The 56813-nt window shown below is 71.7% G+C and carries 55 protein-coding genes (2 of these 55 cut by a window edge); 47 read left to right on the top strand and 8 right to left on the bottom strand.

The features are described 5' to 3' along the window. Positions 1–331, bottom strand: partial view of an SCP2 sterol-binding domain-containing protein gene (locus KU893_RS17000; protein ID WP_218235564.1) — the 5' portion only. It extends 83 nt beyond the left edge of the window; the window shows 331 of its 414 coding nt (coding positions 1–331); it begins with the start codon at positions 329–331; its stop codon lies off the left edge, out of view. A 332-nt stretch (positions 332–663) separates the two neighbouring features. Here KU893_RS17000 and KU893_RS16995 point away from each other — a divergent pair, with 332 nt between their 5' ends. The 24 genes from KU893_RS16995 (at position 664) to KU893_RS16880 (ending at position 28650) form a co-directional block, all read left to right on the top strand. Then, a complete protein-coding gene (locus tag KU893_RS16995; RefSeq protein ID WP_218235563.1) occupies positions 664–1125 on the top strand; it encodes a nuclear transport factor 2 family protein in 462 nt (153 codons plus the stop codon). Between the two features lie 23 nt (positions 1126–1148). Then, positions 1149–1610 carry a nuclear transport factor 2 family protein gene (locus tag KU893_RS16990; protein ID WP_218235562.1) on the top strand — a complete coding sequence of 154 codons (462 nt, stop codon included), beginning with the start codon at positions 1149–1151 and terminating at the stop codon, positions 1608–1610. A 218-nt stretch (positions 1611–1828) separates the two neighbouring features. Continuing rightward, the gene (locus KU893_RS16985) at positions 1829–3388 is read left to right on the top strand and encodes an AMP-binding protein (protein WP_218235561.1); all 1560 of its coding nucleotides are present in this window, start codon (positions 1829–1831) and stop codon (positions 3386–3388) included. A 32-nt stretch (positions 3389–3420) separates the two neighbouring features. Then, positions 3421–4926: an aldehyde dehydrogenase family protein gene (locus KU893_RS16980; RefSeq protein WP_218235560.1), complete on the top strand. Its 1506-nt coding sequence runs from the start codon at positions 3421–3423 to the stop codon at positions 4924–4926. Positions 4927–4950: 24 nt separating this feature from the next. Next, positions 4951–6207, top strand: a complete 1257-nt coding sequence (locus tag KU893_RS16975) for a bifunctional 3,4-dihydroxy-2-butanone-4-phosphate synthase/GTP cyclohydrolase II (protein WP_218235559.1) — start codon at positions 4951–4953, stop codon at positions 6205–6207. After that, the gene (locus KU893_RS16970) at positions 6204–6722 is read left to right on the top strand and encodes a flavin reductase family protein (RefSeq protein ID WP_218235558.1); all 519 of its coding nucleotides are present in this window, start codon (positions 6204–6206) and stop codon (positions 6720–6722) included. The genes KU893_RS16975 and KU893_RS16970 overlap by 4 nt, the downstream gene beginning before the upstream one ends. Continuing rightward, complete coding sequence (locus KU893_RS16965) at positions 6722–7585, top strand: MlaE family ABC transporter permease (RefSeq protein WP_246592749.1); 864 nt, start codon at positions 6722–6724, stop codon at positions 7583–7585. The genes KU893_RS16970 and KU893_RS16965 overlap by 1 nt, the downstream gene beginning before the upstream one ends. A 5-nt stretch (positions 7586–7590) precedes the next feature. Beyond that, positions 7591–8454: an ABC transporter permease gene (locus KU893_RS16960; RefSeq protein WP_218235557.1), complete on the top strand. Its 864-nt coding sequence runs from the start codon at positions 7591–7593 to the stop codon at positions 8452–8454. A 43-nt stretch (positions 8455–8497) separates the two neighbouring features. Further along, entirely contained in the window at positions 8498–9340 is an 843-nt protein-coding gene (locus KU893_RS16955) for an ABC transporter ATP-binding protein (RefSeq protein WP_218235556.1), read from the top strand. A gap of 10 nt (positions 9341–9350) precedes the next feature. Beyond that, a complete protein-coding gene (locus tag KU893_RS16950) occupies positions 9351–10574 on the top strand; it encodes an MlaD family protein (RefSeq protein WP_218235555.1) in 1224 nt (407 codons plus the stop codon). 2 nt (positions 10575–10576) lie between these two features. Beyond that, the gene (locus tag KU893_RS16945; RefSeq protein ID WP_218235554.1) at positions 10577–11995 is read left to right on the top strand and encodes an MlaD family protein; all 1419 of its coding nucleotides are present in this window, start codon (positions 10577–10579) and stop codon (positions 11993–11995) included. Next, complete coding sequence (locus tag KU893_RS16940; RefSeq protein WP_218235553.1) at positions 11992–13290, top strand: MlaD family protein; 1299 nt, start codon at positions 11992–11994, stop codon at positions 13288–13290. The genes KU893_RS16945 and KU893_RS16940 overlap by 4 nt, the downstream gene beginning before the upstream one ends. Further along, a complete protein-coding gene (locus KU893_RS16935) occupies positions 13290–14738 on the top strand; it encodes an MlaD family protein (RefSeq protein ID WP_218235552.1) in 1449 nt (482 codons plus the stop codon). The genes KU893_RS16940 and KU893_RS16935 overlap by 1 nt, the downstream gene beginning before the upstream one ends. After that, positions 14738–15988, top strand: a complete 1251-nt coding sequence (locus KU893_RS16930; protein ID WP_218235551.1) for an MlaD family protein — start codon at positions 14738–14740, stop codon at positions 15986–15988. The genes KU893_RS16935 and KU893_RS16930 overlap by 1 nt, the downstream gene beginning before the upstream one ends. Further along, on the top strand, positions 15988–17283 hold the full coding sequence (locus tag KU893_RS16925) for an MlaD family protein (protein WP_218235550.1): 1296 nt from the start codon (positions 15988–15990) through the stop codon (positions 17281–17283). Before KU893_RS16930 ends, KU893_RS16925 begins: the two co-directional genes overlap by 1 nt. A gap of 1 nt (position 17284) precedes the next feature. Beyond that, complete coding sequence (locus KU893_RS16920; protein ID WP_218235549.1) at positions 17285–19549, top strand: MMPL family transporter; 2265 nt, start codon at positions 17285–17287, stop codon at positions 19547–19549. Beyond that, on the top strand, positions 19546–20589 hold the full coding sequence (locus tag KU893_RS16915) for a peptidyl-prolyl cis-trans isomerase (protein ID WP_218235548.1): 1044 nt from the start codon (positions 19546–19548) through the stop codon (positions 20587–20589). The genes KU893_RS16920 and KU893_RS16915 overlap by 4 nt, the downstream gene beginning before the upstream one ends. Position 20590: 1 nt before the next feature. Continuing rightward, positions 20591–20815 carry a hypothetical protein gene (locus tag KU893_RS16910; RefSeq protein ID WP_218235547.1) on the top strand — a complete coding sequence of 75 codons (225 nt, stop codon included), beginning with the start codon at positions 20591–20593 and terminating at the stop codon, positions 20813–20815. A gap of 142 nt (positions 20816–20957) precedes the next feature. Then, on the top strand, positions 20958–22529 hold the full coding sequence (locus KU893_RS16905; RefSeq protein ID WP_257441373.1) for an acyl-CoA carboxylase subunit beta: 1572 nt from the start codon (positions 20958–20960) through the stop codon (positions 22527–22529). 17 nt (positions 22530–22546) lie between these two features. After that, positions 22547–24544 (top strand): acetyl/propionyl/methylcrotonyl-CoA carboxylase subunit alpha, encoded by a 1998-nt coding sequence (locus KU893_RS16900; RefSeq protein ID WP_218235546.1) that lies wholly within the window; start codon positions 22547–22549, stop codon positions 24542–24544. After that, on the top strand, positions 24541–25320 hold the full coding sequence (locus tag KU893_RS16895; protein WP_218235545.1) for an enoyl-CoA hydratase/isomerase family protein: 780 nt from the start codon (positions 24541–24543) through the stop codon (positions 25318–25320). Before KU893_RS16900 ends, KU893_RS16895 begins: the two co-directional genes overlap by 4 nt. Further along, entirely contained in the window at positions 25317–26117 is an 801-nt protein-coding gene (locus tag KU893_RS16890; RefSeq protein WP_218235544.1) for a TIGR03084 family metal-binding protein, read from the top strand. The genes KU893_RS16895 and KU893_RS16890 overlap by 4 nt, the downstream gene beginning before the upstream one ends. After that, a complete protein-coding gene (locus KU893_RS16885) occupies positions 26114–27883 on the top strand; it encodes an acyclic terpene utilization AtuA family protein (protein WP_218235543.1) in 1770 nt (589 codons plus the stop codon). The genes KU893_RS16890 and KU893_RS16885 overlap by 4 nt, the downstream gene beginning before the upstream one ends. Continuing rightward, positions 27883–28650, top strand: coding sequence for an enoyl-CoA hydratase/isomerase family protein (locus tag KU893_RS16880; protein WP_218235542.1), 768 nt, complete (start codon positions 27883–27885; stop codon positions 28648–28650). The genes KU893_RS16885 and KU893_RS16880 overlap by 1 nt, the downstream gene beginning before the upstream one ends. A gap of 18 nt (positions 28651–28668) precedes the next feature. Here the strand turns inward: KU893_RS16880 and KU893_RS16875 are convergent, their stop codons facing one another. Beyond that, entirely contained in the window at positions 28669–29889 is a 1221-nt protein-coding gene (locus KU893_RS16875; RefSeq protein WP_218235541.1) for a TetR/AcrR family transcriptional regulator, read from the bottom strand. Positions 29890–29903: 14 nt separating this feature from the next. Here KU893_RS16875 and KU893_RS16870 point away from each other — a divergent pair, with 14 nt between their 5' ends. Next, positions 29904–30830 (top strand): NAD(P)H-dependent flavin oxidoreductase, encoded by a 927-nt coding sequence (locus KU893_RS16870; RefSeq protein WP_218235540.1) that lies wholly within the window; start codon positions 29904–29906, stop codon positions 30828–30830. A 22-nt stretch (positions 30831–30852) separates the two neighbouring features. Here KU893_RS16870 and KU893_RS16865 read toward each other — a convergent pair whose 3' ends face one another. Then, entirely contained in the window at positions 30853–31377 is a 525-nt protein-coding gene (locus KU893_RS16865; RefSeq protein ID WP_218235539.1) for a hypothetical protein, read from the bottom strand. Continuing rightward, a complete protein-coding gene (locus KU893_RS16860) occupies positions 31374–32042 on the bottom strand; it encodes a hypothetical protein (RefSeq protein ID WP_218235538.1) in 669 nt (222 codons plus the stop codon). Before KU893_RS16860 ends, KU893_RS16865 begins: the two co-directional genes overlap by 4 nt. Before the next feature lie 181 nt (positions 32043–32223). On the opposite strand from KU893_RS16860, the gene KU893_RS16855 reads away from it, so the two are divergent. The 4 genes from KU893_RS16855 to KU893_RS16840 all read left to right on the top strand — a co-directional run bounded on the left by KU893_RS16855 (position 32224) and on the right by KU893_RS16840 (position 36688). After that, positions 32224–33324, top strand: coding sequence for a helix-turn-helix transcriptional regulator (locus KU893_RS16855; protein ID WP_218235537.1), 1101 nt, complete (start codon positions 32224–32226; stop codon positions 33322–33324). After that, entirely contained in the window at positions 33324–34469 is a 1146-nt protein-coding gene (locus tag KU893_RS22880; protein WP_246592790.1) for a helix-turn-helix transcriptional regulator, read from the top strand. The genes KU893_RS16855 and KU893_RS22880 overlap by 1 nt, the downstream gene beginning before the upstream one ends. A 109-nt stretch (positions 34470–34578) precedes the next feature. Continuing rightward, positions 34579–35730, top strand: coding sequence for a hypothetical protein (locus tag KU893_RS16845; RefSeq protein WP_218235536.1), 1152 nt, complete (start codon positions 34579–34581; stop codon positions 35728–35730). A gap of 103 nt (positions 35731–35833) precedes the next feature. Then, complete coding sequence (locus KU893_RS16840) at positions 35834–36688, top strand: hypothetical protein (protein WP_218235535.1); 855 nt, start codon at positions 35834–35836, stop codon at positions 36686–36688. A gap of 28 nt (positions 36689–36716) precedes the next feature. Here the strand turns inward: KU893_RS16840 and KU893_RS16835 are convergent, their stop codons facing one another. From KU893_RS16835 to KU893_RS16825, 3 genes are all read right to left on the bottom strand, one after another. Next, positions 36717–37700: an AraC family transcriptional regulator gene (locus KU893_RS16835; protein ID WP_218235534.1), complete on the bottom strand. Its 984-nt coding sequence runs from the start codon at positions 37698–37700 to the stop codon at positions 36717–36719. Positions 37701–37858: 158 nt separating this feature from the next. After that, entirely contained in the window at positions 37859–38449 is a 591-nt protein-coding gene (gene leuD, locus KU893_RS16830; protein ID WP_218235533.1) for a 3-isopropylmalate dehydratase small subunit, read from the bottom strand. Positions 38450–38464: 15 nt separating this feature from the next. Then, positions 38465–39376 (bottom strand): hydroxymethylglutaryl-CoA lyase, encoded by a 912-nt coding sequence (locus tag KU893_RS16825; protein WP_218235532.1) that lies wholly within the window; start codon positions 39374–39376, stop codon positions 38465–38467. 244 nt (positions 39377–39620) lie between these two features. Here KU893_RS16825 and KU893_RS16820 point away from each other — a divergent pair, with 244 nt between their 5' ends. The 8 genes from KU893_RS16820 to proC all read left to right on the top strand — a co-directional run bounded on the left by KU893_RS16820 (position 39621) and on the right by proC (position 46497). Beyond that, positions 39621–40151, top strand: a complete 531-nt coding sequence (locus KU893_RS16820) for a flavin reductase family protein (RefSeq protein ID WP_218235531.1) — start codon at positions 39621–39623, stop codon at positions 40149–40151. An 11-nt stretch (positions 40152–40162) separates the two neighbouring features. Further along, the gene (locus tag KU893_RS16815; RefSeq protein WP_218235530.1) at positions 40163–40930 is read left to right on the top strand and encodes an SDR family NAD(P)-dependent oxidoreductase; all 768 of its coding nucleotides are present in this window, start codon (positions 40163–40165) and stop codon (positions 40928–40930) included. 14 nt (positions 40931–40944) lie between these two features. Beyond that, complete coding sequence (locus tag KU893_RS16810; RefSeq protein WP_218235529.1) at positions 40945–41376, top strand: GlcG/HbpS family heme-binding protein; 432 nt, start codon at positions 40945–40947, stop codon at positions 41374–41376. Between the two features lie 26 nt (positions 41377–41402). Then, entirely contained in the window at positions 41403–42536 is a 1134-nt protein-coding gene (locus tag KU893_RS16805) for an LLM class flavin-dependent oxidoreductase (RefSeq protein WP_218235528.1), read from the top strand. Between the two features lie 99 nt (positions 42537–42635). After that, the gene (locus KU893_RS16800) at positions 42636–43850 is read left to right on the top strand and encodes a CaiB/BaiF CoA transferase family protein (protein ID WP_218235527.1); all 1215 of its coding nucleotides are present in this window, start codon (positions 42636–42638) and stop codon (positions 43848–43850) included. Positions 43851–43932: 82 nt separating this feature from the next. Next, positions 43933–44640, top strand: a complete 708-nt coding sequence (locus KU893_RS16795) for a nitroreductase (protein WP_218235526.1) — start codon at positions 43933–43935, stop codon at positions 44638–44640. Between the two features lie 90 nt (positions 44641–44730). Continuing rightward, a complete protein-coding gene (locus tag KU893_RS16790) occupies positions 44731–45588 on the top strand; it encodes a CPBP family intramembrane glutamic endopeptidase (protein ID WP_218235525.1) in 858 nt (285 codons plus the stop codon). Positions 45589–45636: 48 nt separating this feature from the next. Beyond that, positions 45637–46497, top strand: coding sequence for a pyrroline-5-carboxylate reductase (proC, locus tag KU893_RS16785; RefSeq protein WP_218235524.1), 861 nt, complete (start codon positions 45637–45639; stop codon positions 46495–46497). A 68-nt stretch (positions 46498–46565) separates the two neighbouring features. Here proC and KU893_RS16780 read toward each other — a convergent pair whose 3' ends face one another. Next, the gene (locus KU893_RS16780; protein WP_218235523.1) at positions 46566–48083 is read right to left on the bottom strand and encodes an APC family permease; all 1518 of its coding nucleotides are present in this window, start codon (positions 48081–48083) and stop codon (positions 46566–46568) included. Between the two features lie 164 nt (positions 48084–48247). On the opposite strand from KU893_RS16780, the gene KU893_RS16775 reads away from it, so the two are divergent. The 10 genes from KU893_RS16775 to KU893_RS16730 form a co-directional block, all read left to right on the top strand. Continuing rightward, positions 48248–48988 carry a FadR/GntR family transcriptional regulator gene (locus tag KU893_RS16775; protein ID WP_218235522.1) on the top strand — a complete coding sequence of 247 codons (741 nt, stop codon included), beginning with the start codon at positions 48248–48250 and terminating at the stop codon, positions 48986–48988. Continuing rightward, positions 48985–49737 (top strand): PDC sensor domain-containing protein, encoded by a 753-nt coding sequence (locus tag KU893_RS16770; protein WP_218235521.1) that lies wholly within the window; start codon positions 48985–48987, stop codon positions 49735–49737. The genes KU893_RS16775 and KU893_RS16770 overlap by 4 nt, the downstream gene beginning before the upstream one ends. Positions 49738–49811: 74 nt before the next feature. Then, positions 49812–51014 carry a cytochrome P450 gene (locus KU893_RS16765; protein WP_218235520.1) on the top strand — a complete coding sequence of 401 codons (1203 nt, stop codon included), beginning with the start codon at positions 49812–49814 and terminating at the stop codon, positions 51012–51014. Between the two features lie 31 nt (positions 51015–51045). Then, the gene (locus KU893_RS16760; protein WP_218235519.1) at positions 51046–51237 is read left to right on the top strand and encodes a ferredoxin; all 192 of its coding nucleotides are present in this window, start codon (positions 51046–51048) and stop codon (positions 51235–51237) included. Beyond that, complete coding sequence (locus KU893_RS16755) at positions 51234–52460, top strand: NAD(P)/FAD-dependent oxidoreductase (protein ID WP_218235518.1); 1227 nt, start codon at positions 51234–51236, stop codon at positions 52458–52460. Before KU893_RS16760 ends, KU893_RS16755 begins: the two co-directional genes overlap by 4 nt. Positions 52461–52485: 25 nt before the next feature. Then, positions 52486–53871: a glutamine synthetase family protein gene (locus KU893_RS16750; protein WP_218235517.1), complete on the top strand. Its 1386-nt coding sequence runs from the start codon at positions 52486–52488 to the stop codon at positions 53869–53871. Then, complete coding sequence (locus tag KU893_RS16745; RefSeq protein ID WP_218235516.1) at positions 53868–54590, top strand: ABC transporter substrate-binding protein; 723 nt, start codon at positions 53868–53870, stop codon at positions 54588–54590. The genes KU893_RS16750 and KU893_RS16745 overlap by 4 nt, the downstream gene beginning before the upstream one ends. Beyond that, complete coding sequence (locus KU893_RS16740; protein ID WP_218235515.1) at positions 54590–55300, top strand: gamma-glutamyl-gamma-aminobutyrate hydrolase family protein; 711 nt, start codon at positions 54590–54592, stop codon at positions 55298–55300. Before KU893_RS16745 ends, KU893_RS16740 begins: the two co-directional genes overlap by 1 nt. Then, on the top strand, positions 55297–56106 hold the full coding sequence (locus KU893_RS16735) for a gamma-glutamyl-gamma-aminobutyrate hydrolase family protein (protein WP_218235514.1): 810 nt from the start codon (positions 55297–55299) through the stop codon (positions 56104–56106). Before KU893_RS16740 ends, KU893_RS16735 begins: the two co-directional genes overlap by 4 nt. A gap of 2 nt (positions 56107–56108) precedes the next feature. Next, positions 56109–56813, top strand: the 5' portion of a protein-coding gene (locus KU893_RS16730) for an NAD-dependent succinate-semialdehyde dehydrogenase (protein WP_218235513.1). 645 nt of this gene lie beyond the right edge of the window; the window shows 705 of its 1350 coding nt (coding positions 1–705); the start codon lies at positions 56109–56111; the stop codon falls past the right edge of the window.

The following is a 56813-nucleotide window of genomic DNA, read 5'->3' as shown; positions in this document are numbered from 1 at the left end:
GGCCGAGCGCGGTCGAGCGCTTGCCCTCGAGCTTGATCTTCCGCTGCGCCATGGCGAGGGTGAAGTTGAGCTTGCCCTGCCAGAAGCGGTTGGCGTTGTCCGAGCTCATCCGCAGCTGGACGGTCGACGGCGCGTCGACCGCAGCGTCGCCACACAGCACCTTCTGACCCGGGAAGTCGACGAGGATCGTCGCGTCCGGAGCGGTCTGGATGATCTTGACGACGAGGGATCCGTCCTTCGTCGCCTCGACGAAGGCGGGCTCGACGACGCAGGCCTCCATGGCCTTGCCGATGTAGGCGTAGACCTCGTCGGCGTCCTTGAACGTGCTCAACGTGGAACCTCCTGGTGAGACCCGGGCGAAGAGCTCGGGATGCCTGGGATGCGGTGCCGATCCGGATGGCCGGCGCTGCCGAAACTAGGCGCGCACGCCTGTGTCCGGCGTCACCCGCGAGGTGGCACTTTCACGTCCTTCCGGGTGTGCCGTACCCGCGTGCGTCCCGCGCCGGGGTGCCCTGTCGCCGGGTCGGGTGCCCCTCGGGTGGCGGGCGGCCTTCATCCCGCGGTGTGAAGTACGCAACATCCGGCCCACCTAGCGTCGGAGCCCTGGTTCGGGTGCCACCGGGGCGCCGGACCTCGCCCGAGGAACATCAACGAGGAGACCTCATGAACTACGCGTTTGCCGTCAAGTGGCTGAAGGCGTTCCGGGAGAGTGCGGACGCGATCTGCGAGCTCTACGCAGACGACTTCGTCTTCGAGGACCCGATCCTCGACCAGTACCAGATCCGCGACAAGGGCGACCTGGGCCGGATCTTCGTGCTGTACGCCAACAAGGACCGCGAGAACGGCCTGGGCGTGCACAACTTCCGAATCCGGGGCTACGAGGGCGACCACCGCAGCGGCCTGATCCGTTGGGAGTGGACGCCGGAGGACTGCGCGAACTTCATCGGCATCGACGTCAAGGACAAGCCCTTCTTCGCGCAGGGCCACACCTTCCACGTCTACAACGAGCAGGGCCAGATCGTCCGCGAATCGTCGTGGTGGGACTCCGGCTCGATCCTCCACGACGTCGGGTTCCCCGGCGTGACCAGCACGCCCTTCCCCGCCGCCGAGCCCGCGCTCGCCTGACGACTCCCGAGAGGACCAGCACCATGACCGACATCGCGTACGCCAAGAAGTGGGCCGACACCCGGCTCAACGACCTCGCCGCCCACCGGGCGCTCTACGCCGCGGCGGAGGAGTTCGCCATCGAGGGCCGCAAGGTCAACGACCACCTCGGCGACACCGTCTCCACCGACGCCGAGTTCGAGCAGGAGATCGGCATGTGGGGCGACGGCCGGCAGCGCATCACGGTGACCGAAGCCTTCGCCGGCAACGGGCACCTGATGATCCACTGGGACTACACCGTGGACGCCGACACGTACCGCGGCCTGCCGACCGGGGGCAAGACGCTGAGCAGCAAGGGCTCGACCTTCCTCCAGTTCGACGACGCCGGGAAGATCGTCCTCGAGTCGAGCTTCGTCAACGAGAACCCGCTCTTCCAGCAGCTCGGCGTCCCGATCATCACCCCCCACTACTGGGAAGAGGGCTTCGACCCCGCGTCGCTCCTCTGACCTCCAGGTGCGACGACCACGGGCCGGGAACCACTGGTTCCCGGCCCGTGGCGCGTCCGGAGAAGGAGGGAGGGGTTCACCCCAAGGGGGGGTTGGCTTCCTCCTCCGGGATGTCGTGGCCCCCCTCGCCGGACACCTACGTTCGTGACGCACATCACCCGAGACGCAGCGACGGGCCAGACCCCGAGCAGCATTCGATCCCCGAGAAGGCAGGAACCATGTGGGGCACACTCCCGGACGTCTTGGACAGGGCCTGTGGCTACTACCGCGACCAGGTCGCCATCATCGACGACGAGCGCCAGCTGACCTACCAGGAGCTGCGCGACCTCTCCGACAGGATCGGCTCGGCGCTCCTGTCGCTCGGCGTGGAGAAGGGGCAGCGGGTCGGCCTGCTGCTTCCGAACTGCCTCGAGATCATCCCCAGCCAGCACGGCATCTGGAAGGCCGGCGCCGTCCTCGTGCAGATGCCGACCCGGGCCTCCGCGTCGGTCCACCAGGCCAACCTCGCCCAGACCGGGGCGACGGCGCTGATCTACCACGCCTCGCTCGACGACGTCGTCGCCGCGATGCGCGAGGAACTGCCGCAGCTGACCACCTTCATCCGCGTCGGTGGGGATGCCAGCGAGTCCGGCGACCACCACTTCACGACTCTCGTCGACAAGCAGCCCGCCGGCCGTCCCGTGGTCGAGATCGACCAGCACGACGAGTGCTACGTCCTCTTCACCTCCGGCAGCACCGGTGAGCCGAAGGGTGTCGTCCAGTCGCACTTCACCTGGGGGCACTACAGCATCACCGCCGGTCTCGAGATCGGCGACACCCGCTGGGGCGAGGTCTTCGCCCACGGAGCGCCGCTCACGCACTACACCCAGATCTTCGTGATGCCGACCTTCCTCCGTGGCGGCACCAACGTCATGCTCCACGGCCTCGAGGTCGAGCCGCTCCTGCAGAGCATCGAGCGCTACAAGGTCACCGCCACCGCCGTGGTCCCGACGATCATCTACCTGCTCCTCGACCACCCGCGCCGCTCCGACTACGACCTCTCCTCGCTGCACACCATGCTGTACGCCGGCTCGCCGATCTCTCCCGAGAGGCTGCGCCAGGCGCTGGAGGTCTTCGGCCAGATCTTCATCCAGGCCTACGCCGGCACCGAGCCCGGGTACGTCTCGTGCCTGCGCAAGACCGACCACCGCGTCGACAGCGACGAGGCGATCGAGCGGCTGGCGTCCGGTGGGCGCCCGATCCCCTACGTCGAGGTGTCCATCCAGGACGACGACGACAACGCGCTGCCCGTGGGCGAGGTCGGCGAGGTGTGTTCGCGCCAGCTCGGCCAGATGCTCGGGTACGTCGACGCGTCCCGCAACGCCGAGGCGCTGCGGGGCGGATGGGTCCACACCGGCGACATCGGCAAGCTCGACGAGGACGGCTTCCTCTACATCGTCGACCGCAAGAAGGACATGGTCGTCAGCGGCGGCTTCAACGTCTTCCCACGCCAGGTCGAGGACGTGATCGTCACCAACCCCAACGTCGCCCAGGCAGCCGTGATCGGCATCCCGCACGAGAAGTGGGGCGAGGCGGTGCACGCCTTCGTCGTCCGCAAGCCGGGTGCCGAGGTCAGTTCCGAGGAGATCCAGGCGCAGGTCAAGGCCGAGCTCGGCGCGATCCCCTCCCCGAAGACCGTCGACTTCGTCGACGAGCTGCCGGTCAACCCCGCCGGCAAGGTCGACAAGAAGACCCTGCGGGCCCCGTTCTGGCAGGGCCGCGACCGCCAGGTCGGCTGAGCCACCACCCACCCGAGAGAAGAGAGCAGACCATGAGCGTTCCGCACTACGGCAACCACATCAACGGCGAGTGGGTCGACAACGGCCAGGTGCTCGAGGTGCGCAGCCCTGCCACCGGCGAGCTGGTCGCGACCGTCGCCAAGGGCGGCGTGGCCGAGATCGACGCGGCGGTCGCCGCAGCCAAGGCCGCGCACGCCGAGGGCACCTGGCGCAACACGGCGCCGGCCGACCGCGCGGCGCTGATCAACGCCGTCGCCGCTGACCTGGGCGGCCGGCTCGAGGAGCTGGCCGCGCTGCAGAGCCGAGAGAACGGCGCGACCATCCGCGTGACCGGCGCGCTCCACGTCGGACTGTCGATCGCCAACATGCAGTTCATCGCCGCGCAGGCTGCCGAGTACGAGTTCGAGAAGGCCGGCCCGGAGATCGGTCCGGTGCCGGCGGAGGGGATCCTGCGGCGCGAGCCGCTGGGCGTGGTCGCCGCGATCGTCCCCTGGAACATCCCGCTCCTCACGATCGTCTGGAAGGTCACGCCGGCCCTGGCCGCCGGCAACACCGTCGTCCTCAAGCCCGACGAGCATGCTCCCCTGCTGGCGCTGGAGCTGGCCAAGGCGTTCCAGGCCGCCGGCCTGCCGAAGGGCGTTCTCAACGTCGTCGTCGGCGAGGGCCACGACGCCGGCGCGCGTCTCAGCCAGCACCCGGACGTCCGCAAGGTCGGGTTCACCGGATCCACCGAGGTCGGGAAGAGCATCCTCGGCGCCTCGGCGGACAACATGAAGCGGGTCACCCTCGAGCTCGGCGGCAAGGGCCCGAACATCCTGCTGGACGACGCCGACCTCGACGTCGCCATCGACGGCGCCATCTATGCGTGCATGGCCAACAACGGTGAGGCGTGCGAGGCCGGTACGCGGCTCCTCGTCCCGAGCTCGCGGAAGGACGAGATCGTCGAGCGCCTGGTCGCCCGGGTCAGCACGATGAGGATCGGCGACCCGCTGGACCTCGCCACCGACATCGGGCCGCTGATCACGGCCGACCAGCGCGACCGCGTCCTGGCCCACATCGCGAAGGCCGAGACGCAGGGCGCGAAGGTGGCGGTGGGCGGCGGTGCGCCGGAGGGCGCCGAGTTCGCTCACGGCTACTTCGTCGAGCCCACGGTCCTGACCGACGTCACGCCCGACATGACGGTCGCCTGCGAGGAGGTCTTCGGTCCGGTCCTCAGCGTGCTCACCTACGACACCGTGGAGGAGGCGATCGCCATCGCCAACGACACCGAGTACGGCCTGTCCGCCGGCGTGTGGGGAACCGACGAGACGCGCGTCCTCGACGTCGCCCGGCAGCTGGAGGCCGGCATGGTCTACGTCAACGACTGGCACGTGCTTCACCCGGCCTACCCGTTCGGTGGCTACAAGCAGAGCGGATTGGGCCGCGAGGGCGGGCCGAACGCGCTCGACGCCTACACGGAGCAGAAGTACATCTCCGTCGACCGGTCCGGCGGCGTCGAGAACAAGGCCTACGCCCTGGTGCTCGGCACCCCGGCCTGATCCTCAGCACGGAGGAGAGCGACCATGCATCCCTACGCAGACCGGCGCGACGGCGTGGCGCGCGTCGAGGCTGCCCTCGAGCAGCTCCGCCTGGGTCAGCCCGTCGTCGTCTTCGACGACGACGACCGCGAGAACGAGGGCGACCTCATCTGTGCCGCCGAGCTGATGACGGCAGAGACCATGGCCTTCATCGTGCAGCACACGAGCGGGCTGGTCTGCGTGGGGATGACGGGCGAGCGGCTCGACGAGCTCGGGCTGCCTCCCATGGTCGAGGCGGCGGACGACCCGCGCGGGACGGCCTTCACCGTGTCGGTCGACCTGAAGGGGGTGACGACGACCGGCATCTCTGCGGCGGACCGGGCGATCACCGCCCGTGCCCTCGCCAACCCGTTCGTCTCGGGCGACCAGTTCAGCAAGCCCGGACATCTCTTCCCGTTGCGGGCACGTCCCGGAGGCGTGCTGCAGCGAAGCGGTCACACCGAGGCTGCGGTCGACCTGTGCGCGATGGCAGGGCTCCACCCGGCCGGCGTCCTCGCCGAGATCACCAATCCCGACGGGACGATGGCGCGGATGCCCGACCTGGTGCGCTTCGCCCGCGAGCACCGACTGGTGCTGGTCTCGGTCGCCGACCTGGTCGCCTACCGCATGGCACGCGAGACGCTCGTGACGTGCACGGCCGCGGCTCGGGTGCCGACCGACTTCGGCGAGTTCTATGCGGCGACCTACCGCTCGCAGATCGACGGGGTCGAGCACGTCGCCTTCCTGCGGGGCCATCTCACCGGCAAGGCCGACGTGCTCGTCAGGGTTCACTCCGAGTGCCTCACCGGGGACGTCCTGGGCTCCCGGCGCTGCGACTGCGGAGAGCAGCTGCAGCTCGCGCTGCAGACCGTGGCCGAGGCCAACTGCGGTGTCGTCCTCTACCTGCGGGGGCACGAGGGACGAGGGATCGGGCTCACCCACAAGCTGCGGGCCTACCAGCTGCAGGACGAAGAGGATCTCGACACCGTCGACGCCAACCTCGCCCTGGGGCTTCCGGTAGACAGCCGCGAGTACGGCGTCGGGGCCCAGATCCTGCGTGACCTCGGCGTCTCGTCGATCCGCCTGATGAGCAACAACCCGGCCAAGTTCGCCGGTCTCTCCAGCTACGGCATCACCATCTCCGAGCGCGTTCCGCTCCGGGTGAGGCCGAACGCCCAGAACGCCGGATACCTCCAGACCAAGTCGGCCCGGCTCGACCACGACCTCGGCGCCGCCACGGCGTCGGAACGGAGCGCATCATGACGACCAGCACGCTGGCCCCGCTCGAGACGGAGCAGAAGTTCCGCCAGGCGATGGCGACCTTCCCGAGCGGTGTCACGATCATGACGACGACGGACGAGAACGGCGAGGCACGCGGCTTCGCGGCCAGCTCGTTCTGCTCGGTCTCGCTCGACCCGGCGCTCGTGCTGGTCTGCATCGCCAAGACCGCCCAGTGCCACGGCGCCTTCATGAGCAGCGACCAGTGGTCGATCCAGGTCGCCGGCTCGGCGCACGTCGACCTCATCGAGCGGTTCGCCACGAAGGGCGCCGACAAGTTCGGAGGCGGGGAGTTCGTCCGCGACCACCGCGGCATCCCCGTCCTTCTCGACGCGGCCGTGCTGATCGAGTGCGAGGCCCACGCCCGTCTCGACGGGGGAGACCACACCATCCTCGTCGCCCGGGTCATCGAGGTCGACGTGGACGACCGCCCGCCGGTCCTCTACTTCCAGCGCGGCTTCAGGCCCCTCGACCAGATCCCCCTCCAGGGCGCGTTCTGATGGCGACGACACAGATCGACCCCGCGACCGAGGAGCCGCCGCCCCGCGAGCTCCCGGCAGGCGGCGTGCTGATGCAGAAGACGCCGTCGGGCGTCCAGCGGGTCATCGTCGACGTCGGCGAGTCGGGTCGCCTGCTCGGGCAGCTGGTCGCCACCGCGGTCCGTGAGCCGCGAGGCTACTGGGGCGCCACTCGGGACGAGATGTACTCGATGCTCCGGTTCTGCTGGCTCCCGGTCACGCTGGCCGTCGGCGGCTTCACCTTCCTGATCGCCAACTACGCCTACGACCTGCTGAGCCTGCTCGGCGCGGGCAACAGGCTCGGTACCTACTTCGTGTTCGCCTCCATCCGCGAGATCTCGCCGTTCTGCACCGGTATGGCGGTCGCGGGGGTGATGGGAACGGCGATGACCGCCGACCTCGGTGCCCGGCGGATCCGCGAGGAGCTCGACGCGCTCACCGTCCTCGGCATCGACGCAGTCAGGACGCTCGTCCTGCCCCGAGTGCTCGCGATCACCGTGATGATGGTGCTCTTCAACATCCTGGGCAGCCTGCTGGGCATCGGCATGGCCAGGGTCTCGGCGACCTGGCTCGGCGACACCTCGCCCGGTGCCTACATGGGCAACATCTTCGGCGCACTCACGGTCCCCGAGCTCGGGGGCACCGTGATCAAGACGCTCATGGTCGGCCTCTTCATCGGCGTCGTCGCAGCCCACAAGGGCCTGACCGCCAAGGGCGGTGCCGAGGGCGTCGGCCGCGCGGTCAACGAGGCCGTCGTGCTCTCCTTCGCCGCGATCTGGGTCATCAACTTCATCGTCAACGCGACGATGCTCGGCCTCTTCCCCGAAATGCTCATGAACAGGTGACGACCGTGACGACATCCACGACCTCCGACGCCGAGCTCGAGCTCGATGACAGCGAGGAGACGTCGACGAGCGGACAGGGCGGCTTCGGCGGCTACAGCGACGGCACGTCCCTGGTCGCCGACCTCGGTGCGATCGCGAGCTTCGGTCTCACCGTCGCGCGCACCCTGCCCGACCTCCGCATGCACAGCACCGAGGTGCTGCGCCAGGCAGGCATCTTCATCCTGAAGAGCACACTGATCATCTGGTTCATGATGTGCATGCTCGCCGCGGAGATCGCGCTCGAGGCGCACTACCTGCTGGCCCAGCTCGGCGCGGGCGGCTACACCGCGGTCTTCAGCTCGACCGGCGACTACACGGTGGCCCCGGAGATGTGGGGCTGGATCCTGGCGGCGAAGGTGGGCTGCGGGCTGGTCGCGGAGCTGGGCTCGATGCGGATCAGCGAGGAGATCGACGCACTCGAGGTGATGGGCTTCGACTCGCTCGTCTACCTGGTCACCACCCGCATCGTCGCGATCATGATCGTGACGCCCTTCATGTTCATCGCCGGCACCGGACTGATGTACATGCTCGGCTACGCCCTCAACGTCCACTACTTCCACAGCGTCTCCGCCGGTGGATACCTCTCCGTCTTCTGGTCCTTCACGACCCAGCAGGACCTTGTCCTCTCGTTGCTGGTGGCGGCGATCATGGGGCTCCTGATCGTCCTGGTCGGCTGCTACTACGGCTACAACGCCAGCGGCGGACCGGTCGGGGTGGGCAAGGCCACCGCGAAGTCCATGGTCATCAACCTCGTCATCGTCAGCGTCCTCGGCGCGGTCTTCCAGCAGCTCTTCTTCGGCGCCCTGACCCGCGCCCCCATCAGCTTCTGACGTGCTCGGGCACGTCACCGACCGACGAAAGGCAGCACCCGCCATGACCACACAGGTCGCCCCCGTCGACAACCAGGCCTTCTACGAGGACATCTATGCCAACGGGATCGTCGCCGATCCCGCGCCGCACCTCGAGCACAGCGTCAAGATCAAGAACGTCAAGAAGTCCTTCGGCTCCTTCGACGTCCTCACCGGGCTCAACCTCAACTTCGTCGACGACTCGATCACCACGGTGCTCGGTCCGTCCGGCACCGGCAAGAGCGTGCTGCTCAAGCACATCGTCGGCCTGCTCGAGCCCGACGAGGGCGTGGTCGAGGTCTTCGACCAGGACATCTGGCGGATCTCGCCCGCCGAGCGACAGGAGATCCGCAAGCGGGTCGGCATCCTCTTCCAGGACGGGGCGCTGTTCGGGTCGATGAACATCTTCGACAACGTCGCCTTCCCGCTGCGCAAGCACACCCGCAAGCGTGAGTCCGAGGTCCGCAAGATCGTGATGGACCGGCTGGACGAGGTCGGCCTCACCCGCGCGGAGAAGAAGTACCCCGGCGAGGTCTCCGGCGGCATGAAGAAGCGCGCCGGCTTCGCCCGGGCGCTGGTGTTGAACCCCAGCCTGGTCATGTTCGACGAGCCGGACTCGGGCCTCGACCCGGTCCGCACCAGCCTGCTCAACGACCTGATCCTCAGGGTGCACGCCGAGCACGGCGGCACCTACATCCTGGTCACCCACGACATCCGCACCGCCCGCAAGGTCAGCGACTACGTCGGCGTCGTGTGGAAGGGCAAGCTCATCCACTACGGCGAGACGGAGGAGGCGTTCAACTCGGACATGCCGTTCGTGCGGCAGTTCCTCTCGGGCGACTCCATCGGCCCGCTCGGGATGGACTGAGGCCCACGTGATGCTCTCCCCACGTTGGCTCGCGGGCGGACTCGTCGCGACGGTCGTCGCCGGGGCCCTCCTCGCGCAGAAGCAGGACGACTACGACGTCCGGCTGGTGATGCCCTCCGCGGCTCAGCTCTCCGAGCAGACCCCGGTCTGGATCGGGGGCCGCAAGGTCGGCCAGGTCACCGACCTCGGCGTCAAGGACGGCAAGGCCCTGGTCACGATCTCGATCGACGACGACGCCGCACCCCTGCACACCGGAACCACCACCCGGGTGGACTGGGTCTCCGCGGTCGGTGAGCGAATCCTCACCGTCGAGCCCGGACCCGCGTCCAACCCCGCGATCCCCGAGGGGGCGTACGTCGAGGCCGCCTCACGCCAGGTCGAGGTGGACCAGGTGCTCGCCGCTCTCGACACCAAGACCCGCGAGCGGGTGTCGTCCCTGATCGGGCGGCTCCAGGCGACCGTCGACGGTCGGGAGGGCCAGCTCAACGACACGATCCAGCAGGCGTCGGGCACCGTCGACGCCCTGGGCGACGTGCTGCGCGCCGTCGGAGCAGACGGTCCCTCGATCCGGGCCATCGTCCGGGACCTGTCGTCGCTGCTGGACGCGAGCGCCGAGAAGCGCAGCCAGATCGCCGCCAGCGTGGCCAACCTGAGCAAGGTGGCGGCCTCGGTCGCGGGCGAGCAGGAGGCGATCAGCGCGATGCTGAAGCAGCTGCCGTCGACCTTCGACACGGCCAACACCACGCTGAGCAAGGTGCCGTCCGCGTCCGAGCAGACCGTGGGTCTGCTGGACGACCTGCAGCCCTCCACGCGGCGTCTGCGCTCGGTCAGCAAGAACCTCGCCCCGGTCCTGACCGACTTGCGGCCCACGGTCGCCGAGCTGCGCCCGCTGCTCAGCGCGGCCGACCAGCTCCTCGGCCGGACCCCGGCGCTGCTCGACAGCAGCCACCAGGTCCTTCCCGGTCTCGACGGGATGCTTGCCGACCTGGCTCCCGCGGTCGCCTTCCTCCGGCCCTACACCCCGGACGGCGTCGGCGGGCTCATGAACTGGGGCCAGGCGTTCGCCCCGTACGACGGCGCCGGTCACACCTGGGCAGGCCTCCTCGCCCCGGGCACGAACGCGCTCAACGAGAGCCTCGTGCCGCTGCCCACCGCACGACAGAAGCCCGAGCCCTACCCCGGGCAGGCCGAAGGACAGCCGTGGACCGACGCGACCGGAAGCAGGGTGCAGTGAGCATGAAGAAGGTAGTCGCTCCGGCGATCGCCGCCGCCGTGGTCCTCGCCGCGGTCGGCGCGGGCAAGGCCGGCGGATCCGGCTCGGACTCCGTCGAGGTGGTCGCGATGTTCGGCGACGCCAGCCCGCTGCAGCCCGGCAACGTGGTCAAGGCCGCCGGCGTCGACGTAGGCACGATCGAGGCGATCGAGGTCGTCGGCGGGAAGGCCGAGGTCACGATGCGCGTCGACCGCGCGGCCCTGCCGCTGCACTCCGACGTGACGGCGACGATCACCACCCAGGACCTCCTCGGCGAGCGCTTCGTCGCGTTGGACCGCGGCTCCGCGGACGCCCCGGAGCTCTCCGCGCCGATGGTGATCCCGGAGAAGCAGACCTCGCGCGTCGTGGACCTGCAAGACGTCCTGAACGCGGTCGACACGCCCACGGCGCAGGGCCTCTCGGCCCTGCTCACCGAGAGCGGAGAGGCGCTGCGCGGTCATGGCGAGAAGGCCGACAAGGCGCTCGCCGCACTGGCGCCCGCACTCCGCCAGGCCGACGACCTGGCGGCCATCCTGCGTGACCAGAACGACCTCCTCGGTCGGCTGGTGGACAACGCTCAGCCGGTCGCTTCGGCGCTCGCGACGGGGGACGGCAAGGCCATGGACGACCTGGTCGACTCTGCCACGCGGCTCCTCGAGAGCCTCACAGCCGAGCGCCAGGCGCTACGGACCTCGCTCGCCGAGCTGCCCTCGACGCTCACCAGCGCCCGCGCCACCCTCGCGGAGCTGGCCGGAGTGGCGACGCCCGCGACGCGGACCCTGCGCACCCTTCGCCCGGTCACCGGTGACCTCGAGCAGATCAGCAAGGAGCTGACCCGGTTCGCCGCCGCGGCCGACCCCGCGCTGGGCTCGCTGCCTCCCGTCCTGAAGGAGGCCGAACGGCTCCTCGACCAGGCCGCACCCGTCGTGGCTGCGCTGCGCAGCGGTGGCGACGGCCTCGTCTCCTCGGCCCGGTCCGCCGACCAGCTCTCCGACGTGGCGCTGAGCGGGAAGAGCCTCACCGACCTCATGGAGTTCGCGAAGGGATGGTCGCTCGCGACGAGCGACTACGACGCGATCAGCCACTACTTCAAGGCGATGGTTCCGCTGTCTCCGAATGCACTGGGAGACACCGCGGCGGGCCTGCTGCCCGCCCTGCCCGACAACATCCTGCACGACCTGCCGGTTCCGAGCGCACCCGATCTTCAGCTCCCGGGTCGCAGCGACGACGAAGTGGACGCCGGAGCCGGCGACGCGCCCGAAGCTCCGCCCGCACCGGACCCGAGCGGGCTCGGCGGACTCCTCTCCGGCCTTCTCGGCGGTAAGAAGGCGCAGAGCGCCACCGGACTCTCCTCCGCGCAGGAGCAGAGCCTGATCCAGCAGATCCTCGGAGGCTTGCGATGAGCACCACCGTCACACCCGAGCTGCGCAACCGCGCGTTCGCCTTCCGGGCCGGACTCATCGTCCTCGCGGCGATCGCGATCCTGGTCTACATCACGTTCAAGGCGCAGACCGGCATGCCCTTCCGCGCCACCACGACCGTGAAGGCGAGGATCGCCGACGTCCACTCCCTGAAGGTCAACGACGCCGTGCGCCAGCACAGCTCGCGGATCGGCCGCGTCAGCGCCATCGACTACGTCGACGGAGCGGCCCTGGTCACGATGGAGCTGGACGGCGACGTCGACGTCTACCGCGACGCGAGCGCCGCGATCTGGGACCTGTCGGCGCTGGCCACCAAGTTCGTCGAGCTCGACCCGGGTACGGCTTCCTCCGGAGCCCTCGGCAGCACGCCGATCGGACTCGACCGCACGGTGGAGTCCTCCGATCTCTACGAGATCCTCGACGTGCTCGACGAGCCGACCCGCGCGCAGGCGACGAGCACGCTGCGCGAGGTGGGCGGCGGCATGGCCGGCCACGGACAGGACCTCGCTGCCTTCCTGGCGAGCGCCCCGGACGTGCTGCGCGACCTCGGCGCCGTGTCCGCGTCGCTCTCGTCGAAGGACGCCGACCTTCCCCAGCTGCTCGCCGAGGCGCAGACCCTGGCCGGCCGGTTCGAGGGTCGCGAGGACGAGCTCGCCGGACTGGTGGACCAGACCGCGCAGACGCTCTCGGCGGTGTCCGTGGACGACGCCACGCCGCTGCACGACACCCTGCTCCGCCTGCCCCGCGCACTGTCCACCACCCGCCGTGCGATGGACGACCTGCGCCGACCGCTCGCGAACACGCGCAAGGCCGTGACGGCCCTCGAGCCCGGCGGGGTGGCGCTGGCGCGCTCCGAGCGCGACCTTCGCAGCTTCCTGCGTGACTCCGTACCTGTCGCCCACCAGGTCCCGGCAGTGGCGGACCAGGCCGTTCCGGCCGTGAAGTCGCTGGCCGGCGCGATGGCCGACGCACGACCGTTGGCACCTCCGGCGGCCCAGGCGGTGAACGACCTGATGACGCCCTTGCGGGTGCTCGCGCCCTACGCCTCCGACATGGCGTCGCTCTTCCTGCGCGGTGCCAGCTTCGTCTCGCAGGGCCCGAACCCCGGCGTCCGGTACGCGCGCCTCGGCGTCAGCCCGGGGGTCAACACCCTCACCGGCGGCCTGATCAGCTCGCGTGACCTTCCGCAGAACCAGTACCCGAAGCCGGGTGAGGCCGAGAACGACCGCGCCAAGGGCCTGTTGCCCGTCGGCCTGCAGTTCGGATTGGTGAAGTGATGACGACCCGTACGCAGCGCCTCGGCCGCCTCGCGACCGCCTCGCCCAAGGCCAAGGGCATCACCGTCTTGGTGATCCTGCTCCTGTTCACCCTGGTCGCGTTCAACCGGCCGCGCGTCGAGACCACCCTCGCCGGCGGCGAGATGCTCAACGCCGAGTTCAGCCGGGCCTACAAGCTCGCGCCGTACCAGAGCGTCGTGAAGCTCGCCGGCGTGCAGGTCGGCATGGTCGTCGCGGTCGACGACGCCGAGAACGGCTCGGTCGTCCAGATGAAGCTGGACGACGGCATCCTCGAGAAGCTGGGGACGGCGCCGCGCGCCAACATCCGGCCCACCCTGGTGCTGGGCGGCAAGTACTACGTCGAGCTGGTCCGCGAGGGACAGGCCGGGCAGCCGGCGGCGGGCAGCACCATCCCGGTGAAGCGGACGTCGGTCCCGGTCGAGCTCGACCGCGTGCTCTCGGCCGTGACCCCCGACGCCGCCCACTCCATCGGGGGCACGGTGCAGAGCCTCGACGCCACCTTCGACGAGCCGGGCCGCAAGGCGACACAGCGGCTCCTGGACGACGGCCCCGCAACCCTGCGGGGGACCAAGCAGGTCCTCGCCGGCCTGCGTGGCAACCGTCCGGAGGACGACCTGACCGGCGTCGTCGTCGGGCTGCAGAACACCGCCGCGGCCCTGAACCGGGAACCGGGCCAGTGGCGGGGGATCCTCGACGACCTGGCCACCACGTCGGCCGCCCTCGCCGACAGTGCCCGGCCCCTCGCGGCCGCGATCGACGACGGACCCGCGACGCTGACCCAGACCCAGGCCGGGCTCGCCGACCTCGACGGCACCCTCGAGCGCCTCGAGGAGACCGCGAGGTCCTTCCGGCCGAGCGCGCGGGAGCTGGCGCCCCTGCTGGCCGACCTGGACCCGGTCCTGGTGCGCGCCCGACCGGTCCTCGCCGACGCGCGGGCGGTCGCCCGGGACGCTCGGCCGGTGGTCCAGGACCTCGTGCCGACGTCGGTCGACGCCACCGCGCTGCTCGACGACGTCTCCGGACCGGTCCTCGAGCGGCTCAGCGGGCCGGTGACCAAGGCGGTGCTCTCGCCGTGGCACGGCTCCGGGGTCTACCAGGGCGGTGGCAACGACCACCGCCTCTACGAGGAGACCGGCTACCTGCTCGCGAACTTCGCCGACGTCTTCAAGTACCACGACAAGAACGGCGCGATGGGGCGCCTGATGGCCGGGGTCGGCCTGAGCACGCCGGGCGGCATCCTCGGCTACTCCCTCGAGGAGATCCTGGAGGGCTCCGGCCTCCGCCTGCCGGCCGGTCCGCAGGAGGGCGCGAACGAGGGCGAGCCGGCACCGCCGCTCGGCTCCGCGCCGCCGTACGTCGACCGATCGGGCGGTAGTTCGGGTCTCCCCGACCTCGCCCTGCCGCTCGTGACCGAGGGAGACAAGTGATGAGGGAGAACAGCGGCTTCGCGGCATGGCTCGAGCGGATGCGTACGGTTCCGGGCCTCGGCCGGGACGCCGGCGCGCTCGCCGCCATGATCGTCCTGGGTCTCGTCGCGACGGTGATCATCAAGGCCCAGCTCGGTGGGTCGGTGCCGTGGGCCGACACCACGACCGTGCGCGCCGAGGTCGCCGAGGTGCCCGGACTCAATCCGGACAGCCAGAACAGCGTGACGATCGCCGGTGTGAAGGTCGGCTCCGTTACGCAGACCGAGGCGACCGACCGGGGGACCGCCCTGGTGACGATGGTCCTCGACGGCGACTACTCGGTGCACCGGGACGCCCGCGTCGTGCTGCGGCCGAAGAACGCGCTCAACGAGATGCAGGTCGAGCTCAACCCGGGGACCTCGAAGGCCGGTGCCCTCGGCGAGGCGACGATCCCGGTCGACCAGACCTCGCGCCCGGTCCAGGCCGACGAGGTGCTCTCGCACCTCGACGAACGCTCGCAGGTGGCGCTGACCGACCTGCTCCTGGAGTCCGACACCGCCCTGGCCCGCGCGCCCGAGGCCCTGCCGGAGGGCCTCGACGCCACGTCGGACACGTTGCGGACCTTGCGTCCGGTGGTCGCCGAGCTGCAGGACCGGCGCGAGAAGATCGCCGACCTGGTCTCTGCCCTGTCGACGATCTCGACGGCCGTCGGTGAGAACGACGAGCGGATCACCCGGCTGGCGACGGCGACGAGCGGAACGCTCTCGACCCTGGCCGCCAGCGACGACCAGCTCCGGTCCAGCCTGCGCACCCTGCCCGGTTTCACCGACGAGCTGCGCAACGCCCTGCGCAGCACCCAGGACCTGACCGGGCAGCTCGACCCGACCCTGGACGGACTCCACGCGGCCTCGGCGGAGCTCCCGCGCTCGCTCAAGCGCTTCCGCTCGACGGTCGGGAATCTCGACCGGACCGTGCGTGCCGCCCAGCCCGCGCTCGACAAGGCCGTGCCGGTGGTCTCCGACCTGCGGCCGCTGGTCGGCGACGTCCGCACGTCGCTCGCGCCCCTCACCCGGATCGGCAGCAGGCTCGACGGCGACACCCGCACGGTCATGACCTACCTGACCGCGCTCAAGGCGTTCGTCTACAACACCTCGTCGGTCTTCGGCGCGGGTGACACCAACGGCAGCATCATCCGCGGCCACCTCATGGTCCCGCTTCCCGGCGCCGCCGTCCTGCCGAACTCGTTGACCCAGGGTCGAGGAGACCAGTGATGAAGAAGATCATGAGCGGCGCCCGGGGCCGCACCGTCGTCCTGCTCGCCTTCCTGGCCACCTGTGGGCTCGGGTTCGCCTGGCTCCTGGGCGGAACCGGCGTCAAGCGCCCCGGCCTCGACTCGGGGGAGTACGTCGCCAGTGTCGTCGTCGGCGACGTCGACAACCTGGTGCACGCGAGCCAGGTGCAGGTCGCCGGCGTCAAGGTCGGAACGGTCCGCGGCGTCGAGCAGGTCGAGGGCGGGGTGCGGATCGACTTCACGGTGGACGACGCCGTCGCGCCTCTCCACGACGGGGTCAAGGTGCGGGTCGGCGAGCGTTCGCTCGTGGGAGAGACCTACCTGGAGGTCACCGACGGGAAGGGCGCCAGCCTCGCCTCGGGGACGGATCTTCCCGCCGAGGCGGTGCAGCCCAGCGTCCAGCTCCGCGACGTGCTGGCCGGCCTCGACGCACCGACGCGGGCCAAGGCGAGCAAGCTGCTCCGCTCGCTCGGTGCGTCGACCGAGGGCGCCGGCAAGGACGTCGGGGCCCTGCTCGAGGGACTGGGCGACCTCGGCGAGGAGGGACACACGGCCCTCGACGCGATCGCCGCCCAGTCCGAGGACCTCGAGGTCCTCGCCCGGCGCACGACGCAGGTGCTCGACGCGCTCGACACGGGTCAGGGCCAGCTCGCGAGTCTGGTCAGTGACGCGAACCGGCTGACCCGGGCCACCGCCGGTCAGCGCTCGTCGATCGAGGCGACCATGCGCAAGGCGCCGTCCGTGCTGGACTCCGCCACCAAGGCGACGGCGTCGCTCTCGGGGCTCGCGGGCGCCTTGGACCCCGTGGCCGGCGACCTGAGGGTCGCGGCGCCGTACCTCACCACCGCGCTGCGTGAGCTGCCTGCGACCACCGACGACCTCGACGGCATGCTGGCGCCGCTGTCGAGCGTGCTCGACCGGGCACCGTCCACCCTGACGAGGGTGCCCACCACCAGCGCCGACATCAGCAGGATCGCGCCGACGGCGACCTCCACGCTCGCCGACGTCAACCCGATGCTGGCCTATGTCGAGCCCTACGGTCTGGACCTCGCGGCGTACTTCGCCAACTTCAACGCGGTCCTCAACTACCGCGACGAGAACGGCGCCTACTACCTGCGGCTCACGCCCTTGGTCAACACCCACTCGCCGCAGCTGCCGATCTCGACCAACGGGCTGCTCGGCAACTACACCAACGCCTACCCGGCGCCCGGAGCGGGCGCACGCCCCGGCCCGTTCGAGGGCAAGTACCCGCGCGTCGAGCGTCAGGAGAAGTGAGGTGCCCGTGCGCGCCCTGCTCCGCCTGGCCGTCGTCGGCCTCCTGCTGGCCGGCATCGGCCTGGGTCTGGCTCGGGTGCGCACCGACACCACGGCCTCGTCCTTCCTGCCGGGGGACGACGCGGCCCAGGTGGCGACGTCGGCGGCCGCCCGCTCGTTCGGCGGGGACCCCGTCGTCGTCGTGGCGGAGTCCGCGACCGACGGCGCCCTGCTCGGGCCCGACGAGCTGCTCAAGCTCGTCGGACTCGAGGGCGCCCTCGCGCAGCTGCCGGACGTCTCGGTCGTCTACGGTCCCGGCACGGTGCTCAACCAGATCGCGACCCAGGCCCGCAACCTGCTGGCGACGATCAGCGGTCGGCGCGACGCCCTGCAGCAGCTGGCGCGCGAGCGGGCACGGGCCCAGGGCCTGAACCGGGCAGCAGCGCAGCGCGCGGCCGAGGCGGCGGTACGCCGCTACGACCGTCGCTACGGAGGGCTCCTGGTCCAGGGACTGCCGGCCGGCCTGCCGACCTTGCGCAACCCCGGCTTCGCGAAGGCCGTGGTCTTCGACGAGGACGGCACGCCCCGCCAGCAGTGGCGTTTCGTCGTGCCCCGGCGCGATGCGGTCGCCGTGATCGTGCGACCGCGGGAGGGGCTCGACCAGGCCGCCACGGATCGGCTGGTCGCCGCCGTCTCCGCCGCCGTCGACGACGCCGGCCTGGCCACCGACCGCGTGACGGTCACCGGCATGCCCGTCGTCGCGGCCGGTCTCGCCGACGTGCTCAAGCGCGAGATGCCGGTGATCGGCGGTGTCGCGCTCGCGCTGACGACCCTGTGCTACCTCCTGCTCCCGTGGATCCCGCGTTCGCCGCGGCGGGTGGTCCCCGTGCTCACCACGGGCCTCGCGACCGCGGCGACGCTCGCCGTGTTCGGCTGGCTCGACCATCCGGTCTCGCTCGGGGTGGTCGCCTTCCTGCCGATCCTGTTGGGCACCGGGAGCGACTTCCCGGCGTACCTGGTCCGCGGAGCCGACCGCCGCACCGTCGTGGTCGCCGGACTCGCCGCGGCATCGGGCTTCGCGACCCTCCTGCTCTCGCCGTTGCCGCTGGTGCGCGACCTGGGCATCGCTCTCGCGGTGGGGGTGGTCCTGACGCTCGCGCTGGGACTGGCCGTCTCCCGCCGGTACGGCGCTCCGACGACCGACGAGGCCGAGCCCGACCGGCCGGCGAGCCACCGGTCGCTCGGCCGGGCGCCCCGGCTGTCGCTGCTGGGCGCCGGGCTGGCGCTCGCGGCGATCGGGTGGGCGGTCCTCCCGGGGCTCGACATCGAGGCCGACCCCGAGCGGCTGATCGCGGGTGCGCCGGGCACGGCCGCGATCGACCATGCCGAGGAGGTCCTCGGCTCGTCGGGCGAGGTGCAGCTGCTCGTGCGGGGCGACGACGTGACCTCGCCCGAGACCCTCGCCTGGATGACCCAGGTCCAGGACGTGGTTGTGCGCCGGTTCGGCGACCGGCTGCACCTGATCGTGAGCCCTCCCTCGCTGCTGGGCTTCCTGGGCAGTGAGCCGACCTCGGTGCAGGTCGAGGCCGGCCTGGCCCAGGTTCCCGACTACCTGCGCGCGTCGGTGATCCGCGACGACCGCCGCCAAGCCGTGCTGAGCTTCGGGATCGAGCTCGGCGACGTCGCCGCCCAACGGGCACTGCTCGCCGACGTCCTCCGCGACGTGCCGCCGCCGCCGGACGGGGTCACCCTCGACCTGGCCGGTCTGCCGGTCGTCGCCGGCCGCAGCTACGCGCTGCTCTCGGAGCACCGCTACCTCCACGCGGGAGTCGGCATCGTGGCCGCAGGCCTGGTGCTGGCCCTGGGCCTGCGCCGTCGACGCGAGGCGCTCCTCGCGGTCGGCGCCGCAGTGCTGGCCACCGGCTGGGGCTTCCTGGTGGCCCAGCTGCTCGGGCTGCCGCTGACCCCGCTCACCCTCGCCCTGGGCTCGCTCGCGACCGCGACCGCCTGCGAGTTCACGGTGCTGCTCGGCGCCGCTCGGCACCGGCGGGTGCTCGTCCGCTCGGTCCTGGTGGCGGCCACGGCAGCCACGTCGGGCTACCTCGCCCTCGGTGCCTCCGACCTCGCCGTCATCCGCGGCTTCGGCCTGTTCCTCGCCGCGACCGTGGGGCTGTCCCTGCTCGCGTCGTACGTCGTCCGGCTGGTGCTGCCGTCGACCGCTACCGCCCGGCCCGCCCCGGTACAGCGGGCCACCCCCGCCCAACCGAGAGTCGAGGTGCTGGTGTGATCGTCGTCCGAGAGCTCCTGTCTGCCCCCTGGCGACGGATGGTGGCCGCCCTGGTCGCCGTGCTCGTCGTCTCCGGCGGCGCCGTGCTGGTGCACCACCGTCTCACCGCGCTCCCCGACGACGCCGTGCTGAGGTACGGCGATCGGGTCGTCACCGAGGCGGACCTCGAGAAGCACGTCGACACCCTCAACGCGCTGTACGGCGTCGCCGAGCCGGAACGGCGCGACGCCCAGGACGGGTTCAAGCGGGACGTGGCGAAGTCGATGGCCGTCGCGCTGATCCTCGACCGCGCGGCGAAGGACGAGGACATCGTGATCTCCGAGAGGTCCGCCCGGGACACCCTGGCCTCGATGCTCGAGACCCAGCTGGGTCCTGATCCGCGCAAGGCGTTCCAGGACCTGCTGACCGAGTTCGGGGTCAGCGAGGGCGACATCCTCGAGGAGATCCGCCGCCAGCAGGCGATCGCCCGGCTCTTCAAGGCGGTCACCCAGGACGCGGTGGACGAGGTGACGGCCGAGGAGGCGAAGGCGCTCTACGACGAGGATCCCAGCGCCTTCGAGGTGCCGGAGAAGCGGAAGATCGCGAACATCGTGGTCGCCACCCGCGACGAAGCCCAGGCGCTGGTCGCGTCGATTCACGAGGGGACCTCGTTCTCCTCGCTCGCGCGCGCCCGCTCGCTCGACGACGCGACGCGGGACAAAGGCGGGGTGCTCGGAACCGTCGGCGCCACCGAGCTCGACGAGACCTATGCCGCAGCGGCCTTCGCGGCCGGCGAGGGGGACACGTTCGGGCCGGTGCAGACGGCCTACGGCTGGAACGTCGGACGGGTCCTCGCCGTCGTCGCCGCTCGCCCCCGGGCCTACCAGGCCGTCGCTGCGGACGCGCTCGACGCCGTCCGCTCGGAGCGGGCGATGCGGACCTGGCGGTCCTGGCTCGCCGACCGGATCAAGGGCGCCGAGATCGAGTACGCCGACGCCTACCTGCCCGCTCATCCGGACGAGCCGCCGACCGAGGCGTCGCCGGCACGGGCGGTGGAGTGAGATGTCCGTGGTCGTGCCGATGGCGCTGTCGTGGGCGTTCCTCGCCCTGAGCCGGTGGGGCCGGCGCAACGTGGCGGAGCTGGTGCCGGTGACCCTCTCTGCGGAGCGTCGGGCCCGCGAGGAGCGGCGCCTGCTGAGGGGCGCCAGGTCGCTCCTCGTGCTGAGCGTCGTCTGCGCCCTGCTCGGCGCCGTCGAGCTCGTCTCGCAGGCGACCGGATGGCGCTGATCCCCCCGAGGGAGGGGGAACTCCCTCCCCAGCGGCGACGTGCGCCGCACCGCCTCGAAACCAGACTCTCCACGACCCGCTGACGGGCTGATTGCCGGACAAGGAGCACACGTTGACGACGCCACTGCGATCGACACTCGACGTGACGAGCGACGACTACCTCGAGAACCGCCGCGCCCAGGAGGCCGCGCTGGCCGAGCTGCAGGAGCAGCTCGACCTCGCGTGCTCCGGCGGTGGAGCGAAGTACGCCGACCGTCACCGGGCCCGAGGCCGCCTCCTCGCGAGGGAGCGGATCGAGATGCTGGTCGATCCCGATGCACCCTTCCTGGAGTTCTCGTCACTGGCTGCGTGGGGCACCCAGTTCCAGGTCGGCGCCAGCATCGTCACCGGTCTCGGCGTCGTCTCCGGCGTGGAGACGGTGATCATCGCGCACGACCCGACGGTCCGTGGCGGCACCATGAACCCGTACACGCTGCGCAAGAACCTGCGGGCCCTCGACATCGCCAAGCGGAACCGGCTCCCCGTGATCAACCTCGTGGAGTCCGGCGGCGCGGACCTGCCGACCCAGTCGGAGCTGTTCGTCCACGCCGGCAAGATCTTCCAGGGCCTCACGGAGCTCTCCGCGATGGGTGTTCCGACGCTCGCCCTGGTGTTCGGCAACTCGACGGCAGGCGGTGCCTACGTCCCCGGCATGTGCGACTACGCGGTGCTCGTGGACAAGCAGGCCAAGGTCTTCCTCGGCGGCCCCCCGCTGGTGAAGATGGCCACCGGCGAGGACGCCGACGACGAGGAGCTCGGCGGCGCCGACATGCACAGCCGGGTCTCGGGCCTGGGCGACCACTTCGCCGTCGACGAGCGCGACGCGATCCGGATCGGGCGCCGCATCATGGCGGAGATCAACTGGCGCAAGCTCGGTCCCGGGCCATCGATGCCCCCCGACGCGCCGCTGTACGACGAGGACGAGCTGCTGGGCATCGCCGCCGCCGACTTCCGCAAGCCGGTCGACCCTCGAGAGGTCATCGCCCGGGTCGTCGACGGCTCGCGCTTCGGTGAGTACAAGCCGTCGTACGGCACCGCGCTGACGACCGGCTGGGCCTCGGTGCACGGCTATCCGGTCGGGATCCTGGCCAACTCCCGCGGCATCCTGTTCAGCGAGGAGGCCCAGAAGGGCACGGAGTTCATCCTGCTGGCCAACCAGCTCGACATCCCGCTGCTCTTCCTGCACAACTGCACCGGCTTCATGGTCGGCAAGAGCTACGAGCAGGGCGGCATCATCAAGGACGGCGCGAAGATGATCAACGCCGTCACGAACAGCAAGGTGCCGCACATCAGCATCAACATGGGTGCGTCCTTCGGAGCGGGCAACTACGGCATGTCGGGCCGTGCCTTCGACCCCCGGTTCATGTTCTCGTGGGTCAACGCGAAGCTCGCCGTGATGGGCGCCCAGCAGCTGGCCGGGGTGCTCTCCATCGTCGGCCGTCAGGCGGCGGAGGCGGCCGGCCGCGAGTTCGACGTCGAGGCCGACGAGGCCCGGCGGATCCAGATCGAGGAGCAGATCGAGGCGGAGTCGCACTCGTTCTTCATCTCCTCCCGCCTGTACGACGACGGGGTCATCGACCCGCGCGACACGCGCACCGTCCTCGGCATGGCACTCTCCGCAGCTCACTCCCAGGTCGTCGAGGGAAGGCGCGGTTTCGGCGTCTTCCGCATGTGAAGGTGGCAGGACTCTCCATGGCAACCATCAAGAAGCTCCTCATCGCCAACCGTGGCGAGATCGCGTCGCGGATCATCCGCTCCGCCCGCGAGATGGACATCGTGTGCGTCGCGGTCTACTCCGATGCCGACGCCGGTGCCCGGTTCGTCGCCGAGGCGGACGAGGCCGTCCACCTGCCTGGCACCGCCCCGGCGGACACCTACCTGCGCGGGGACCTGATCCTCGACGCAGCCCGTCGTACCGGGGCGGACGCGATCCACCCCGGCTACGGGTTCTTGTCGGAGAACGCGGGCTTCGCCCGAGCATGCGCCGATGCGGGGGTCGTCTTCGTCGGCCCACCGCCGGCCGCGATCGACAGCATGGGCTCGAAGATCGAGGCGAAGAAGACGATGGCGGCGGCGGGTGTGCCCGTCCTGCCCGGCATCACGATCGAGACCGACAGCGCCATCGACGGCGCGCAGCTCGGCGCGCGGGTGGCTGAGGAGATCGGCTACCCGGTGCTGGTGAAGGCAGCCTTCGGCGGCGGCGGGCGCGGCATGCGCATCGTCCGCGAGGAGGGGGACCTCCTCGAAGCCGTCGAGGGTGCCCGCCGCGAGGCGGTGACCGCCTTCGGAGACGGCACCGTCTTCCTCGAGCGCTACCTCGACGCGCCCCGCCACATCGAGGTGCAGATCTTCGCCGACACGCAGGGCACCGTCGTCCATCTCTTCGAACGCGAGTGCTCCATTCAGCGCCGCTATCAGAAGATCATCGAGGAGGCACCCTCCCCGGTCGTCGACGAGGCGCTTCGCGCCGAGCTCGGCAGCGCGGCGATCGCCGCGGGCAAGGCGATCGGCTACGTCGGTGCAGGCACGGCGGAGTTCGTCATGGGCTCCGACGGCCGCTTCTACTTCCTCGAGGTGAACACCCGCCTCCAGGTCGAGCACCCGGTCACCGAGCTGATCACGGGGCTCGACCTGGTCCGACTGCAGCTGTTGGTGGCCGAGGGCCGGCCGCTGCCGGACGACGTGATCACCGCCGGGATCGACGGCCATGCCATCGAGGTCCGCCTCTATGCGGAGGACGTCGCCGCCGGCTTCCTGCCGGCGACGGGCACGGTCCACGGGTTCTCGGTACCGCCGTTGCCCGGTGTCCGCGTCGACTCGGGCGTGAGCGCAGGATCCGAGGTGGGCGTCCACTACGACCCGATGCTGGCCAAGATCATCGCCCACGGGCCGACCCGCGACGACGCTCGCCGTACCCTCGCCCGCGCGTTGGCCGAGAGCCGCCTGCACGGGGTGGTGACCAACAGGGAGCTGCTCGTCGGCATCCTGCGCGAGGAGGAGTTCGCCGCCGGACGCATCGACACCGGCTACCTCACCCGCCACGACCCGGTCGCGCTGGCGCGCTCGTGGCGCTCGCCCGAGCTCGTGCCGGTGCACGCGGCCGCGGCGGCACTGGCCGCGCAAGCCGCGCGCCGGGCCGACGCGCTGGCGCTGTCGACGCTCCCCTCGGGGTGGCGCAACGTGGCCAGCCAGGAGCAGCACACCACGTTCGACATCGAGGGCGACGAGGTGGAGGTTCGCTACCTGGTGCGTCGCGGCACGACCCGGGTCTCCGTCGCGGGGACCTCGCTGGTCGGGGTGCGGGTGCTCTCGGCGAGCCCCGACCAGGTCGACCTCGAGGTCGACGGCGTTCGTCGGTCGTGCGCGGTGCGGACCTACGGCTCGACCTACCACGTCGACAGCGTGCTCGGCAGCCTCACGCTGGTCGAGCAGCCCCGGTTCCCCGAGCCGGGCGATCGCAACGAGCCGGGCTCGCTGCTCGCCCCGATGCCCGGCACGGTCGTGCGCGTCCCCGTCGAGCAGGGACAGCTCGTGGAGGAGGGTGCCACGGTCCTGGTGCTGGAGGCGATGAAGATGGAGCACAGCGTCAGGGCTCCGGTCGCCGGCGTCGTCAGCCAGATCAGCGTGAAGCCCGGTCAGGCCGTCGACCTCGGCGCTGTGCTGGCCGTGGTCGAGGAAGTGTCCGAGTGACGACCGCGACCACCGCCCCGGCGGTCACCTACGAGCTGGACGACGGCGTCGCCTGGCTCACCATCAATCGGCCGGACGCACGCAACTGCCTCAGCCGGGCGGTACGCGAAGGGCTCTTCGACGGCGTGCGCCGGTTCAACGACGACGACGCCGCGAAGGTGCTCGTCCTGACCGGTGCCGGCGACCGGGCGTTCTGCGCCGGCGGCGACCTCAAGGAGATGGCCGAGGAGGGCTTGCAGGTTCCTCCTGTCGACTACGTGCCGCAGTTCGGCCGCAACATCGAGGTCGACAAGCCGACCATCGCAGCGGTGAACGGGGCGGCGCTCGCAGGTGGCTTCCTGCTGGTCCAGACCTGTGACCTGGTGGTCGCAGCCGAGCACGCGCGGTTCGCGATCAGCGAGGTCAAGGTCGGTCGTGGGGCGCCGTGGGCGGCCCCGCTGCCGTGGCTGATCCCGCCCCGCGTGGCGATGGAGATGCTGCTGACCGGCGACATGCTCTCGGCCGAGCGTGCGCGGGACGCCGGCCTGGTCAATCTGGTCGTTCCGGCGGGGGAGCTGCGCGACGCGACGCAGCAGCTCGCCCGCCGGATCGCCGACAACGCGCCGTTGTCGGTGCGCGCCGGCAAGAGGACGGTGCGACTCATCGCCGAGTCCGGGCTGTCCGCGGCCTACGACGAGGCCGAGCGGATCTGGGAGCCGGTCTACCTCAGCCGCGACGCACAGGAGGGCCCGGCCGCCTTCCGGGAGAAGAGGCAACCCCGATGGGAGGGACGATGAGCGGATTCGCAGATCTGCTGCACGATCTGGCCGAGGAGAGCGCGGTGGTCGACGGACTGGTCGCCTCCCTTGAGGCGTCGGACTGGGGACTGCCCACTCCCGCGGAGAGGTGGTCCATCCACGACCAGGTCAGCCACCTCGCGTTCTTCGACGAGCAGGCCGTGCTCGCGGTGGCCTCACCCACCCGCTTCCGCGAGGGCGCGCAGGCCCTGATCGGAGCGGGGATGGACTTCCCGGACCGGATCGCGGAGCAGTACCGGTCGATGCCGGTCCCGGACCTGCTGGAGTGGTTCCGTGCGTCCCGGGCCGAGCTGCTCCGGGTCTTCGGTGGGCTCGACGGCGCGACGCGCGTGCCGTGGTTCGGCCCGGACATGAGCCTGATGTCGAGCGCCACGGCACGGCTGATGGAGACCTGGGCGCACGGACTCGACATCGCCGAGACCATCGGCGCCGAGGTCGTCGCGTCCTCCCGCCTGCACCACATCGCCCACCTCGGGGTGCGCACCCTCGGCTTCAGCTTCTCGCTGCGCAACCGGCAGGTCCCGACCGGCGAGGTCCGCGTCGAGCTGGAGGCGCCCGACGGCGGGACCTGGGTGTGGGGCCCGCCCGACGTTGCGGACACGGTGCGCGGGACCGCGCTCGACTTCTGCCTCGTGGTGACCCAGCGGCGCCACTTCCTGGACACCGGGCTCGACGTCCGCGGCCCCGCCGCGCGGAGCTGGATGGCGATCGCCCAGGCCTTCGCCGGTGCCGCGAGCGACGGCCGCCCGCAGCGCACGGTCGGGGCGGCGTCGTGAACGCGCTTCGCGCCGTACGGATCGGCAACTGCTCCGGCTTCTACGGCGACCGGGTCTCGGCGGCCAAGGAGATGGTCGAGGGTGGGCACCTCGATGTCCTCACCGGCGACTACCTCGCCGAGCTGACCATGCTGATCCTCTGGAAGGCCCGTCAGAAGGACCCGTCGGCCGGCTACGCCCGCACCTTCCTGACCCAGATGGAGCAGGTCCTCGGCACCTGCCTGGACCGTGGGATCAAGGTGGTGGCCAACGCCGGCGGACTCAACCCGTCCGGCCTGGCGGCCGAGCTGACCTCGCTCAGTGAGCGCCTCGGCCTCGCCCCCCGCGTGGCCTGGATCGAGGGCGACGACCTCGCCGACCGGGTTCCCGATCTCCTCGCGGGCGGGGTCGACCTGGCCAACATGGACACCGGCGAGCGGCTCGCCGACGCCGGGCACAAGCCGGTGACGGCCAACGCCTACCTGGGCGGCTGGGGCATCACCCGCGCCCTGGACGCCGGCGCGGACATCGTCGTGTGCCCCCGGGTGACCGACGCCTCCCTCGTCAGCGGTCCCGCCGCGTGGTGGCACGGCTGGCGACGCACCGACTACGACGCACTGGCCGGGGCCGTCGCGGCGGGGCACGTCATCGAGTGCGGTCCCCAGGCGACCGGGGGCAACTACTCCTTCTTCGAGGAGGTCCTCGACCGGCGCTACCCCGGCTTCCCCATCGCCGAGGTGGCCGCCGACGGCAGCTGCGTCATCACCAAGCACCCGGACACCGGGGGCCTGGTCTCGCCCGGCACGGTGACCGCCCAGCTGCTGTACGAGATCCAGACCCCGACGTACGCGAACCCGGACGTCGCGGCCGACTTCGCCTCCGTCCGGCTCGAGCAGGAGGGACCCGACCGGGTGCTGATCTCGGGTGCGCGGGGCGGCCCGCCTCCCAACGACCTCAAGGTCGCGATCAACTACCTCGGCGGCTACCGCAACACGATGACCCTCGTGCTCACCGGCCTCGACATCGAGGCCAAGGCGGCGTGGGCGCGCAGCCAGCTCTTCGAGATCCTCGGCGGCGAGGACGGCTTCGAGCAGGTCGACGTGCGCCTGCAGCGCTTCGACCGGCCGGACGCGCCGACCAACGACCAGGCGACCGCGCACCTGCGGGTCACCGTCATGGACCCGGACCGCAGCAAGGTCGGACGCAGGTTCTCCAACGCCGCGATGGAGCTCTTCCTGGCCGGGTACCCGGGCTTCCACACCTCGACGCCGCCCACCGATGCCAGCGAGTACGGCGTCTACTGGCCGGCCCTGCTGCCGGTCGCCGAGGTCGAGCACCGCGTGGTCCTGCCGGACGGCACCGTGGAGGTGGTGCCTCACGGGCCGACCGCCCCGTTCCCGCAGCCGAGCGCGACGGTGCCGCCGGCCGCCGAGAGCGTCGGTGCGACGGTCGACCTGCCACTCGGCCGGATCTGCGCGGCCCGGTCGGGCGACAAGGGCGGCAACGCCAATGTCGGCCTGTGGACCCGCGACGACGCGTCGTACGCGTGGCTGCGGTCGTACCTGACGGTCGATCGCTTCCGCGAGCTGCTGCCCGAGGCGGCCGATCTCGAGGTGCGGCGCTGGGACCTGCCGAACCTGCGGGCGCTGAACTTCGTCGTGGTCGGGCTCCTGGGCGCCGGCGTCGCGGCGTCGCCGCGACCCGACCCGCAGGCCAAGGGCCTGGGGGAGTACGTGCGCTCCCGGGTGGTCCCGGTGCCGGTCCCGCTCGCCGGCGGGAGCCGATGATGGGCACCGAGGTCCTGGTCCGCGACGATGGGCCGGTTCGCGTCCTCACCCTGTCGGGACCGCTGCGGCTCAACTCGATCGCCGCAGCGACCGCCGACGCGTTGGCCGACGAGGTGCAGCGGGCCGAGCGTGACGACCGGGTCCGGGCGCTGGTGCTCACGGGGGACGGCGACCACTTCTCCGCCGGCGGCGACGCCGATGGCGTGCTGGACACCGCGGCGCGCGAGGACGACGACGCGATGATCCGGTTCATGCGCGCCTACCAGCGCGCGACGCTGGCGGTCTGGAACACCTCGCTGCCGGTGGTGGCCAGTGTCTCCGGTGTCGCCTACGGCGGCGCGTTCAACCTCGCCCTCGCCTGCGACCTCGTCGTCTGCTCCGAGAACGCTCGCTTCTGCCAGGTCTTCTTGCGCATGGGCGTCGTGCCCGACTTCGGCGGGGCGTTCCTCCTCCCGCGGCTGATCGGCATGCAGCGTGCCAAGGAGCTGATGCTCCTGGCCGACGAGATCGACGCAGGGACCGCGCAGCGGCTCGGCCTGGTGAACTTCGTCCTCGGCAGCCCCCACGAGACGACCGAGACGGCGCTGTCGCTCGCCCATCGGCTGGCGGCCCAGTCCCGGATGGCGGTGTCGATGACCAAGCGGCTGATGAACTCCAGCACCGGTGGCTCGTTCGAGGCGTCCCTGGAGCTCGAGGCGCTCAGCCAGTCGTCGGCCTTGGGCTCGCGGCGCGCGCAGAGCTCCTTCGAGCGGTTCCGCAGCACCTGAGGGCGAGGCATGGAGGCGTCACAGCTCGACCCCCAGCAGTCGGACGCCGATCTGGCGCAGCCGCTGCGCAAGGTCCGGGTAGGCCCTGATGCGATCGGTCCGGGTGGCGTCGTTGATGGTCGTCAGCACGGCGTGCACGATGTAGCGCGCTTGGGCGGCATCGAGCTCGGGCCGCGACTCGCGCAGCAGCCGGACCCACTCCGCGACGTAGGTCGCCTGCTGTCGGCGCACGGTGTGGCGCATCGTGTCGGGCAGGTTGGTGGCCTCGGAGACCAGGATCCCGACGAGGTGGTGGTGGACCGTCGCGAAGGCGATGTACTCGTCCAGGGCTCGGGTCAGCGCCTCGTGAGCCGTCTGCGCCTCGGACAGGGCCGTGGCCATGCCCAGCTGGAGCGGCTCGGCCGCCCGCGAGATGGTTGCGGCGAGCAGCTCGGACTTGCTGCCGAAGTGCTTGTAGACGGCGGCGCCGGAGACCCCGACCGCGGCACCCACGTCGTCCACCGTGGTCGCCTGGTAGCCGCGCTCGAAGAACAGGCGGGTCGCCGCCGCGACGATGCCCTCGCGGCGCGAGAGATGGCTGATGCCGACCCGTGCCGGATGGGCGGGGGAGTGCTCCGAGCCCGCGAGCAGCGGTGTGGTCGCGACGGCCGATGCGCAGCACTGCAGCAGGTCCGTCTCCTGCTCGGGCGGCAGCTCGGCCGCGTGGTACGACGGGCTGGTCAGCGTCGACACCATGAACACTGCGAGGAGGTAGGCGTCCTCGGGGGTCAGGTCGGGCCGCAGCGCGGCGAGGTCCACAGCCGTTCGGTCCAGCAGACCCTGCAGCCGCAGCTGGACCCGGCGCCGGTGCTTGTGCTCGAGATGGCGGCACTCGCGGTGCCACAGGACTCCCAGGTCGCGGCGCTTCGCGAGCGAGCGGCTGAGCGCGCCGACCACGTCGTCGAGGTCGCCGTCGGCGGGGGCCACCGGCGTGAGCACGTCGTCCACCACCGAGTCGATGGCTTGGCCCAGGATGTCCTGCTTGCTCGGGAAGTGCCGGTAGAGGGCTCCCGGTGTGATGCCGACCTTCTGCGCGATGTCGCCGGTGCTCACGTTGCCGTAGCCGTACCGGCGGAACAGCGTCGTGGCTGCGGCAACGATCTGCTGCTTGCGGTCGCGGGGACGACGTCGTACCTCCGCGCCCGGTTGTGTGCTCGCCATCACCACGTTCCCGTCGTTACCGGGGGCGGTCTGCCCCACCTGAGAAGGAGATCATGATGACCACTGCCTCGCTCGACATCCTGCGCAGTCTCCCACTGCCGATGATCGCCGCGCCGATGACCGGGGTGTCCAGTCCCGCGCTCGTCGTCGCCGCGTGCGCGGAGGGCGTGGTCGGATCGTTCCCGACGCACAACGCCGGCTCCGTCGACGAGCTGGACGACTGGCTCTCGGGCATGTCCGATCGCCTGGTGGGCGTTCCCGGGGCGGCCCCGGTCGCTCCGAACCTCGTCGTGCACCCGTCCAACCGTCGGCTGGAGGCGGACCTCGCTTGCCTGCGCCGCCACCAGGTGCGGGTGGTCATCACCAGCGTCGGCTCGCCGGCGGCCGTCGTGCCGGCCCTGCACGAGGCAGGGTGCGCGGTCCTCGCCGACGTCGCGACCCTTCGGCAGGCGCACCGCGCCGCGCAGGCGGGCGTGGACGGCCTGGTGCTGCTCACGGCGGGCGCCGGTGGCCAGACCGGGCACGCCAACCCCTTCGCCTTCGTGCGCGCCGTCCGGGAGTTCTTCGACGGCGTGGTCGTCCTGGCCGGCGGCATCGCCGACGGTCGTGCGCTGTGGGCCGCGCAGGTCCTCGGCGCGGACCTCGGCTATGTCGGAACGCCCTTCATCGCGACGTGCGAGAGCGTCGCGTCCGACGACTACCGCGCCGCGCTGGTGGCTGCGACGCTCGACGACGTGCGGCTCAGTGACGCCGTGAGCGGACTGCCCGCCAGCATCCTGGCCCAGTGGCTCGACGCCCGCGCGGACGCCCCGGTCACGGCCGGCGACTTCCAGGAGGAGCGCCTGGTCGCGAACCCGGACGTGTGGAGTGCCGGGCACGCCGTCACCCAGGTCCGGGAGGTGTCGTCGGTCGCCGAGGTCGTCGCCCGGATCCGCGCGGGCTACCAGGCCGCCCGCGGGCTGGTGGAGCTCGCCCGCTGAGGCCGGGCCGGTCACGGGATGCTCAGACCGGGTCGATCGCGGTGATCTGCCAGTCGCCGCTGCCGCCCGTCAGCCTGAGCCTGATCCCGGCGGTGCCGGCGTTGCTGCGACCGTCGGGCGCGGACGCGTGCTGCTCGGCCACGACCAGCACGTCGGCCGTCCTCCCCTGGAGCCGGACGACCGCGACGGTCGAGGTCGAGGTCCGCAGGGTGACCCCCGCCGCCGGGTCCGCCAGGTACGGCGCGTAGAGCTCGCGGAACTGATCCTGCGCGGTCGCGGTGAGGTGCTTCGCGACGAGGCGTGCGGTGGCCTTGGGACGCGACGGGTCGACGGAGAACACCCGGTCGACCAGGGTCGTCGTCGAGGCGACCAGGTCGGCCGTGGCGTCGGCGTCGAGGAAGGCGGTGTCGTCCGGCTCGTCGCTGCGATGCACCTGGCCGGCGAGCAGGATCGCGCCGACGGAGGTGGCCACGAGCGCGACCGCCAGGACGAGGAGGGTCCGCGCCCCGCTGAGCGTGACGAGCAACCTCCTCAGGAGCGCGCTCACGAGTCGCCCCCGACCTGCTGGACGGCGGAGAGCAGCCACTTCCCGTCGACGCGTTGGGTCATCGCGAGATAACGCACCGTCTGCGTCGAGGGCTGGTCACCCGAGGTCTTCCTCAGGTCCAGGACGGCCAACAGGCGCGCCGTCCCGGCGGCCTCGTCCCAAGAGCTCAGCGCCGCCTCGACGGGGCGCACGGTCGTGATCTCCTTGGTCGCCCTGAGTCGTTTGAGGATCGACTTGCGCTGTTGTGCCAGCTGCGCGTGCAGGCGTCCGGTCGTGACCGCCGACCAGGCGGTGAAGGTTCCCGCCGCGTCGCGGTGGTCTGCCGTCAACAGGGTCTCGATGTCGCGCAGCGCGGCCGCGCGTGCCTCGTCGCGGGCATGGGCGCGCACCGCGAGCGCCGACGGCTCCTGCGTGCCGCGCTGCCAGGCGAGGATGCCGCTCACCACCAGGGCGGCGACGAGGGCGACGACCAGCGCGCCGGCCAACCGGACCCGGGTGGCCTCGTCGTCGAGCCAGCCCGAGGAGCTGAGCGTCAGTCTCGCGTCGTCGCCGCCCCCGCTGCGGGTCCGCGCGGAGGTCTCCTCGACGCGGTCCTCGGGCGGGTCGGCGACGGCGACGGCGACGGCAGCAGCATCCTGCGGGCGTCCGTGGTGGGGTCCGGGCATGGCCGTCTCTCCATAAGTGAGGGGCGAGTAACCAGCGGGTGCGGCGACGGGTCCGCAAGATGCGGCGAAGACCGTCACCTTTCCCGGCTGCTGTCCGTTGACAGTATGACGCACGTCACGCAGACTGTAAACGGTAAGTAAATCCGGAATCACCTCCGGGAATGCCGAAGGGTGTAGCCACATGGGGAATGGTGCTCAGACCCTCCTGGGCGAGGAGGTCGTGGACGTCGGTGCCGCAGCGCTCGCCGCCGCCTTCGAGCGGAGAGGGCACGACGCGCTCGACGGAGCGCTCACGATCGGTGATCTCGACGGCGCCGACCTCGACACGCTGGACCGCCTCGCGGCAGTCGGCCGAGAGATGGTCACGACCATGGTCCAGCAGGTGCTGGGGCAGCCGACGCGCACGGCGCGCCGCGTCTCGGCCGCGCTGACCCGCCTGGAGCGGTGTGCATCGGTCGAGGAGCTGATGCGGATGGTCCCCGGGGAGTTCGGGGTCGCCGGGGACTTCGACCGGGTCCTCGTCTCGACCGTCGAGGGCTCCCACTGGGTCCCCCGGACCTGGTGGGCGCGCGACGCCAAGCGACCGCAGGACAGGGCGATCGTCGCCTCCCTGCAGGGATCGCGGATGAGCCTCGCGGGCGGGATGGTCGAGGCCGAGGTCGTGCGTCGCCGCTCCACGGCACACGTGCGTGACATGAACGCGAGCCTGCGGCCGTGGGCTCCCTTCGCCGAGATCGCCGGCTCGGCGTCGTACATCGCTGCACCCGTCATCGTCGACGACCGGGTGGCGGGGCTGCTCCACGTCGATGCCGCGGTGAGCGAGCGCGCCCTCGGCGACACCGACGTCGCGCTGGTCAGCCGGTTCGCGGACGGGATCGGTGTCCTGCAGGAGGCTCTCGCGTTCAGGGAGAGCCTCGACGACCAGGTCCGCAGGATCCAGGAGGCGCTCGCGGACGCCTCGGCCGCCGTCACCGGAACCCTCGCAGGTCCGACGCGCATCAGCGGGGGCCGCGCGGCACCGGCACGACCCCGGGGCGCCGAACCCCTGATGATCCCCGGTGCGCCCCAGCGGCCGGAGGACAAGCTGACGGCGCGCGAGCGTGACGTCTTCGACCTGCTGGTCGCCGGCGCGACGAACTCCCAGATCGCGGACCGGCTCACCGTGTCGGAGACCACCGTGAAGTCCCACGTCCAGCACATCCTGCGCAAGCTGCACGCGTCGAACCGGTCGCAGGTGATCGCTCAGTACCTGCGGGCCGCAGAGCGAGGTGGTGTCGCGTGATGCCCAGGTCCGCAGCACGGGCCGTGGTCTTCGGGGCCTCCCGCAAGCGGACCGCGCGCAACGCCGATCGTGCGTTCCGCACGCGTGCGGTCGATCTGCTCGCCGAGGCGCGCGAGGCGCTGGGTTGCCCGCTGGCACGCTGGGGCGGCTCCGCAGCGCCGCCGTGGTGCCCCCAGGCCCTCACCGCTGCCGCCGACGACTGTGTCCAGCGGGCGCAGGCCGTCGCGTTGATCGACGAGTCGACCTCCCGCCGCCTCTATCGAGTGGCCATCGCGATGCAGATGCTCGCCCTGGAGGTGCAGGAGGAGCAGCTCGCCGACCGCGGACGGAGGCTGGCCGGCGCGGCCGACGGTCTTGCACGGCTGCGCGGCATGGCCACCACCGATGCGCTGATGGCGGCCGTGTGCGAGGAGGTCGCGCGCTGTTGCGACTTCGGCCGGGTCGTCGTGTCCCGAGTCGAGCGGTCGTCATGGATCCCGGCTCGCGCCCACTTCGAGGAGGCGGACGAGTCCTGGTTCGCCGACTGGGTCGACGCCGGCATCCCGCTGACGGGTGACACGCCCGAGGCGCGGCTGCTGACGGAACGGGTCCCGGCGGCGGTCTACGACACCGCGAGCACCACGGTGCACCGCGACATCATCGTGGAGTCGGGGCAGTCGACGTCGTACGTCGTCGCTCCGATGATCTCCTCCGACACCGTCGTCGGCTTCTTCCATGCCGACTACTTCCCGTCCGATCGGCACATCGACGACGCCGATCGCGACCTCCTCGGCACCTTCGCCGACGGCGTCATGCGGCTGTACAGCGGTCTGGCGCACGCCGAGCAGCTCGAGATGCAGCGGGAGCGGGCGCGCCGTGCCATGGAGAGCATCGATGCTCTCGGCCGCACGGCCTGGTCGGCGCCCGCCCGCATCACCGCGCGACCGGAGGTGACCGCGGAGCTGACCACTCGCGAGCTCGAGGTGCTCGACCTCATCGTCCAGGGGGCGACCAACCGAGACATCGGCGAGCGGCTCGTCATCGCCGAGGACACCGTCAAGTCCCACGTGAAGCAGATCCTGCGCAAGCTCGGGGTCGCCAACCGGGCACAGGCGATCGCGTGCGCTGCCGGGACCCCGGGGCGCGAGCAGCTCGCGTACTCCTGAGGTGGAGCCATCTCCTCCTCGCTGGCGATGAGGACCGGACCGCTGCGGTTGCACACTCGTGTCCGGTCGCCACCCCGGCGACCGGGCCGGGGCGGCGGGAGGCAGGAACATGGTCGGAGGTCCACGCCGTGCCGCGCGCCTGCTCGTGGTCGCGGTCGCCCTCGCCTATGCGCCGATCGCGTCGACGGCGGCCTGGTCCGCCTTCGTCCCGGGAGCTCCCCACCTCCAGGACCTGCTCGATCGTCGACTCGCGGGTGATCGCTACGCAGCCGGACCGGGATCGGTCAGTGCTCTGCGCGACGCCGACTACGCCGACCATCGGGTGTTGATGCTGGTGCACACCGTCCTCGGGGCGGCCTGCCTGCTCCTGGCGGTGCGCCAGATGCTGGGGCCGGCGCGCTGGCACCGGGTGGTCGGTGTCGCCCACGTGGCCGTGGTGACGGTCTCGATGGTCGCGGCCATGCTGTTCCTCGTCGCCTCCGCCCCGGGCCCCGGACCGGGGCAGGAGGCTTTTCGCGCCCAGCTCTGGGTCCTTGCCCTGAGCACTCTCGGGACCGCCTGGCTCGCCGCGCTCGAGGCGGTCCGCGGCCACACGGGTGCCCATCGGGCATGGATGACGCTTCACATCGCCTTCCTGCTCACCGCCCCGGTCCTGCGGTTGACCTGGACGCTGCTCGCACCGCTCTTCCCGGGACGGGACATGCTGACGAACATCGAGAGCGGCGCGGTCCTGCTCGCCGTGGTCGCCCCGGCAGGCGGGGTGATCGCCGCCCTCCTGCCGGCCGGTGGTGCTGCGGGACGAGCGGAGATCGGGCGTTGCGCGGCGTCGCGCCGCTGCGTCCTGGGCGCTGCCCTGCTCGGATCCGTGGGCCTGGCGTGCGTCGTCGCCGCGGCGAGTGCGCCGGTGGAGGGGCACGTCCTGTTCCACGTGGTCCCGAGCCTTGCGTTGCTGCTCGGCTGCTCCGGGGCGGCCCTGCGGGGGCGGGGCACGGGAGGGTCAGGCGTGTCCCCCGACGCGGTGGTCCTGCTCCGCGCCGCCGCGACGGTGCCGTGGGCGGTCCTGGCCGCCGCGGTCCCCGCGGCCCTCGCCGGTGGCTGGTCTGCCGGCCTCCTGACCGGACTCATGGTGGCGCCCGGTTTCCCGCTCGTCGCCGCACTTTCCTGCCTCCTCGCCCGTCGCGCGGCACCGGACGGTGGATCACCCCATCGGCCCCCCGACAACCTCATGCGGGGGGACGTGGTGGCGGGGAGCGCCGCCTAGGTTCGCGGCAGCGATCAGGCAGGTGGCTCGCCTCCCCGGCTGAGGAACACGGCCGGAGCCGGACCCTGGGCACCGCCGGACATCCGCCACGAAGGAGATCTCGATGATGGTGAGCATGGTGCCGCCGCAGCCCCCTGCACCTCCCTACGACCTTCCGCTGAACACGACGATGCAGACGGTCGCCACCCTGGTGCTCTGGGCGGGCACCGCTGCGCTGGTGATCCACGGGGCGCGGATGGCGCGCAGCGAGCGGTCTCCGTTCCCGCTGTTCCTGGTCCTCGCCGTCGCCGCGGGCAGCGTGATCGAGCCGATCTACGACATCACCTACCACCTGCACTGGTTGGATGCCGGCGAGCAGTGGACCCTCTTCACGAGCTTCGGGCTCCCCCAGCCGGTGTGGGTCATGCCTGCCTACGTCATGGTCTTCGGCCTGCCCGCACTGGTGCTGTACCGCTCGCTCAGCGAGAACGCGACGATGGGTCGCATCTTCAAGCTGGGGGCACTGACGACGCTCACCACCGCGATCTTCGAGATCACGGCGATCAACCTGGACCTCTACGTCTACTACGGCGAGTCGCCGTGGCGCGTCTTCGACTACCCGCTCTTCATCGCCTTCATGGAGGGCGCCCAGATCACCGGCTTCGCCGTTCTCTGCGCGGTCATCCGGCTCAAGACCACCGATGTCAGGCATCAGCTCGTGGTCTTCGCCCTCTTCCCCGCCAACTTCGCCTACGACGTGATCGGCGCCGGATTCCCGACCCTGATCCTGCAGAACTCCTCGCCCGACCCGAACGGCGGGCTGCTCTTCGCCTCCGCGTTCGTCAGCGTCGCACTCGCGGCCACGGCCCTGTGGTGGTCCGGGCGACTGCTGCTGGCCACCCAGGACGCCGCGGCGGACGCCACTCGACGCCCCCCGGTCGCGGCCCGTCCCGCAGCGCCGGACGCCGTCACGGCCTGAACGCGTCCGACGCGGGTCGCAGCGTGCCTCAGTCGAGTCGCCGCCGGAGGCACTCGGAGGGAAGGACGCCGAACCGCTCGCGGAAGAGCTGGGAGAACCGGCCGAGGTGGAAGAAGCCCCAGCGAGTGGCGATGTCGCTGACCTGGACCGAGGCCGGGCTGCTGAGCAGGTCGTCGCGGGCCCGCAACAGCCGGACCTCCCGCAGGTACTCCATCGGGGTCACCCCGAGGTCCTTGCGGAATCCGACCTGCAGCGCCCGGGCGCCGACGAAGACCGCGCTGGCCAGGGTCTCGACGGTCCACGGCTCGCCCGCCCGCTCCTCGATCAGCTGTGCCGCCCGGCGTACGTGCTGGCGGCCGGCGCCGACGGGCTGGTCGGCGAGGTCGTCGCTGTGGTTGTGCCGGGTGGCGAGGAGCACCTGGGTGAGCACGTAGGACTCGAGCTGGGAGATCACGGCGCGCGACTGGGTGCCGTGGGCGCTCATCGTCCCGTAGCGCAGACGGAGGTGGTTGACCGCGGCGATCAGGCTGCGCCCCTGCTCGGCCCCGAGGTCGAAGGTGAGGTCGAAGACCAGGGGGTCGCCGGGACGGCCCAGCAGTACGGCGAGCTGGTCGTGAAGTGCTCGGGCCGGGAGCTTGAGCGCGTACTGGACCGCGTCGTGGCTCCAGTGGACGCGGTAGTCGTCCTCGGGGTTGAACACGGCGCCCGTGTGGCGGCCCGAGGTGATGCCTCGACGGCCGCCCTGGGCCACCCTCGTGTGGCCGGCGAGCGTGAGGTTGAGGTGGAAGTAGGACTCCATCTCGGGGCACAGCAGGTCGATCTCCGCGCCGTAGGTGACGTGGCCGAAGGTCAGTCGCGGCGTCTGGAAGTACGCCATCTTGAACCCCAGGCCGGGGCCGTCGAGCGGGACCAGGCGGTGCGGGATGTAGACCGTGGAGATGTGCTCGTGCGCCCCGTCGACGTCCTCCGCCCGCAGGACGGGGATGTCGAGACGACCGGCGACGACCGCCATGGACTCCCCCTCGCGTCGAGTGACCGTCGTCACGTGACGACACAGCCATGGTGGGGCCCGACGTGCGGCATGTCCACGCTCGCGACCCTCGTCGTTCGCATATCGGATAGTCGCCGGGCCGGGCCCCGGGCGCGGCGGGGACCGGTCCGTGACGGCGCTCAGCGCAGGGTGACCGGCTTCCAGCTCGGACGGCTGCTCTCGTACGCCGCGATGTCGGCCTCGTGGCCCAGCGTGATGCCGATGTCGTCGAGCCCGTTGAGCAGGCGGTAGCGCGTGTAGTCGTCGATCTGGAAGGGCGCCACCAGGTCACCGCAGGTCACCGTGCGGGACTCGAGGTCCACGGTGATCTGCGTCGTCGGGTCGGCCTCGATCGCCGCCCACAGCTGCTCGATGACGTCCTGCTCGACCGGGACCGAGAGCAGCCCCGCCTTGCCGGAGTTGCCGCGGAAGATGTCGGCGAAGCGGCTCGAGAGCACGACCTTGAAGCCGTAGTCCATGAGCGCCCAGACCGCATGCTCGCGCGAGGATCCGGTGCCGAAGTCGGGACCGGCGAGGAGGATCGAGGCTCCCGCATGGCGGGGGTCGTCGAGGACGAAGCCGGGCTCGGAGCGCCAGCCGTGGAAGAGCGCGTCCTCGAAGCCGGTGCGCGCGACCCGCTTGAGGAAGGCGCCCGGCAGGATCTGGTCGGTGTCGACGTTGCTGCGGCGCAGCGGGAGCGCCGTACCGGTGTGGGCGGTGAACTTCTCCATGACGCGGTCTCCTCCTCAGGCCGTGCTGCCGGCCTGCGGTCCGGGGAACGGGCCGGCCTTCGGCAGCAGGCTCGGCACGGCGTGCCCCAGCCGCTGCTCCAGCAGCCGGGCGATCGGCACGAGTGCCGGGGCGTCCCAGCCGGTGCTGTGGCCGCTGCGGGCGAGCAGGTAGAGCAGGTCCTCGGTGGCGATGTTCCCCGTCGCGTTGGGGGCGAACGGGCAGCCCCCGATCCCTCCGACGCTGGCGTCCAGGACGCGCACTCCGGCCTGGAGGGCGGCGGCGGCGTTGGCGTAGCCGGTGTTGCGGGTGTTGTGGAAGTGGAACCGCAGCGCCCCGGGCGCCCACCGGTCGGCGAGGGTCGTGGTCAGGCCGTGCACCTGCGTCGGTACGCCGACCCCGACGCTGTCGGCGAGGCAGAGCTCGTCCGCCCCGGCGTCGGCGGCGGCCCGTCCGATCGCGGCGACCCGCTCCGGGGCGATCTCGCCCTCCAGCACGCAGCCGAACGCGGTGGCGACGGTGACCGTCGTGAACAGGCCGGCGGTGCGGGCTCCCGCGACGACGTCCTGCGCGGCGGCGACGGCCTCGTCGGTGCCGACGTTCTGGTTGCGACGGCTCAGCGCGTCGCTCGCGCACACCACGACGTTGACCTCGTCGACCCCGCAGTCCAGGGCACGCTGCAGGCCTCGTCGGTTGAGGACCAGACCGGCGTAGGAGAGCCCCGGGGCGCGGGGGACCGCCGCCATGACCTCCTCGGCCCCGGCCATCGCCGGGACCCGGTCCGGGTGCGCGAAGGCGACCGCCTCCACCCGGGTGGCACCGGCGCGCACCAGCTGGGCGATCAGGTCCACCCGCTCCCCGACGGAGAGGTGCACCGCCTCGTTCTGCAACCCGTCCCGGGGCCCTACCTCGACGATCTCTACGTCCATCACCGCTCCTGTCCGAAGGCGCCGCGCAGTCGCGGCACGCGTGCTGTGCGGCCCCCAATGAACACGGCGCGCACGGCCCCGGTCGAGGCATCCGTGGCGCGCTGGCGTCGATCGTTCGCGATCGGGACAACGACGTGCGTGAGCGGGATATCCGGCCGTGACCGGCGCCACAAGAGTGGTCACACGTCGGCAGCACGCAACCACCGCAGGCCGACCAGGAACGTCCCCCGACCCAGGAGCGACCATGACCCAGACCGCGGAGAACCCGCTCGCCCCCACCGCGCTCGACCCGTCACGGCCCACGGACTTCCGCGGACTGCTCGGCAGCTTCGCGACCGGCCTGACCATCGTGACGGCCCAGACCGCCGAAGGCCCCGTCGGCTTCACCTGCCAGTCCTTCTCGTCCCTGTCCCTCGACCCGCCGCTGATCACGATCTGCCCCTCGCGCACGTCGTCGACCTGGCCGCGCATCGCCCCGGGAGGGCGGTTCTGCGTGAACGTCCTCAGCGCGGCGCAGGAGTCGTTGAGCAACCGCTTCGCGACCTCGGGCATCGACAAGTACGCCGACGTGACCTGGCGTCCCTCGCCCAGCGGCGACCCGATCCTCGAGGACTCCCTCGCCTGGCTCGACTGCCGCGTCGAGCACGTCCACGAGGGCGGGGACCACCACATCGTCCTCGGCCGGGTCGGGGCCATGGGCTCCGCCGACCGGGGCGAGCCCTTGCTGTTCCACCGGGGCCGTTACGCCTCGCTCTCGGGAACCCACCACCAATGAAAGGAAGCATCGTGGCTCGTTTGCAGGGAAAGACGGCGCTCATCACCGGCGCCACCGGAGGCCAGGGCAGGGTCGCCTGCCGGACCTTCGCCGAGGAGGGTGCCCGCGTCCTCGCCACGGACCTCGACCCCGCCGCCGGCGCAGAGCTCGAGGCGACGCTGCGGGACAAGGGTCTCGAGGTCACCTTCGTGGCGACGAACCTCGCCTCTGCCGCCGGCGTCGAGGAGCTGGCCGCGGCGGCCGAGGCCCTCGGTGGCCTCGACGTCCTCTACGCCAACCACGGCATCATCCTCGGCAGCCCCCTGCTCGAGACCACCGAGGAGGAGTGGGACCGCATCCAGGACGTCAACCTCAAGAGCGTCTTCCTGCTCACCCGGCGCCTGGCGCCGGTGATGGCCGACCGCGACGCGTCGATCATCAACGTCTCGTCGGTCGGCGCCCTGACCGTCTTCCCCAACCTGTCGGCGTACGGCGCCGCGAAAGCCGGCCTCGCGATGTTCTCCAAGTGCGCAGCCGTGGACCTGGCGCCGCTCGGCATCCGGGTGAACGCCATCTGTCCCGGCGTGATCGACACCCCGATGCCGCGCAGCTTCATCGACACCCTCCCTGACCAGCCCGACGCCGAGCCGATCATGCGCGCCTTCGCCGAGGGCTCCGTCGTCGGACGGCTCGGCCGGCCCGAGGAGGTTGTCTCCCTCGCGCTCTACCTGGCCAGCGACGAGTCGACCTTCATGACCGGATCCGTGCTGACCGTCGACGGCGGTTGGTCCCTCACCTGAGCAAGGAGCACCCCATGACCACCACCTTCACCCACCACTCGCTCACCGCGGAGTCCGTGCGCGAGCTCCTCGCGGCGACGACGGCAGCCGCGCTCGAGCACGGCAAGGCGATGTCCGTCGCCGTCGTCGACCACGGCGGCGCCCTCCAGGGGTTCGTCCGCATGGACGGCGCGCCGTTGCTCAGCATCCGACTGGCCCAGGACAAGGCAGGCACCGCTGCCTCGTTCGGGATCCCGACCGACCAGTGGCACGAGTTCATCAAGAACGACCCGCCGCTCGCGACCGGGATCCCGCACGTCCCGGGCCTGGTCGTCTTCGGCGGCGGCTACCCGCTGTACGTCGAGGGCCGGCTGGTCGGCGCCCTGGGCGTCAGCGGGGGTCACTACACCGACGACATGGCCGTGGCTCGGGCCGCGCTCGAGGCGACGGGCCTCGAGGTCGCCTGAGCCACCGACCGAGACAAGGAACCGACATGACCCAGACCCTCAGCCGTGACGAGGCGCTCGCGGAGTACCGCGCCGCCCATGTGCCGCTCTACAACCAGCAGAAGCTCAAGCTCGGGCTCTTCGGCACCAACGTCAGCAACGGGCTCACCATGACCCAGGCCGAGACGACCTTCCGTCCGTCGTGGGAGCAGAACGTCGCCATCGCCCGTGCGGCCGACGACCTCGGCTTCGAGATGATGGTGCCGGTGGCCCGCTGGCGCGGCTTCGGCGGCGCCACGGACTTCAACGGCGAGTGCTTCGAGACCTACACCTGGGCCGCGGGCCTGGCCGAGGCGACCGAGAACATCATGGTCTTCGCCACCACGCACCTCCCCACGGTCCACCCCATCGTGGCCGCCAAGATGGCGACCACCGTGGACCACATCTCGTCGGGCCGGTTCGGCCTGAACGCGGTGATGGGCTGGTTCTCCCCCGAGATGGAGATGTTCGGCGAGCAGCGCCCGCACGACGACCGCTACGCCTTCGGCGACGAGTGGATGAGCGTGGTCAAGCAGCTGTGGACCAGCGAGGAGCCCTTCGACTTCGCCGGCAGCTACCTCAGCGTCAAGGCTGGGCAGGCCCAGCCGAAGCCGGTCCAGAAGCCCGGGCCGGTGCTGGTCAACGCCGGCAACTCGCCGGCGGGCATCGCGTTCTCCGCCAAGCACGTCGACTTCAACTTCGCCACCGTCGACACCCTCGACAACGCCGCGGCGTACGCGACGAAGGTGCGCGACGTCGCCCGCACCGACTACCAGCGCGACATCGGGCTGATGACCTACGCGTTCGTCATCTGCCGGGACACCGAGGCGGAGGCCGACGCGGTGCGGCAGGCGATCCTCGACGCCGGCGACTGGGAGGGGGCCAACAACCTCATGTCGGTCCTCGGTCTGCAGAGCGAGTCCTACGCCAACCAGCTGCGGGAGTTCCAGGAGCGGTTCGTGCTGGGCTACGGCGGCTACCCGATCATCGGCACGCCCGAGCAGGTGGTCGAGCAGCTGGGTGGACTCTCGGCGGCCGGCATGGACGGCGTGATCCTCGGCTTCCTCGACTACCAGCAGGAGCTGGCCCAGTTCGGCGAGAAGGTCATGCCCCTCCTGGTCGAGGCCGGCCTCAGGTCCTGACCAGACCGGCGGCTCCCGCACCCGTCGTTGCCAGCGGGAGCCGCCCCCTTCCTCCCTCTTCCTCGCGCATCCCTTCGCGCCCACCTAAGGAGCACCGACGTGAGCACCGACGTGACCACCAACCCTCCCGCTGCCCTCGACGGCATCCGGGTCGTCGAGATGGGCCAGCTGCTGGCCGGACCGTTCTGCGGACAGCTGCTCGGCGACTTCGGCGCCGAGGTCATCAAGATCGAGCCCCCCGAGGTCGGTGACCCGCTGCGGCAGTGGGGCCGCGGCAAGTCCGACGGCCGTTCGCTGTGGTGGCCCATCGTGGGCCGCAACAAGATGTCGGTGACGCTCGACCTACGCACCGCGGAGGGGCAGGAGGTGGCCCGGCGGCTGATCGCGAGCGCCGACGTCCTGCTGGAGAACTTCCGGCCCGGGACGCTGGAGCGATGGGGCCTGGACCCCGCGACGCTGTGGGAGCTCAACCCCGGGCTGGTGATCGTGCGGGTCACCGGATTCGGCCAGGACGGCCCCTACTCCTCGCAGGCGGGCTACGGGTCGATCGGCGAGGCCATGGGCGGCCTGCGCTACATCACCGGCGATCCCGACCGGCCGCCGTCCCGGACGGGGCTGAGCATCGGCGACTCCCTGGCCGGGACGTACGCCGCGCTGGGCGCCCTGGCCGCTCTCCGGGCCCGGGAGCACACCGGGCGAGGACAGATCGTCGACTCCGCCATCTACGAGGCGGTGCTCGCGATGACCGAGTCGCTGGTGTCGGAGTGGGACGCGGTGAAGTACCAGCGTGAGCGCACCGGTGCCGTGCTGCCGAACGTCGCGCCGAGCAACGTGTACCCGACCTCCGACGGCGCCGAGATCCTGATCGCGGCCAACCAGGACACCGTGTTCGGCCGGCTGGCCGCGTTGATGGGAAGGCCCGAGCTGGCCGACGACCCCCGCTACCGCGACCACAACGCCCGCGGACACCACCAGGAGGAGCTCGACGGGATCGTCGCGGACTGGACCGCCACCTGCGCCTCCGGGCCGTTGTTGGCGGACCTCAACGCGGCCGGCGTCCCGGCCGGGCGGATCTACCGGGCCGAGGACATGTTCGACGACCCGCACTTCCTCGCCCGCGAGGCGATCGTGCGGGTCCCGCACGACGAGCTCGGCGACCTGGCCATGCAGAACGTCGCGCCCAAGCTGTCCGAGACCCCCGGACGTGTCCGGTGGGCCGGGACGGCGCTGGGCAGCCACACCGACGCCGTGCTGGGCGATCTCGGCCTCGGCACCGAGGAGATCGCCGACCTGCGCCGGCGAGGGGTGGTCTGAGCCGGAGGTCGCGGCCGGGTGGGGGTGGCAGCCGCCCGGTCGGGACCGACAGCCCGGGACACGTGGGGATACTGGGCGCACCATGGACACGATCGCCCCCGCCGCCACTGCTCCGGCCGCCCCCACCGCCGACGTCCTCGAGAGCATCCTGGCCACGCGTCACAGCTGCCGTGCCTTCGCACCCGAGACCGTGGACCCCGCGGTCCTGCGCCGGCTGTTCACGATGGCCCAGCGCACGGCGTCGTGGTGCAACTCCCAGGCCTGGCAGGTCCACCTGCTCGGCGGGCCGGAGGTCGCGGCCCTCTCCGAGCGGTTGGTGGCCCGGGTGCCCCTGGCCCCGGAGACGCCCGACATCCCGGGGCCGGCGCGCTACGAGGGCGTCTACCAGGAGCGCCGCCGCGCCTGCGGCTTCGCGCTGTACAACGCCGTCGGTGTCGAGCGCGGCGACCAGGAGGGCCGGCTGCTGCAGATGCTGGAGAACTTCCGGTTCTTCGGCGCTCCGCACGTCGCGATCATCACCAGCCCGACCGCCCTCGGCACCTACGGCGTGATGGACTGCGGTGGGTACGTCGCCAACCTGCTCAACGCCGCCGAGGCGCTCGGCGTCGCCGCGATCGCGCAGGCCGCGATCGCGATGTACGCCGACGTCGTGCGCGACCAGCTCGGGATCGGCGAGGACCGGTCCGTGGTGTGTGCGGTGTCCCTCGGCCACGCCGACCCCGACCATGCCGCGAACTCCTTCCGCACCGAGCGCGAGGCGGTCGACGCAGCGGTCACCGGGCTGCCCTGACCGGCCTGGCCTGGCCTGCCCTGACCGGGCGGGCCGCTACCGTGGGACCCGGGGGGAGTCGACGCCGCGACGAGCTGAAGGGCGAGCACGATGGTGAGCGACCGACGCGAGGCCGCGCCAGCGGCTCCCCGGCGCCGGGGCGCAGTTCCGGTCTTCCTCCTGGTCACCTTCGCGGTGACCTGGGGGCTGTGGCTCCCGCTGCTGGTCCGGGCGCAGCGCGACGACCTCGACCAGATGCCCTGGACCTACTTCCTCGCCTCGGCCGGACCGGCGTGCGGCGCCGTGGCCGCCCTGCTGTGGACCGGCGGTCCGCGGCTGGTCGCGCGGTGGGCGCGGCGCGCCTACGCCGTACGGATCGGCTGGTGCTGGTGGCTGCTCGGGCTGGGCCTGCCGGTCGGCTACTACCTCGTCGCGTGGTCGGTGGCCGGCGTGCTGGACGGCTCCTGGCCGGACCCGGCTCGCTTCGGCCTCACCGACAAGCTCCCCGGCCTGGCCTGGCCGCTGGTGGCCCTGGTGTGGGTGCTGACCTTCGGCCTGGGCGAGGAGAGCGGGTGGCGGGGCTGGCTGCTGCCCGAGCTCGCCCGGCGCACCACCACCTTCTGGGCGGCGCTGGTCGTGGCCGGCGTGTGGATCGTGTGGCACCTGCCGGCGTTCTTCTTCAACCCGACCTACATGTCGATGGGCGTGGGCATCGTCGGGTGGATGCTGGCGCTGGTGTGCGGCTCCTTCTTCCTCGCGTGGTTCACCGCCGGTGCGCGGTGGAGCATCCTGCCGGTCCTGGTGTGGCATGCCGGCTTCGACCTGTTGACGGCGGCCGACCAGTCCTCGGGCGTGATCGCCTCGGTCATCAGCGCGGTCGTCATGTACCAGGGCATCCACTGCGCCGGCCTGCTGTGGCGCGACCGTGCGGCCGGGCGACGACCCGCGCCGGCTCCCGTCGCCGGGTAGGACGACCTGGGTCGTGGGTCGCGGCGGCCGCCGGGGCAGGATGAGGCCATGCGTACGACGATCGCGTTCCTCGGCTGCGGCTCGATGAGCGAGGCGATCATGGCCGGGCTCCTCGGGAGCGGTTTCCCGGCCGACGAGGTCCTCGCCACCGTGCGCTCGTCGCCGCGGGCGGCCTGGCTCGCGCAGCGCTACGGCGTCGCCACGGCGGCGACCGAGGGGAAGGGGACCGAGGGGACCGAGGGGACCGACGCCAACCGGGCCGCGGCCGCGCAGGCGGGTCTGGTGGTGCTGGGCGTCAAGCCCGGCCTGGTCCGTGCCGTCGCCGAGGAGATCGCCCCGGTGCTGGACCCGCGGGCGGTGGTGGTGAGCGTGGCGGGCGCCGTGCCGCTGGCGAGCATCGAGGCGGTCCTGCCGGCCGGGCAGCCGGTCGTGCGCGCGATGCCGAACACCCCCGCCCGGATCGGGTACGGCGTCACCGCCCTCGCCGCCGGCTCCCACGCCGGTGCGGCGGACCTCCAGCGGGTCCGGGAGCTGTTCGCCACCGTCGGGCTCGCCCTCGAGGTGCGCGAGGACCAGATCGACGCGGTCGGGACCGTGAGCGGCTCCGGTCCGGCGTACGTCTTCTACCTGGCCGAGGCGATGGCCGAGGCGGGGGAGCGGCTGGGCCTGCCGGCCGACCTCGCCCGCACGCTGGCCGCCCACACCGTCGCCGGAGCGGGCCGGCTCCTCGACGACCCCGACGCGGATCCCGCCGCCCTGCGCCGGGCGGTCAGCAGCCCCCACGGCAGCACCGAGCGGGCGATCGCGGCCTTCGAGGAGCGGGGGCTGCGCGACATCGTCGCCGCGGGTACGGCGGCCGCGGAGGCGCGCGCGAAGGAGATCACCCGCGAGCTCGGCCAGCACCCCTAGCCCGCCGAGGCCGGACGTGCCGAGGCCCTGACCCGCCGGTGCGGGTCAGGGCCTCGTGCGTCGCAGACTCAGGCGTCGGCGCGCTCCTTCTTCGGGATCGCGTCGTCGTAGGGCGCGGTGCTGCGGTCGTGGAGCGGGTGGATCGCCATGTAGACCACGCCGACGGCGATCACGACGATGCCGGAGAGCGCCACGATCCAGTTGTCGTACCAGGGGACGTCGGGCGTGCGGGGCCAGGCCATGTTGACCATGGCGATGACGCCGTAGACCAACGCGGCGACGTTGACCGGCAGGCCCCAGCGGCCGAGCGTGTACTTCCCGCTCGGCACCCAGCCCTTGAGCCGGGCGCGCAGGGCGGCCAGCACGACCATCTGGAAGCCGATGTAGATGCCGAGCGCGGCGAAGCTGATGATCTTGGTGATCGCGTCGGTGGAGACCTTGGAGCCGATCACGATCAGGGCGGGCACGACGGCCGCCACGACGAGCGCGTACGGCGGCACGTGGCGCGTCGGGGAGAACTTCTTGAGCAGCGAGCTGCCCATGATCATGCCGTCGCGGCCGTAGGAGTAGGCCAGCCGACTGGCCGCGGCCTGCAGGCTCATCGCGCAGGAGAGGAAGGAGAGCAGCACGACGACCAGCACGATGCGCGCGCCGGTGGTCCCGAAGGCGTCGTTGAGCAGGGTGCTGACGGGGTCGGCGTCCTCGCCGGAGATGACGGCGCCGATGTCGGTCACCGACAGCACGAGTGCCAGGCACACGAAGGTCGCCGCGGCGCCGCCGATGTAGATCGTGCGGCGCATGGCCTTGGGGATGAGGCGGCCCGGGTCCGGCACCTCCTCGGCGACGTCGCCGCAGGCCTCGAAGCCGTAGTACTGGTAGACGCCGATCAGGGCGGCGGCCGCGAAGGCGGGCAGGTAGCTGCCACCGTCGCCGGCGCCGAAGGAGTCGAAGAGGGCGCCGAGGCCGTGCTCGCGGTGGGCGATGAGGAGCCAGCCGCCGACCACGAGGGCGCCGATGATCTCGGCGGTGAAGCCGATGAGGGCGGCCATCGCGAGCACCTTGGTGCCCAGGAAGTTGATCACCGTCGCGAGGGCCAGGAGGACGAGGGCGCACAGGATCACCGTGTCGACCGTGGCCTCGAAGCCGAAGGCGGCGGCGATGTAGGGCCCGGCGCCGTAGACGACCGAGGCGATGGTGACCAGTAGGGCGATCAGGTAGACCCATCCGGTCATCCACGCGTACCGCCGGCCCCACAGGCGCCGTGCCCACGGGTAGACACCGCCGGCGACGGGGTACTGGGCGACGATCTCGCTGAACACGAGCGCGACCATGAGCTGGCCGAGCCCGACGATCACGAAGCTCCAGATCATCGGTGGGCCGCCGGTCGCGAGGGCGTAGGCGAACAGCGTGTAGACGCCGACGACCGGCGAGAGGTAGGTGAAGCCGAGGGAGAAGTTCGCCCAGGGGCTCATGTCGCGCTTGAACTCCGACTCGTAGCCCAGCGCGTGCAGGTGGGCGGCGTCGTCGTGGTCGTGGAACTGGTAGTAGCCGTCGGTCTCGCCGACGGGACTGGTCGAGGTGCTCATCCGCATTCCCGTTCATGGTGGGCCGGGTGTGACCCGGGTAACAGTTGGCGGAAAAACTACGATTTTGTGGGATTAACGTCAAGAGGTTGACCGGATCGATGCGCCAAGATTTACGCGGCCCTAACATGGGCGCCGTCCGTCGCGCGTGGAGAAGGAGGTGTCGGGTGTCCGGGCTGACCCCACTGATCTCCCCGTCCGCTGTCGGGGGTCGGGCCGACGAGGTCGTGCAGCGGATCAGCGAGGCGATCCACCTCGGCCTCCTCGGCGACGGGGAGAAGCTTCCCTCCGAGGTCGAGCTCGCCGCGCAGTTCGGCGTCGCGCCGATGACGATGCGCGAGGCCCTCGCCGCGCTGCGGGCCGAGGGTCTGGTCGAGACCAAGCGCGGTCGCAGTGGGGGGTCGTTCGTGCGGAGGCCCACCTCGCCCCCGGTCGAGCCGGTGCGGCAGCGCCTGGCCGCGATGACGATCTCCGGGCTGCGCGACCTGGTCGACGAGCACCAGGGGGTCGCCGGTCAGGCCGCCCGACTGGCCGCGGAGCGTGCGTCGGCGTCGAACGCCCGGCGTCTCTTCGCGCTGACCGAGCAGCTCGGCGGCGCCCCTACTCCGGGCGACCGGGTCCGCGCCGACTGCCGCTTCCACATCGAGGTCGCGGTCGCCTCGCAGTCCGCGCGTCTGACGCGCCGGGAGGTCGGGCTCCAGGCGGAGGTCTCCGGGATGCTGTGGCTGCTGCCCGAGAGCGCCGTCGACGTCGCCGTCCACGTGGAGGAGCACCACGCGATCGCTGCGGCCGTGCTTGCCGAGGACGGCGCCGAGGCGCGCCGGCTCGCCGAGAACCACGTCGCCGGCGTGCTCCGGCTGCTGACGGCGGCGCACCTGAGGCTGATCGACGAAGGAGCCGAGGCATGAGCCAGACCGCCGCTGCCGCGCAGGCGAGGAGGATCGCCGCCGCGCTGTCCGAGATCCTGGTGCCCTTCTACGAGCGCATGGAGCGGGTGGCGGCCACCGTGGCGGCGACCCCCGCGCCGCCCGGGCAGTGGACCGAGTCCGACCTCGGCCCGGTGCAGGACCGGATCGTCGAGCTGATCGCCGAGGACGACGCGCTGGTCGGGATGGGCTTCGTCCCGGCGCCCCTGGTGATGGCGGGCCAGGAGCGCGCCATGCTGTGGTGGCAGCGCAACGACGGGCGCACCTCCCGGCTGCGGCTCAACTTCGACCGCACCAGCATCGATGTCTACGACTACGTCGAGATGGAGTGGTTCACCCAGCCCGCGGCCGGCCAGGCGCGAGTCTCGATGGGGCCCTACGTCGACTACTCCGGCTCGGAGCTCTACATCGTGACGGCTGCCGTCCCGGTGCTCGTCGAGGGTCGCTTCGTCGGCGTCGCCGGGGCCGACCTGCTCTTCGGCGAGCTCGAGCGGCGCCTGCTCGACGTGCTGCGCAAGGAGCCGTTCGAGGCGGTGATCGTCAGCGCGGAGCGGCGGGTGATCGTCGCCAACAGCGCGCGCTGGGTCCTCGGCACCCGCCTCGCCTCGGTGCCCGCGGCGGGGGTGGTCGACGGTGACGCCGTCTACGCCGCGGTCGAGCCGCTGCCCGTCGGCACCGGATGGGTCCTGGCCCTGGCCGGGACCGAGGAAAGTGGGAACAACTTCGGCTGAAGGGCTTGACAGATAAACCTCCAGTTTTAGAGTGTTTGACCTCACACGTTGACCACTCTGCTTCGGAGGTGCCCATGTCGGCCACCAGCCCCGCGGTCGCGCCCATCCTGGACGTCGCCGACCCCGCCTTCTCGATCACCGCCCCCGAGGTGCACGCCGCCCGGGAGCGCAGCTGGTACGCGACCACGCCGTACGGCATCGCCGTGCTCCGCTACGACGAGATGAGCCGGCTCATCAAGCACCCCAAGCTGCGCCAGGGCAGCGTCGCCTGGCCCGCGCACAACGGCGTCACCGAGGGCCCCTTCGCCCGGTGGTGGGCCAGCTGGATCCTCAACAAGGAGGGGGCCGAGCACCACCGGCTGCGCCGGCTGATGAACCCGGCGTTCTCGCCCAAGCTGATCGGCGGCCTGGTCCCGCGCTTCCAGGCCCTCGCCAGCGAGCTGATCGACGGCTTCTCCGCGCCGGACCAGTGCGAGTTCGTCTCCGAGTTCGCCGAGCCGTACGCCGCCCGCGTCATCGCGATCATGCTCGGCATCCCCGAGGAGGAGTGGCCGATCATCGCTCGCGAGTCGGTGACGATCGGGCTCGCGATGGGCGTGACCCTGCGCGAGGACCTCCCGCAGATCGAGGACGCGCTCGCCCGGCTCTACGCCTACTGCGACGCGCTGATCGCCGACCGGCGTAAGAACCCGGGTGACGACTTCGTCACCGCGCTGGTCAACGCCTCGCGGGAGGAGGACGGCCGGCTCAGCGACACCGAGCTGCGCGACGCCATGGTGCTGCTGATCTTCGGCGGCTTCGACACCACCCGCAACCAGCTCGGCCTGGCCATGCAGACCTTCAGCCGCCACCTCGACCAGTGGGCGCTCCTCGCCGAGCGGCCCGAGCTCGGCCGCGCCGCCGTCGAGGAGGTCATGCGGGTCAACCCGACCGTGCGCTGGGTGACCCGCGAGGTGCTCGAGGACTTCGAGTTCGAGGGCCTCGAGCTCACCGCCGGCACCACCGTGCACCTCTACAGCGAGTCCGCCGGCACCGACCCGCGGGTCTTCACCGGCGGCTTCGACATCACCGCCGAGCGCAAGCCCCACTTCGGCTTCGGCGGCGGCGCCCACCACTGCCTGGGGCACTTCGTCGCCCGCTCCGACATGAGCGAGGCGCTGCCGCTGCTGGCCCGCCGGATGCCCGACATCCGCATCCTCGCGGGCGACTCGTGGCTCCCCGACTCGGGGAACACCGGGCCGGTCCGGCTGCCGATCGGCTTCACCCCCGCTTCCTGAACCCCGTCCCACCGAACCACCAGGAGTCACCATGAAGGTCACCGTCGACATGACGATGTGCCAGGACCACGGCCAGTGCGCGATCGCCGCCCCCGAGGTCTTCCGGATCAACGACGAGGGTCACCTCGAGTACGACGCCGAGCCCGGCGACGACATGCTCGAGTACGTCGAGGAGGCCGCCGACGTCTGCCCGGTCCAGGCCATCTTGATCGCCGACTCATGACGACCACACCGCACGTGGTCGTCGTCGGCGGCTCCCTCGGCGCCCTGCGCGCGGCGGAGCAGCTGCGCGCCGGCGGCCATGCCGGGCCGATCACGGTCCTCGGCGCCGAGGCGCACCTGCCCTACAACCGGCCGCCGCTGTCGAAGGACGTCCTCGCCGCCGGCGAGCCCCTGGCGCCGGCTGCACTGGCGGACCGGCTGGCGTTCCGGCGCCGGGCCAGCACGGCCGACGTCGACTTCCGGCTCGGCGACCCGGTCGTCGCCTCCGACCTGCGCGCCGGGGTCGTGTGGACCGGATCCGGGTCCGCCACCTCCTACGACGGTCTCGTCGTGGCGACCGGGCTGCGACCGCGTCACCTCGACGTCTCGGGGCCCGCGCTCGGACGCCACGTGCTGCGCACCGTCGAGGACAGCCACGGCCTGCGCGCCGACCTGGAACGGGGCCCGGGGCTCCGGGTGGTCGTGGTCGGTGCCGGCTTCATCGGCTGCGAGTCGGCGGCCACGCTGCGCAAGCTCGGTCACGAGGTGACGGTCGTCGAGCCGGTCGGCTCGCCGATGGAGCGGGTGATCGGCGCGGCCGTCTCGGCCGCGGTCCAGGGCCACCTCGAGGCGGCGGGCATCCGCTTCGTCCTCGGCACCGGCATCACCGGATACCTCGGCGAGGAGCGCGTCGAGGGCGTCGTCCTCGGCACCGGCCGGGTGCTGCCGGCCGACGTCGTCGTCGAGGCGGTCGGTTCGCTCTGCAACACCGAGTGGCTGGCCGGCAACGGCCTCGACCTCTCCGACGGCGTCCTGACCGACAACCGGATGCGCGTCGTCGGCGCCGAGCGCGTGGTCGCGGTCGGCGACGTCGCCCGGTTCCCGAACCCGTTGTTCGACGACGTGCCCCGTCGCGTCGAGCACTGGTCGGTCCCCACCGACACCGCCCGCTGTGCGGCGGCGACGCTGCTGGGCGACCTCGCCGGCATGCCGCCGGACGACGAGTTCGCGCCCGTCCCGTCGTTCTGGAGCGACCAGCTCGACCTGCGGCTGCAGAGCTTCGGCTCCCCGGCGCTGGCCGACGAGGTCGTCGTCGAGGAGGGCGATCTCGAGCACCTGCTCGACGGCCTGCTCGTGACCTACCACCGCCAGGGCCGCCACGTCGGCACCCTCGCCGTCAACCTGAGCGCCGCCCGCCAGCGCGGGCTGCGCGAGCAGTTCTCCCGTCCCGTCCCGGTCGCCTGAGCCGGACCACCATCAGAGGAATGCCATGAGCACCACTGCACTCGACCTGCACCGAGAGCACAACGCGTCGAGCCCCGACCTCGCGGCCGCGTTGGCGACCATCCGGGAGCGGGGCGTCAAGTACGTCTACTACCAGGCCGTCACGATCACCGGCCGTGTCGTCGGCAAGGTGATGCCGGCCGGCCACTTCGAACGGGCCGCGGTCAAGGGGGTCCAGCAGCACCGCACGGCGGTCGCGAACCTGCAGACCACCCGCGCGGGCGTGCTGCTCGGAGGCGGCGTGAACGCTGCCGAGTACACCGCCATCCCCGACCTCGACACCTTCGCGGTGCTGCCGTGGGACACCAGCTTCGCCCGGGTGTTCTGCCGGCTCTACGAGCCCGACCACCTCGCGGAGGGCGCGGGCGCGCCGTACGCCTGCGACAGCCGCGGGCTGTTGCACCGGGTCCACCGCGAGTTCACCGAGCGCACCGGCCTGGAGATGCGGACCGGGTGCGAGCCCGAGATGACGTGGAAGGGCGAGGGCCTCGAGGGCCGGTTCCGACCGGACTCCAGTCCGGCGTACCACATCGAGCACCTCGAGCGGAACCGCCCGATCGTGACCAAGGTGATCGACTACGCGCAGGCGCTCGGCCTCGACATGATCGAGGGCGACTACGAGGACGAGTACCAGGTCGAGCTCAACTTCATGTACGACCACGCGAACCTCACCGCCGACCGGCTCGTCACCTACCGCCAGGTCTGCAAGCAGGTCGCGCGCGAGCTCGGCATCGAGGCCAGCTTCATGCCCAAGCCCGCCACCGGGATGATGGGCAACGGCTGCCACCACAACTTCAGCCTGTGGCGCGACGGCGTCAACGTGCTCGAGGACCCCGGTGTCACCCGGCTGCACCTCTCCGAGGTGGGCCGGCACGCGCTCGGCGGCCTGCTCACCCACTCGGCCGGCGCGATGCTCGTCAACGGCTCGACGGTCAACTCCTACAAGCGCTACTGGGACGCCGGGCAGTTCGCGCCGTCACGGATCAACTGGGGCCTGGACAACAAGACCTGCACCGTACGGCTCTCCGCGAACGGGCGCCTGGAGTACAAGCTGCCCGACGCCGCGGTCAACCCGTACCTCTCGCACGCGGTGATGATCGCGGCCTGCGAGGACGGGTTGAAGAACGCCACCGACCCGGGGGAGCCGACCGTCGGCTCGTCGTACGACACCCCGCAGGACGGGCGCTTCCCGCGGCTGCCGATGACCCTGGGCGAGGCCGTCGTCGCGTTCCAGGAGGACGAGGTGCTGACCTCCGCGCTCGGCGAGGAGCTCTCGCAGCTGCTCGTCGACTTCCACGCCGACGAGTGGGCCCGCTTCTGCGGCGCCGTCACCGACTGGGAGCGCTCGACCTACTGGGACGACGCCCCGTGAGCGCCGCCGTGTCCCCGCTGCGGCTGGCGTGCATCGACGCCGACGCGCCGCCCCTGTTCTCCCTGTTCGCCGCCGAGGGCGGGCGTCGCGGCTTCGAGCCCGCCGTCGCCGAGCTCGTCGCCGCCGAGCTCGGCCGGCCGTTCGTCTGGGCCCCGACCTCGTGGCCGGAGATGATCCCGGCCGTGCAGGCCGGCGACGCCGACGCGATCCTGTGCGGACAGGGGGTCACCGAGGAGCGGCTGCGCCAGGTCGACTTCACCCGCCCCTACGCCGTCTTCCACGAGAGCGTCCTGGTCCGCCGTGGCGCCGGCGTCGGCGGCCCCGCCGACCTGGTCGGCCGGAGGGTCGCGGCGATCGAGAACAGCACCAACATGGCGCTGGCCGAGACCTTCGCGGGCGCCGAGCCGGTCGCCTTCGGTGCCGGCGGCTCCGGCGACGTGTACGCCGACATGCTGGCCGCGCTCGCGGCGGGCGAGGTCGACGCGGTCGTCGACGACGACGTCGTCTTCGTGCCCCTCGGCGAGTCCGACCCGCGCTTCGAGGTGGCGTTCACCGTGCCGACCGGCAACCGGTGGGCGCTCGGCGTCGCCAAGGACCGTCCGGAGCTGCGTGACGAGCTGGACGCCGCGCTGGCTCGCGTGATCGCGGACGGCCGGCACCGCAAGGCGTGGGAGGAGTGGCTGCCCACCCTGGCCTACCCCTTCGAGGTGAGGGCCTGATGCGGCCGCTGGTGGCCGTGATCGGCCAGCGCTCGCCCTCGGCGCCGATCCTGCGGTTCAGCGCGACCCTCGCGGCCGAGGCGATGTGCGAGGCGGTGTGGGCGGCCGGCGGCGAGCCCGTGGTGCTGCACGGCCCGGCGGGCCGTCCCTCCGCGGGGGTCGCCGAGCGGCTGGCCCGCTTCGACGCCGTCCTGCTCCCGGGCGGTGCCGACGTCGGCCCCGCGAGGTACGGGCAGCCGGCCCGTCCCGAGACCACCGGGGTCGTCGACTTCCAAGACGACCTCGACCTGGCCGTGGCGCGGGCCGTGGTGGCCTCGTCCCTGCCCACCCTCGCGGTGTGCCGCGGCCTGCAGGTCCTCAACGTGGCGCTCGGCGGCACGCTCCACCAGCACCTGACCGGATCCGCCGTGGCCCACCGCGACAGCGTGCACGAGGTCCGGGTGGAGCGTGGCTCACGGCTGCGTTCCGTCGTCGGTGAGGACCTGCTCTCCGTGTCCTCCTACCACCACCAGGCCGTCGACGTGCTGGGCAACGAGCTGGTCGTCAGCGCGGTGGCGGCCGACGGCGTGGTCGAGGCCGTCGAGCACCGCCGGGCCGACGTCCTCGCCGTGCAGTGGCACCCGGAGGACTTGCACGCCAGCTCGCGCACCGACGCCGCGCTGTTCGCCGACCTCGTCGAGCGGGCCGAGAAGCGGATGGCCGCCCGGTGAGCGCCGTCGTCCACCGCGCCGAGGTGCTGCCGAGCGGTCCGGCTCCCGCGGACCCGGTCGCACGCGTGGGCGTCCTGGTGTCCTTGAACTTCCCCGACATGGACGAGGAGATCGCCGCGCTGGCGCGGCGCTTCACGCGGGTGGCGCTGGCGACCCTCGCCGACCTCGGTGCGGCGATCGAGCTCCTCGACACCTCGACCCCGCTGCCCGACCCCGAGGCGATCGGCGCCTGCGACGGCCTGCTGCTCCTCGGCGGGGGTGACATCGACGCCGCCTGCTTCGGCCCCGCGCTCAGCGAGGTGCCCAACGGCTACGGCGTCGACCGCCGAGCCGACCTGGACGCCCTGCACGTGCTGGGGATCGCGGAGGGGGCCGACCTCCCGGTCCTCGGCATCTGCCGGGGGTCGCAGCTGATCAACGTCCACCGCGGCGGCACCGTCGTCGCGGACCTCGAGGACTACGTCCTGCACCGGGGCGGGCCCGGCGAGCCGCTCTTCCTCGACGAGACCGTGCTGGTCGAGGAGGGCACCCGGCTGCACGCGGTGCTCGACGCCGACCGGGTCGTCGTCCGCTCGGGGCACCACCAGGCGGTCGACCGGGTCGGCCGCGGGCTCGTCGTGGCCGCCCGGGCGCTCGACGGGGTCGTCGAGGCGATCGAGGACCCGGCCCGCTGGGTCCTCGGCGTGCAGTGGCACCCCGAGGACGACGACGGCTCGGCCGCCGACCGGCAGCGCCTGCTCGGCGCCTTCGTCGCCGCGTGCGCCGCGCGGCGCAACCACCAGCAGATCGAGGAGAGGACCCTCTAGCCATGACCCGGTACGCCGTCCAGGACCCCCGCACGGGCGAGGTCCTCGCGACCTGTCCGAGCGCCACCGACGCCGAGGTGGCCGCCGCGGTCGCCGCCGCCGAGCACGCGTACCGCGCCTGGGGGCGCACCTCGACGGTCGCCGACCGCGCCGCGCTGCTGCGCCGGGTCGCGCAGCTGCACGAGGAGCGCGCCGACGAGCTCGCCGCGGCCATCGTCCGCGAGATGGGCAAGCCCCACGAGGAGGCGCGGGGCGAGGTCGAGTTCAGCGCCCTGATCCACCGCTACTACGCCGACAACGCGGAGGAGTTCCTCGCCGACGAGCCGGTGGCGCTGCTGGGCGGCACCGGGACGGCGGTCGTCCGGCGGGCGCCGGTGGGCGTGCTGCTCGGGATCATGCCGTGGAACTTCCCGGCCTACCAGGTCGCCCGGTTCGCCGCGCCGAACCTCGCCGCCGGCAACACGATCGTGCTCAAGCACGCGCCCCAGTGCCCGGAGTCCGCCGCGCTGCTGGAGAGGATCTTCCGCGACGCCGGGTTCCCCGAGGGCGCCTACGTCAACGTCTACGCGACGAACGAGCAGGTCGCCGACGTCATCGCCGACCCGCGGGTCCAGGGCGTCTCGCTGACCGGCTCCGAGCGCGCCGGTGCGGCGGTGGCCGAGATCGCCGGGCGGAACCTGAAGAAGGTCGTCCTCGAGCTCGGCGGC

Source organism: Nocardioides daeguensis (assembly GCF_019192965.1).
GTDB lineage: Bacteria > Actinomycetota > Actinomycetes > Propionibacteriales > Nocardioidaceae > Nocardioides > Nocardioides daeguensis.
Note: the sequence above shows the minus strand (reverse complement) of the source record. Positions and strands in the feature narration are given on the sequence as shown.

Coding starts and splice junctions, on each gene's coding strand:
- KU893_RS16995 (WP_218235563.1), top strand. CDS start 664: ATGAACTACGCGTTTGCCGTCAAGTGGCTGAAGGCGTTCCGGGAGAGT.
- KU893_RS16990 (WP_218235562.1), top strand. CDS start 1,149: ATGACCGACATCGCGTACGCCAAGAAGTGGGCCGACACCCGGCTCAAC.
- KU893_RS16985 (WP_218235561.1), top strand. CDS start 1,829: ATGTGGGGCACACTCCCGGACGTCTTGGACAGGGCCTGTGGCTACTAC.
- KU893_RS16980 (WP_218235560.1), top strand. CDS start 3,421: ATGAGCGTTCCGCACTACGGCAACCACATCAACGGCGAGTGGGTCGAC.
- KU893_RS16975 (WP_218235559.1), top strand. CDS start 4,951: ATGCATCCCTACGCAGACCGGCGCGACGGCGTGGCGCGCGTCGAGGCT.
- KU893_RS16970 (WP_218235558.1), top strand. CDS start 6,204: ATGACGACCAGCACGCTGGCCCCGCTCGAGACGGAGCAGAAGTTCCGC.
- KU893_RS16965 (WP_246592749.1), top strand. CDS start 6,722: ATGGCGACGACACAGATCGACCCCGCGACCGAGGAGCCGCCGCCCCGC.
- KU893_RS16955 (WP_218235556.1), top strand. CDS start 8,498: ATGACCACACAGGTCGCCCCCGTCGACAACCAGGCCTTCTACGAGGAC.
- KU893_RS16950 (WP_218235555.1), top strand. CDS start 9,351: ATGCTCTCCCCACGTTGGCTCGCGGGCGGACTCGTCGCGACGGTCGTC.
- KU893_RS16945 (WP_218235554.1), top strand. CDS start 10,577: ATGAAGAAGGTAGTCGCTCCGGCGATCGCCGCCGCCGTGGTCCTCGCC.
- KU893_RS16940 (WP_218235553.1), top strand. CDS start 11,992: ATGAGCACCACCGTCACACCCGAGCTGCGCAACCGCGCGTTCGCCTTC.
- KU893_RS16935 (WP_218235552.1), top strand. CDS start 13,290: ATGACGACCCGTACGCAGCGCCTCGGCCGCCTCGCGACCGCCTCGCCC.
- KU893_RS16930 (WP_218235551.1), top strand. CDS start 14,738: ATGAGGGAGAACAGCGGCTTCGCGGCATGGCTCGAGCGGATGCGTACG.
- KU893_RS16925 (WP_218235550.1), top strand. CDS start 15,988: ATGAAGAAGATCATGAGCGGCGCCCGGGGCCGCACCGTCGTCCTGCTC.
- KU893_RS16910 (WP_218235547.1), top strand. CDS start 20,591: ATGTCCGTGGTCGTGCCGATGGCGCTGTCGTGGGCGTTCCTCGCCCTG.
- KU893_RS16900 (WP_218235546.1), top strand. CDS start 22,547: ATGGCAACCATCAAGAAGCTCCTCATCGCCAACCGTGGCGAGATCGCG.
- KU893_RS16890 (WP_218235544.1), top strand. CDS start 25,317: ATGAGCGGATTCGCAGATCTGCTGCACGATCTGGCCGAGGAGAGCGCG.
- KU893_RS16880 (WP_218235542.1), top strand. CDS start 27,883: ATGGGCACCGAGGTCCTGGTCCGCGACGATGGGCCGGTTCGCGTCCTC.
- KU893_RS16870 (WP_218235540.1), top strand. CDS start 29,904: ATGATGACCACTGCCTCGCTCGACATCCTGCGCAGTCTCCCACTGCCG.
- KU893_RS16860 (WP_218235538.1), bottom strand. CDS start 32,042: ATGCCCGGACCCCACCACGGACGCCCGCAGGATGCTGCTGCCGTCGCC.
- KU893_RS16855 (WP_218235537.1), top strand. CDS start 32,224: ATGGGGAATGGTGCTCAGACCCTCCTGGGCGAGGAGGTCGTGGACGTC.
- KU893_RS22880 (WP_246592790.1), top strand. CDS start 33,324: ATGCCCAGGTCCGCAGCACGGGCCGTGGTCTTCGGGGCCTCCCGCAAG.
- KU893_RS16845 (WP_218235536.1), top strand. CDS start 34,579: ATGGTCGGAGGTCCACGCCGTGCCGCGCGCCTGCTCGTGGTCGCGGTC.
- KU893_RS16840 (WP_218235535.1), top strand. CDS start 35,834: ATGATGGTGAGCATGGTGCCGCCGCAGCCCCCTGCACCTCCCTACGAC.
- KU893_RS16835 (WP_218235534.1), bottom strand. CDS start 37,700: ATGGCGGTCGTCGCCGGTCGTCTCGACATCCCCGTCCTGCGGGCGGAG.
- leuD (WP_218235533.1), bottom strand. CDS start 38,449: ATGGAGAAGTTCACCGCCCACACCGGTACGGCGCTCCCGCTGCGCCGC.
- KU893_RS16825 (WP_218235532.1), bottom strand. CDS start 39,376: ATGGACGTAGAGATCGTCGAGGTAGGGCCCCGGGACGGGTTGCAGAAC.
- KU893_RS16820 (WP_218235531.1), top strand. CDS start 39,621: ATGACCCAGACCGCGGAGAACCCGCTCGCCCCCACCGCGCTCGACCCG.
- KU893_RS16810 (WP_218235529.1), top strand. CDS start 40,945: ATGACCACCACCTTCACCCACCACTCGCTCACCGCGGAGTCCGTGCGC.
- KU893_RS16805 (WP_218235528.1), top strand. CDS start 41,403: ATGACCCAGACCCTCAGCCGTGACGAGGCGCTCGCGGAGTACCGCGCC.
- KU893_RS16795 (WP_218235526.1), top strand. CDS start 43,933: ATGGACACGATCGCCCCCGCCGCCACTGCTCCGGCCGCCCCCACCGCC.
- KU893_RS16790 (WP_218235525.1), top strand. CDS start 44,731: ATGGTGAGCGACCGACGCGAGGCCGCGCCAGCGGCTCCCCGGCGCCGG.
- proC (WP_218235524.1), top strand. CDS start 45,637: ATGCGTACGACGATCGCGTTCCTCGGCTGCGGCTCGATGAGCGAGGCG.
- KU893_RS16780 (WP_218235523.1), bottom strand. CDS start 48,083: ATGAGCACCTCGACCAGTCCCGTCGGCGAGACCGACGGCTACTACCAG.
- KU893_RS16770 (WP_218235521.1), top strand. CDS start 48,985: ATGAGCCAGACCGCCGCTGCCGCGCAGGCGAGGAGGATCGCCGCCGCG.
- KU893_RS16765 (WP_218235520.1), top strand. CDS start 49,812: ATGTCGGCCACCAGCCCCGCGGTCGCGCCCATCCTGGACGTCGCCGAC.
- KU893_RS16760 (WP_218235519.1), top strand. CDS start 51,046: ATGAAGGTCACCGTCGACATGACGATGTGCCAGGACCACGGCCAGTGC.
- KU893_RS16755 (WP_218235518.1), top strand. CDS start 51,234: ATGACGACCACACCGCACGTGGTCGTCGTCGGCGGCTCCCTCGGCGCC.
- KU893_RS16750 (WP_218235517.1), top strand. CDS start 52,486: ATGAGCACCACTGCACTCGACCTGCACCGAGAGCACAACGCGTCGAGC.
- KU893_RS16740 (WP_218235515.1), top strand. CDS start 54,590: ATGCGGCCGCTGGTGGCCGTGATCGGCCAGCGCTCGCCCTCGGCGCCG.